Here is a 54867-nt window from a genome sequence, read left to right as displayed (position 1 = left end):
CAGAAAGCAGATCGCCATCGATAAAGAGAGGCATCTCGACCTCTGGAGCTGTGCCCTCGGTAGAGAACCATATGTCGATCCCGTACTCCTCCAGCATCTGGGGCAACATCCCGGGGTTATCCAACCACCCCTCCCGACTGACCTCGGGGGCGTAATCCAGGAATCGTATTATGTTGTTCAGGTCTCCGACGAAATGGACGGCGTCAAGGCCCAAATCGCCCCTCGTCTCGATCTCAAAATTGGCCAAAAGAGCCCTATTTGGGATTACGGCACCGTTGGTGACCAACAGATCTCCTGCAGTGAATCGACCCAAGGGGTCGTCAAGCTCGGTAGAGAATGCGACCAGACGCCGCCCTGCATCGATGACGTCGGCTGCATCCAGGCCCAGGTCTTGTTCAGATTTGAAGACGGCCAACAACTCCCGGTTGCGAGCGAATACGACGCAGCCGGGACCCAGAAGATCTCCATCGGATATTATGGGGTTACCATCAGCCGGTTCAGGACCCAGAGTGACGAAATCTTCCTCTGAGGAGAAGAAAGCGCCTCTGCAGGCTGTTAAGGTCTCAGGGATTTCCACAGCACCGGTTACTTCTGCTAATCCATGAACCTCCGTCAATCTGGAAACGTCAGCCATCTCCAAAACGCCCGGCGTCCTCACGACGTTCTCCTGTGAAAGCGCCGGCTGAATCATTAAAAACGATAACAATATTACGAATAACATTCTTCTTTTCATTTTATACATCCCTCTCACACTTAAACTCAGCACCGTCCTTTTTGGACAATTATCAATGAACTTCCTGGACATAAACATTTTTTGGTGCTTTGAAAAATAACCCCCTGGTTTCGATGAAAGCTCAGGAAAAAAAGTCGATTCAATTCACAAGAGAAATGGGCCGCAATGAAACGCCGGAATGGGAACGCGCCCAAATTCGAGAAAGAAAACCAATTGGCCAGGATAAAAATCAGAAGAGATTCAAGCCCTGAAGGGCTAGCCCGGAAGGCTCACTGGACAGCGCCCTTCACCTCGTCCACGATCTTGCCGATAAAGCCCTTCTCCTTCTTCTCGGTGGGCTTCTCCTTACTTTTAGCATCCTCAGAACTTTTTGCCTCCCTCTTTCTCTCGCCGAACTCGGCGGCCAGCTCTTCGAGAAGCTCTTTTTGCCTTCCCGAGAGGTTCGTGGGGGTCTTGACGTTCACCCTCACGTGCATGTCGCCGGTGCCGCCGAATCCGTGGAGGCGTGCGATCCCCTTCCCCTTCAGCCGGAAGACCGAGCCGGTCTGGGTCCCTGCAGGGACCTTTATCCTCGCCCTCTTCCCGTCGAGGGTCGGAACCTCCAGGTCCGCCCCCAGGGCAGCCTGGGTGATGGAGAGGGGCGCCTCGAAGAGGAGGTCGTCCTCGTCCCTCCTGAAGAGGGGGTGGGCCCGGACGTTGACGAAGACGTATAAGTCGCCGGGTTCACCGCCGGGGTCGGGAGACGCCTCCCCCTGCCCCCCAAGCCTCAGGTGCTGGCCGGTCTCGACCCCGGCGGGGATCTTGACGCTGATCGTCCTCGTCTTTCGGACCCGACCCGACCCCCGGCACTCGGCGCAGGGGTCGGAGACGATCTGCCCCCGCCCGCCGCATTTGGGGCAGGTGGTGGAGGTCATCATCTGGCCGAAGGGGGTCTTCTGGACCCGGGTGACCTGGCCGGCGCCCCGGCACTGGTCGCAGGTCACAGGCGAGGTTCCCGGCTTCGCCCCCGTCCCGCTGCAGGCAGGGCAGATCTCCATCCGGGGGACCTCGATGGTGGTCTCAAGGCCGGAGGCCACCTCCTCCAGGGTCATATCCAGGTCGTAGCGGAGGTCGCGACCCCGTCCGGGCCCTCGGCGGCCGCCCCGGCCAGCGCCTCCGAAGAACATATCGAAGATGGACCCGCCGCCGCCAAACCCCCCGGCAAAGCCGAAGCCCCGGAGGAGGTCCTCGAAGTCGACGCCTCTGAAGAGGTCCTCCTGGGAGTAGCGGCCGTCGATCCCGGCATGGCCGAACTGGTCGTACTGCTTCCTCTTGTCGGAGTCGGAGAGGACGGCGTAGGCCTCGGAGATCTCCTTGAACCTCTCCTCGGCATCGGGCTCCTGGGACTGATCGGGATGATACTTGAGGGCGAGCTTCCGGTAAGCGCTCTTGATCTCCTTTGGGTCCGCCTCTCTTCCGACCCCGAGAACTTCGTAGTAGTCTCTTTTGCTGCCTGCCACCGATCATCCTCTCCAGCCTTCAATCCAAGATCTTCTGGGACCCCTTCAACCTTCATCGAGCTTATTTCTTGTCGTTGACGACCTCGAAATCGGCGTCTATAGTCTCGCTGGAGGAGGAACCGGAACCGGTCGGCTGGTTTTGTTGCTGCTCTTGCTGTTGTTGCTTCTCTGCCGCCCTCTGGTACATAGCCGTCGACAGCTCGTAGATGGCGTTCTGGAGCAATTCTGCCTTCTCCTTGATCTTCTCGATCTCTCCGTCGGCGAGGGCCTCCTTCGCCTCCTCGATCGCCTTCTCGATCTTCTCCCTCTGATCGGCTGTGGCGACCTCCCCCGCCTCCTTGAGGGTCTTCTCGGCGGTGTAGACGAGGGTCTCGGCCTGGTTCTTCGCCTCGATCTCCTCTTTCCTCTTGGTGTCCTCGTAGGCGTGTTCCTCGGCCTCTCTCACCTTCCGCTCGATCTCGTTCTGGGAGAGCTTGTGGGGGGCGGAGATGGTGATAGCCTGCTCTTTGCCGGTGGCCAGGTCCTTGGCAGAGACGTTCAAAATCCCGTTGGCGTCGATGTCGAAGGTGACCTCGATCTGGGGTATGCCCCTCGGCGCCGGCGGTATCCCCGAGAGGGTGAACCTGCCCAGGGATGTGTTGTCCTTGGCCATGGGCCTCTCCCCCTGGAGGATGTGGATCTCGACGGAGGTCTGATTGTCGGCGGCCGTCGTGAAGATCTGGCTCTTTCTTGTGGGGATGGTGGTGTTCCTCTCGATCAGCTTCGTCGCGACGCCCCCGAGGGTCTCTATCCCCAGGCTGAGGGGAGTCACGTCCAGAAGGAGGATGTCCTTCACCTCGCCTCCCAGGACCCCACCCTGGACCGCAGCACCGATGGCGACGCACTCCATGGGGTCGACGCCCCCTTCCGCCTCCTTGCCCATGAAGTCGCTGACGAACTTTCTGACTGCGGGCATCCGGGTGGGGCCGCCGACGAGGACGATCTTGTCGATCTTGGTCTTGTCGAGCTTGGCGTCCCGGATCGCCTGGGTCATGGGGCCGCGGCATCGCTCCAGGACCTCCTTTATCAGCTCTTCGAGCTTCGCCCGGGTGACGGTGACGTCCAGGTGTTTGGGACCGGTCTGGTCTGCGGTGATGTAGGGGAGGTTGATCGTCGTCTGGAGGACCGATGAGAGCTCGATCTTCGCGATCTCCACCGCCTCCCTCAGCCTCTGTATAGCCATCCGGTCTCCCTTCAGGTCGACCCCCGACTCCTGCCGGAACTTCTCGACGACGTAGTTCGTCAGGATCTCGTCCATATCCCGGCCTCCGAGCTGGGTGTCTCCGCTCGTAGACTTCACCTCGAAGACCCCCTCTCCCGCCTCCATGATGGTGACGTCCAGGGTCCCCCCGCCGAAGTCGAAGACCATCAGGGTCGCCTCCCCCTCCCTGTCCATCCCGTAGGCGAGGGCTGCGGCAGTCGGCTCGTTGATGATCCGGACCACCTCGAGGCCGGCGATCGTACCGGCGTCTTTGGTCGCCTGCCTCTGGTTGTCGTTGAAGTAGGCGGGGACGGTGATCACCGCCTTCTCCACCTTCTCCCCCAGGAACGCCTCGGCGTCGTCCTTGATCTTCCGGAGGATGTAGGAGGATATGTCCTGGGGGGTGTAGGACTTACCGAAGACCTCCACCCTGTAATCCTGACCCATTTTGCGCTTGATCCCCGTTATCGTCCCGTCGGGGTTCGTCGCCGCCTGTCTTCTGGCCGGCTCTCCCACCAGCCTCTGGCCGTCTTTGGTGAAGGCGACGTAGGACGGGAAGGCCTTTCCTCCGGCGACGATGCTCGTCCCCTCGGCGCTGGGGATCATGGTCGGCTTTCCGCCGATGAGGACGGCGGCTGCTGAGTTGCTCGTTCCCAGGTCTATGCCTATGATCTTGGACACATTATCACCTTCTCAAAATCGAACTATTGAATATTTACCGTTTTTTGGAGACGAGGACCTTGGAGAAGCGGATCACCCGAGAGTTGAGGGCGTAGCCGCGCAGGACCTCCTCGGTCACCGTCCCCTCTTCGCATTCGTCGGACTCCACCATCATCAGAGCCTCGTGTTTGTAGGGGTCGAACCTTTCCCCTACCGCCTCGATGGGGGCGAGCCCCTCGGTACCCAGGACGTCCAGAAGCTGCTTTCTGATCCTCTCCATCCCTTCGACCTGTTTTGCGGCCTGATCGAGGCTGTCCATCACCGGCAACAGCTTCGATATCAGCCTCTCCGAAGCGCGACCGGAGAGGGCTTCCTTCTCCCGGGCGGCTCGCTTGATGGTGTTATCCAGCTCCGCCCTGCACCGGAGAAGCTGGTCCCGACACTCTTCCGCCCGAAGGTTCGCCTCTTCGAGGCAGCTCAACAGCTCTTCGGGGCCCAGCTCGTCCAGGTCCAGACGTTCCGCCCCTTCGACCGGCTCGTCAAGCTTGGAGCCCATCTCCGGCGATATTCTCTTCTCCTTCCTTCCAGAAGGATCGTCGACCTTTTCGCTATGCTTCGACTTCATAAACCACCCCGCATCGTCAAGGGGAACCGAAGACGATCGACGGAAAGTTATGATCGGCAGGGCCGGAGGGGCGGCCGACGCCCCTCGGACCCGCATACTTCGACCGCTCCCCTCACATCATGGGGGGCATCATCGGCCTTCGAGTGTAGTCGTGAGGGCTCTGGCCCGGCTTGGGCTTGAGCCCCTCGACCTTCGCCGCGATGACGTCGTCGACCCGCAGGACAAGGGTGGCGGCGGCGGTGCCGGACTTGATAGCCTGGGTCTTGACCTTCAGCGGCTCGACGACGCCCTGGGCCATCATATCGGCGGCCTTGCCGGTGTTTATATCGAGGCCGTATCCCTTATTTCCGGCGCCGTGGCTCGATCTGAGGCCGACCAGAACGTCTATAGAGTCGAAACCAGCGTTCTCGGCCAGGTTTACGGGGATCTCCTCGACGGCGTCGGCGAAGGCCCTGACGGCGAGCTGGTCCCTACCGGTGATGGTGGTGGCGTACTGCCGGAGCCTCTCTGCCACCTCGATCTCAGGTGCCCCGCCCCCAGGGACGATCTTCTTAGACTCCAGGACCGTCGCCACAGACCAGAGGGCGTCTTCGAGAGCCCTCTCGACGTTATCCCGGAGCTGCTCGCTCGACCCATGGACGACCGCCGTCACAGCCCTGGCGCCGTGGCAGCCCTCGACGAAGATCATCTTCTTCTCCTTTCCGACCTTCTTCTCCCCCACCAGGTCGGCGGCCCCCAGGTCCTCTTCCCTCATCTCCAGGGGGTCGGTGACGATCTTACCTCCTGTGGCGAGAGCCATAAACTTCAAATCCTCGTCGCTGACCCTCCTAGCAGCTATGATCCCGTAGTTGGCGAGGTACCGGGAGGCATAAGCTCCAATACCCTGCTTGCAGAAGACGACGTTCGCCCCGACCTTGGCCATCGCCTCCACCTTCTCCTTCAGAACCTCATCCTCCCCCTCTCGGAAGCTGCTGAGGCTTTCGGGGCTGGATATGGTAACCTTGGCGTCGGTGGAGAGCTTCTTCAGCTCCAGGGTGCTGTCGAGGAGGGCGATCTTCGCCCCCTCTATCTTCTTCGGCATATCGGGGTTGAGCCTCTCCTTGTCCAGGACGACGCCGTGGATGAGGACCGTCTCCTTTACAGAGCCGCCGGAGATCTTGACGAATTTGACCCTCTCCTCGACGTCCACCTTCCCATCCTCCTCGATAGCCGCTGCGGCGTCGATGCATATGTCGGAGAGCATGTCCTTGAAGATCTCGATCCCCTTCCCGGTCATGGCAGTCTCGGCAATCTTCTTCAATACCCCGAGATCTTCCTTTGAGACTGCCACCGCCATCTCTTCCAGGAACTCGTAGGCTTTATTCTGGGCCGCCTTATAGCCCATGACTATAACTGTGGGATGGACACCTATGTTGATCAGCTCCTCGGCGTTCTCAAGGAGCCCTCCGGCGATGACGACGGCGGACGTCGTCCCGTCCCCCACCTCGTCCTCCTGTGCCCGGGCAACCTCTACGATCATCTTCGCCACGGGATGCTCGATATCCATCTCTCTGAGGATGGTGGCCCCATCGTTGGTGATGACTATGTCACCGGTGCCGTCCACCATCATCTTGTCCATCCCCTTGGGGCCCAGGGTCGTCTTCAAGACATCCGCCACGGCCTTAGCCGCATGGATGTTCCTCCGCTGAGCGTCCTTTCCGGTCTCGCGCGTATGTCCTTCCTTCAGGATCAGTATAGGAGCGTTTGTTAAGCCCGCCAAATCGAGTCCTCCCCTTTCGTTCTGGTCATCAGCAGTTTGAAGTTCTATATAAATATTGCGCGACTCCGCCTCGGGCTCTGAAGCCGACCGTCCGGGAGTCGGGATCCAGTATAGAGACTATATAGGAAAACGCTATATATAAGGGTATGATGAAGGTTGATCGATTGAACCAACCTGAAAAGTCAAGAAGGATTCGGGTTCTGGCGGCGGCCCTCCTCCTCATGGCGGCGGGATGCGTCGACCGGGAGGGGAGAGAGAACCTGGTGATCACCGGCTCGACGACCGTCCTTCCCGCCGCGGAGAGGTGCGCGGAGGCGTTCAAGATGACCCAGGACGAGATCGGGGTCCAGGTCAGCAGCGGCGGATCTGGGAGGGGCATCCTGGACGTGGCTTCGGGGCTTTCAGATATCGGCATGGCCTCCCGAGAGGTCAAGGACTCCGAAATCGAAAGGTTCGGGGACCATTTCGTAGAGCATCTCATAGGTTACGACGCCATCGCCGTAGCCGTCAGCAAGGACGTCTACGACGCCGGCGTGACGGAGCTCTCTTCTGAAGATGTTTCCAAGATATACTCCGGCGAGATCGATAACTGGAGATATATCGGCGGTCCCGATATGATGATACTCCCCGTCGCCAGAGTGCCGGGGTCTGGGACCGGCGAGACCTTCAACGAGATGATCATGGGGAGCATCAGAGCCGAGACCGAGGGGGTCGAGGTCAACGCCATGGAGAACGCCGAGATAAAGACCCTCATCGTCCAGAGCGATAAGGCCATCGGATACCTGGGAATAGGATACACCACCACCGGAGACCTCCGGGCCGTCGCCATCGACGGGATCGCTCCGTCGGCCGAAAACGTCAAGGACCGAAGCTACAAGCTGTCGAGGCCCCTGTACCTCTACACCTGGAACGGGACGAGCAAGACCGAGGCCCAGTTCATAGATTTCATCCTGGGGCCGGAAGGTCAGAGGATAATTGAGGAGGAGGGCTTCTTCCCGGTCGCAGCCTCCAGCGTAGAAGGAGCTGCATGAATACGAACGGCGATTTCGGGCCCGAGCTCATTTATGGGGTCGTACAATGTCATTCAAGATCGAATCGAAGAACCTGAACCTGTGGTACGGCGATAACCACGCCCTTAAAGATATATCTATAGGGATACCTGAGAATAATATTACCGCCCTGATAGGCCCTTCTGGGTGCGGGAAGTCCACCTTCATCCGCTGTCTGAACCGGATGAACGACCTCGTGGACATCGTCAGGATCGATGGCGAAGTCCTATACAACGGCGTCGACATATATGATAGGGAGATGGACGTGGTGGAGCTACGAAAGAACATCGGGATGGTCTTCCAGAAGCCCAACCCCTTCCCCATGTCCATCTACGACAACATAGCCTACGGCCCCAGGATCCACGGAGCGAAGAACGTCGACAAGATCGTAGAGATGAGCCTCAAAGACGCCGCCCTCTGGGAAGAGGTCTCTGACCGCCTGGATAAACCCGCCATGGGGCTCTCGGGGGGGCAGCAGCAGAGGCTCTGCATCGCAAGAACCCTCGCCATGAAGCCGGACGTCATCCTCTTCGACGAGCCCTGCAGCGCCCTCGACCCCGTATCCACTGCGAAGATCGAGGAGCTGATGGACGAGCTGAGGGGGTCGTACACCCAGGTGATCGTGACCCACAACATGCAGCAGGCAGCCAGGGTCTCAGACCATACCGCCTACTTCCTCCTCGGCGAGCTGATCGAGTGCGGGGAGACGAAAGAGATCTTCGAGAACCCGAAAGAGAAGAGCACCGAGGATTACATAACGGGCAGGTTCGGATGAGTTCATCTATAGATAAGGGGGAGAGATGAGTCCTTATAGAGAGCGTTATCACAGGGAGCTCCAAGAGCTCAAGATGGACGCGGAGAGGCTGGTGGAGGAGGTCGATATGGCGGTCGCCAAGTCGGTGGACGCCCTCAGAGAGTACGATGTCGAGAAGGCCCGAGAGGTGATAAGGGACGACCAGGTGATCAACGACCTCAACCTGAGGATCGAGAAGCGTTGCATGCAGCTATTGGCCCTTCAGCAGCCGATGGCCAAAGACCTCCGGCTCATAGTCACCACCCTCAAGATCGGCGTAGATCTCGAGCGGATCGGAGACCTGGCGGTGGACATATCGAGGATCGTAGTCCACTCCAGAAACAAGGTCCACGTCAAGAGCCTCAAGAACATACCCAGGATGGCGGAGATATCCAGAGAGATGCTGCTTCAGGCGAACCGGGCCTTCAAGGAGAACGATGCAAACCTCGCCCGGGAGACGACCAAGTGGGACTACGAGGTGGACGCCCTCTACCAGAAGGTGAGGGATACCCTCCTCAAGATCATCGGCGGAAACCCCGACCTCATAGAAGACGCAACCCCCCTCCTTCTGGTGAACAAGCACCTCGAGAGGATCGCAGATCATGTATGCAACATATGCGAGAGCATCATCTACATGGTCGAGGCGAAGAGAGAGCATCTCAACTGAAAGTGCAGGGTTTTTATGGAGACCAGAAAAGTGCAACGGACGGGAAAGTCCACCTTCATCGTCTCTCTTCCCAAGGTCTGGGCCGTAAAGAACCAGATCCATCCCGGCTCGCTGATATACATAAACCAGAGCGACAACGGAGCCCTGGTCCTATCCCCCGACAGGTCCGAGAGGGAGCTCGTAGCGAGGCTTGAGATCGGCGAGAAGGTCGGCGACCCCCTGATAAGAGACATCATCGGATGCTACGTCTCAGGGTACAGGACGATGGAGGTCACCTCATCCCACATGACCGCAGACCAGAAGAGAGACATTCACCAGATCGTCCAGAAGCTGATCGGCCCCGAGATCCTGGAGGAGACGGTCAACAAGGTTCTGATACAGGACCTGATCGACCCGGAGGAGCTCCAGTCCGAACGTGCCCTCCGGAGGATCAAGACGGTGGTCCGGTCGATGATCCAGGACGCCCTCACAGCCATGGTGACCAACGACCGGGAGATGGCCGCCGACGTCATCCAGAGGGACGACGACGTAGACCGGCTCTACCTTCTCGTCTCGCGGCAGTTCACCGAGATCCTGCGGTCAGGCTCGGTGAAGCAGGAGTCCCTCGACCCCATCACCGCCTTCAACTACACCCGGGCGGCCACAAACCTGGAGCGGATGGCAGACCACGCCTCCAGGATCGCGGCGATGATCCTGAAGTGCGACTGCACCCTCCCGGCCGAGATCGTCGAGGAGATGGGCCAGATATCCCCCAAGCTGTTGGACCAAGTCGAGGACTCGATATCGTCCCTCGTCTTGCTCAACTCCGAAAAGGCGAACGAGGTGATCGAGTCGAGCCGGCAGCTGAGAAGGCAGATAAACCAGATGATCGCCTCCACCAACTTCTCTGAAGAGCACGAGGGAGCCCTTTTGAGGATGGTGATCAGCAGCATCGAGCGGATGCTCGACTACATCAAGAACATCGGCGAGCTCGCGATAAACCTCAGCCAGATACCACCCCATCCCGAGGCGAAGTAGTTGGCTGCGCCCTCCGCCGAGGAGAGGAGGCGTTTATATTCGCTCCAGGACGAGATCGCGTCCAAGATCGTCCTGGAAGACCGGTTCTCCGAAGAGGTGGTCGCCGGGGTCGACCAGGCCTTCATATCGAGAGAAGACGGCAGGGAGATGGTGGTCAGCGGTGCCGTCGCCTTAGACCCCTCTCTTTCGCTGATATCAAAATCCTGGGCGGTCCTCGAAACTTCTTTTCCTTACCTTCCAGGCCTTCTATCCTTTCGGGAGGGGCCGGCAGCCGTCGAGGCGATCAGGCGGCTTGAGGCGAAGCCCACCATCCTCTTCGTCGACGGCTGCGGGGTCAACCATCCCCGAAGGGCGGGCCTGGCGAGCGTCATTGGGGTGACCCTGGAGATCCCCACCGCAGGCGTGAGCAAGAACGTCCTCTGCGGCACCTTCGATCCGCCCGATCGGGTGGGCGACGCCTCGCCCCTGGTCTACGAGGGCGAACGGGTGGGGTACGTCCTCCTCTCCAAAAAGAGGTGCAGGCCGATCGTGGTCGCTCCGGGCACCGGGGTCTCCGTCGAGTCGGCCCTGGACCTGGCCCGGCGATATCTGCGGGACCACAAGCTTCCAGAGCCGTGCTTCGCTGCCCATCAGCATGTAAACGATGTGAAGAGCCGAATTTTGAGCGGCGAGTTCTCTTTTTAATCCAAAAGTAGATTCAAATGGCAGATCTCCTTCTCGACTTCCAAAAGCCTCTTTTTCAGGTCGACGCCCAGACTGTAGCCCCCAATATCCTTTGATCCCACCACCCGGTGGCAGGGTATGATCAGGGGGAAGGGGTTGGCAGCAAGGGCCGAGCCTACGGCCCTGGCGGCTTTGGGTCTGCCCAGCCTTTCGGCCACCTGCCCATAGGTCAGGGTCTCGCCGGGAGGGATGGAGGCGACGAAGCTCAGAACCTCCCTTTGGAACTCGGTGAGGCCGGAGAGGTCGAGGAGGTCCCAGGGGACCTTCTCGCCTCCAAGCCAGCATCTCAGAATCGCCTCTTTCTCCTCCGGAGGCATGGGAACTTTCGGCCTCTCCGCAGAGAAGCTGATCCCCCCGATCCAGCCTTCGTGCCTCTCCACCAGGAGGTAGAAGCCGAGGGGCTCAAGAAAGATCCCTTCCGTCATCCCCTCCTTCCGATCGGCATCGCTCCCTTCTTCTCTCCCGGTCACGGCCGCCTTCCGGTCATATCCAGGATGGAGGGTCGAGACCCCATCTCCACGATCTCCGTCGCGAGAGACTTCGTGTCCAGGATCGCCACCGTCTTTCGGCCTGTGAAGTGGCCCCAGACCTCGCCAGGATTGATCATCAGCGTTCTTCCGGGAACGACGTTCACGTGATGGTCGTGCCCCCGGACCACCACGTCGTAGAGGCCCGACTCCAAGAGCCCCGCCACCAGAGGCTCGTAGGTCCCGTGGAGGAGGGCGATGGTCCTGCCGTCTGCCTCGATCTCGCCGAAGTCGTCGAGGAACTCGCCCCCGACCCGGCCGAAGTCCCGCTTGAGTCCGGTCCTATCTCCGTCGTTGTTCCCGTAGACGAGTTTCAACTCGCCCTCCCATCCCTCAAAGGCATAGCACATGCCCGGGGCTATGACGTCCCCTGCATGAAGTATCATATCGACGTTCCGTTCCTTGAATATCTCCACCGCCTCCAGGAGGCCGGGAAAGTTGTCGTGAGAGTCAGACATGAGACCGATCAACATAGATATCACAAACCTTCCGCCTGAGGGTCGCCGTCCAAGACGGCCCCAAAAGAGACCGGGATGACCGCTTATAGATCTGATCCTCCCCCTTCGGAAACGGATATGCGTCACGCCCGTATGAATCGAAAGGGCTAAATACGAGAGTCGCGTTGCAGAGTTGGACCCGCCTTAACTCAGCCTGGTAGAGTGCGCGGCTGTAGTAGGTTTCGCACCTTTTGGTGCACCGTGCGGCTACCGCGATGTCCCCGGTTCGAATCTGGGAGGCGGGACCTAGCTTTGAGTCCGGATAGTGTAGAGGCCTATCATGAAGCCCTGTCGAGGCTTCGACCCGGGTTCGACTCCCGGTCCGGGCGTTAAACGAGGGCGCAACCTTTGGGACCTGGCGCCCTCCTCTTCTGAGATCATCTCGCCATATCAGAGGATCTATTGGCCATGCGGAAGCCATATCAGAGGATCTATTCATCGGCCGAAGATCAGTTTTCGTAGTAGTTCTGCCGAAAAGTTTATTACTGAATAATATAACTTTGGCTTGTCGTGTATAGGCATTCCATCTATCCATCAGAGGACCAACGTCCGCGCCCTCGATGCTCAAGATGCACGACCTCGCCGCAAGATCGAGGGCGATAGAGGTGCTCCTGCCCCCGGAAGGGCGGGGGCATACTCGACCCTCTTACCCCCATTTCGGGGCGGAGAGCACTCCTCTTCTGCCATAGGCCTCCGACCGTCAAAGTTCGGGCTCCATTTCCAGCTCCACGATCCTCCTCTCAATGGTTCTTATCTTCTCCTCCACCGCCTCCACCTCGACGTTACGCCTCGCGGTGAGGATCTCCAAAAGGTCGATCATCCCCTGAGTCGACTCGTCCTCTGAAAACCAGGGGTGGGCCTTCGATAAGATCTCGAGCCTCTCCTCCAGAACTTCGCAAGCTCCGATCAGCCGATCCCCCGGAGACTCCCGGTTCTCCTGCAGAAGGGAGAGGGGCATCATCAGCCTCTCAAGGCATCTGTAGTACTCGACGAGGTCCTCTCCGAGAAGTATTGGAGGTGCCATCCCCCTTTCGAGACTTTCATAGGGCATGGTGATCTGCTGGAGTTTTTCGCTCCAAATTGCCCAATAATCATCCATACGCCGAATTCCTCCAGCAATTGATTAAGGGTGTAACGTACTTAGTTTTATCGGAGCCCCGCCACAACGGCCGCGATCTCCCTTCCATAATGATGATAGAGACCATCGCTTTGGTCCGCTGACGGATGGGCCCGTCCCCGGCGGGTCGCGCCCCCCCACCACCGTCATGAGAACTTCCGTCCGCAGGTTCTGGTCTTGCTGGCGCAGCGGCTCGACCAGAGGGGGCCCTCCTTGGGGACCGGACTGCCCTCTTTGAGGTTGTAGAGCCTCCAGCCGATCCTCATCCCCTCAGAGACCATAAGACCGTCGGCCATCTCCTTTGGGATCCGCCAGCTAGACCCCCCCCTCTCGAAGACGTAGTAGAGCCAAACGTGGTCGATGTCATTTGAGAAGCCGTCTATGGAGGCGACCTGCGACCTGCATCCGCCGACGGCGCTCTCCTCTCGGGAGATCTCGACGTCGGCGGCGGCCAACAGAGCATCGAGGACGGAAGTTCCTGGAGGGACCTTCAGCGCCACTTGCCTGATCCGGTCGGATCCGTAATTTATGCTGACGAACGCCCTGAGATCCCCCTTACCGCGGCCGAAGAACATCAATAGAGCTGTCGGCCCGAAGATACAAGACCTTGTCGCCCTCTTCGCGATGCTCCGGCCAAAGAGGAGGCATAACCTTTCCCGGTGAAGAAAATGAGCTGATCCGGGGAAGGATCGAGCCCCCGGATCAAGCCCGGAGGTACCTCTTCTTGAAGTAGGTGTACTCGCCGAGGGCCTTTCGGATCATCTCCGTCGCCTTCTCCCGTTCCCCCTCGTCGCCGCAGCACCTCGCCACCATCTCCCCGAGACGTTCCTCGGGGTCGTAATTGAAGAACCGGAGGAGCTTCTCGCAAGCGTCCCCACGGACAACCCTGGATATCCGCCAGCCACCGTCCTCCACTACGACGTGGACCTCGTTGGCGCATCCCAGGAGGTTGTGAAAGTCCCCCAGGGTGTCCTGGTAGGCGCCGAGGAGGAAGGTTCCCAGGTAGTAGTCCTCATCCTCCAGGAGATCGTGGAGGGGGAGGAAGTCGGCGTTCTCCCCGGCGAAGCTCCTGATCTCGCCGTCGGAGTCGCAGGTGATGTCGGCTATCGTCCCCCTCACCCTCGGCTCCTCGTGGAGCCTGTGCAGCGGCATCGTGGGAAATATCTGCTGGACCCCCCACATGTCCGGGACGGACTGGAATAAGGAGAAGTTTCCGATATACTTCTTGCTGAGGAGCTTCTTCAGGCTCTCGAACTCCTCGGAGTCGTTCTCGTCGGCATCGGCGAAGGAGGCGGCCTTCTGGCAGACCTTCCAGAAGAGGAGGTCTCCCTTGGACCTCTCCTCCAGGCCGATGTTGCCCAGGTTGAAGGCGTCGAAGAGCTCTTCACGGTAGTGGAGGGCGTCGTGATAGAACTCGGCGTAGTTCTCCAGATCCATGTTATCGAGGGCCTGGCGCATATCCTCTATCTGGACCGGGTCATCCTCCTCGGCGACGACATCGAGCCCCTCTTTGGAGTTCTTCTTTCCGATCACCTTGAAGGCGAGGAAGGAGTGGTAGGCGGCGATCGCCCGGCCGCTCTCGGAGACGATGGTGGGGCAGGGGACCTGCTCCTCATCGCAGGTCCTCTGGAGGGTGTAGACGACGTCGTTGGAGTACTCCTGGAGGGTGTAGTTGGCGCTGGCGGGGGTCGGGGTCTTGGATCCGTCATAATCGACGCTGAGACCCCCGCCGACGTTGAAGTACTCCACATCCGCCACCTTCCTCACCTTGGCGTAGATCCTGGCCGCCTCGTTCATGGCGATCTTGATCTTCCTGATGTCCGTGATCTGAGAGCCTATGTGAAAGTGGAGCATCTTCAGCCGGTCGATCATCCCGTTATCCGAAAGGATCCGGATCGACTCCAGGATCTCGGCGGTGGAGAGGCCGAACTTGGAGAGCTCCCCGCCGGACTCCTCCCAGCGGCCCGAGCCTCTGGAGAAGAGCTTCGTCCGCAGGCCGAGGATCGGCTTGGACCCCAGCTCTTTGGAACACCGGATGAGGTCGAAGATCTCCTCGAATATGTCGATGACGATGACGATATTGTGGGCATCTCCGAACTTTAGGGCGAGCTTGAGGTAGTCGCTGTCCTTGTAGCCGTTGCAGATGATCAGAGCCTCGGGGCCGAGGCCCAGAGATAGGGCGGCGAGGAGCTCCGCCTTCGTCCCCACCTCCAGGCCGACGTTCAACCTCTTTCCGCCGGTGGCGATGTACTCCACCACCTCCTTCCTCTGGTTGACCTTCATGGGGAAGACGAGCCTGTATCCGCCCCGATACTCCAGCTCCTCCATCGAGGCGAGGAAGGCTCCGTTGATCTCCTCCAGCCTGTCCTCCAGGATCTGGGGGAATCGAAAGAGGACAGGAAACTCGGCCACGCCCAACTCGTCGATCCGGCGGACGACCTCCATCACGTCCACCCCCCCAGACGCCTCCTTCCGGGGGTATACCGCCAGGTTCCCTTGCTCATTTATCGCGAAGTAACCGTTTCCCCAACCTTCGACGCCGTAGAGGTTCTCAGAGTCTTCAATCGTCCACATCCACCCTCCTCCTGCAGACTGCAGCCCTCTTCGACCGTCCCCCTTTGATATCGCCCTCCCCATTGATGCATTTATAAACCCTTGACCTCGTCATGGAAATATCAACCCCTGCACCGCCGCCGCCGGGAAAAAACCCGGCTGAAACGCCGACCTTTGAACTTGAGCTTGGCATTGAGGGCGATCACGATATATAACTTCGATGTCGAGATTATTTTATAAAATAAAACGCCCCTCCGTGACAACGTTTAATAGTCCTGGGGGCGATCCCCATGTCGCGGGATTAAAATGACGGGTAATGATCACGACCACCGTTTTCGCGACGTCGATAAGCTCGCCACCACCATAAAGATGGGAGGGCGGAGCGTCCGCCGGCTCGCGACGGACATGTCGAACCTCGGGTTTCAGGCCGGCCAGCTCGGCCGGTCGGTGGATGCGTGGGAGAGGATGCTCGCCGAGGAGGAGATCACCATATTCATGGGGCTTGCGGGAGCTATGGTGCCGGCGGGCCTCCGAGAGATCATCTCCCACCTCATCTCCGAGAGGATGGTCGACTGCCTCGTCAGCACCGGGGCGAACCTCTTCCACGACCTCTGCGAGGGGCTCGGCGTCGTCCACTACCGGGGCGACCCCGCCGCCGACGACGGGGATCTGAGGGAGGAGGGGATCGATCGGATATTCGACGTATACGTCTCGGAGGCGGGGCTGCAGAGGGGTGACAGGTACGTCGCCGAGTTCGTCAAGACCCTCGATCCCGGAAGAGGTTACTCTTCCAGGGAGATGATGGAGATGCTGGGGGAGAGGATGCCTGCAGCCACCATCCTCGGCAGCGCCCGCCGGGCCGGGGTTCCGATATACGTTCCCGCCCTATCCGACAGCTCCATCGGGATAGGGATGGTCCTGGCGTGGAGGGAGGGGCACCGGGTCGTCGTCGACCAGATAAGAGACGTCGACGAGATCAGCCAGATCACCGAGAAGTCCAGTCAGACCGGGGTCATCTTCGTCGGCGGCGGCGTCCCCAAGAACTTCATCCAGCAGACGAAGGTCGTCGCAGACCTCTCCGGCAGGTACCGGGGAGGCCACAACTACGCCATCCAGTACACCATCGATCCGCCCCACTTCGGGGGGCTCTCCGGCTGCACCTTCAGCGAGGGGGTCTCTTGGGGGAAGATCTCGAAGGAGGCGAGGATGATCCAGGTCTTCGTCGACGCCACCATCGCCCTCCCCATAGTCGTCCACGCCCTGGACGAGAGCCCCATCCGGCGCAGGAAGCCTCCGCGCTACGCCTGGGAAGAAGGCGACCTCACCCTCAGATACGGGGACAGCTGATAATGCCCGGATAAAGGAGAGAAGAAGGAGTATAATATAAAGGGGAGGCGGGGGGGCTCTCCTATCAGGAGGCCGTGGCGCTCGCGAGCTCTATGCTGCCGTCCCGATCGCCGTTCCCCTCCACCAGGACGACCTGGTCGCCCTCGTTCCAGATGTAGATATACTTCAGCTCCTTTCCGACCGCCGACCTGATCTCCGTCACCTCGCGGCCGTTGACGACGGCGGTGCCGAACCGGTCGACCCCCACGAAGGGCGGCTTCTCGAACTTCGGCTGGCCGATGTAGTTATTCACGGCAGCCTCCGCCTTCGATTCACTCTCGCAGTCCATCACCGTTATCTTCGAGTCGTAGCCGCTGCCCATCTCTGCCCACTGGTAGATGCCGATGGCGGCCCGGACGGCGCCGATATCCTCATCTCCCCTGAAATCGGCGATCTCGTCCTCGATATTTATGCCGGGGGTCGAGTCGTCGATGACGGCGATGAAGGTGAAGCCCTCGGGGAGGTTCTCCGTCGGCACCCTCGGCCCTTCGCCTCCGGCCTCATCCGAGCTGATGCAGCCGGCGGTGAGGACCGTTCCAGCGATGATCAGCATGCAAACCGCGTACTTCAGGTTCATGAGAGCTAGGTAGGTCGGTTTAAGCCAGATAAAGGCTTTGCTGGGTGACTGCTCCCTACCCCTGAAGGGGCAGGGCTTCCATCGATTCGATACGAAGAGATTGTAGCCCCAATCTCAGAATGATGAGCAAAATCTAATCGCTTATTAGCTATCCTTTCGTGGACTCGTCGGACAAGGCAGAGAGTTACGCCGAGTTCGAGGACGACGCGAAGAGGATGATCAACTGATGCGCCGATGACCGGAAACCTAAGCCGGCTCCAAAAATGCCCTCTGGGCCGAGATGTTCACCTCGACGATCCTGCCTTTTGCCTCCTTGGTCCTGCCCAGGATGTCCTCCATCAGGACCATCTCTCCTCTGGTGGAGAGGACGACGACCCCCTCCATCAGGCTCTCCTTCTCGCCCTTCATGAAAACGGATAGCTCGCACATGATAATTACCTCGAAAAATCCCGTAAATCCCGTCCATCTCGAAAATTTAAGTAGCAGGCGGACCCGGTGGGATTCGAACCCACGACCCCCGGGTTAGAAGCCCGGTGCTATATCCTGGCTAAGCCACGGGCCCGCTACACGACCGAAACCGTGATCGAAATCGAATTTCAGGCAGCTTCGGGGAGCTTCTGCCCCAGGGAGACCTTCAGCTGATCCTGGAGCTGACCGAACCGCTTCTGGATCCGCTCCTCCTGCTTTTCGAGGGTCTTCAGCCTCAGGTCGAGGACGTCTTTTTTGTCCTTCAGCTCCTCGATCAGCTTGGCCCGATCGGCCTTGAAGAGTACCTCGCCGACGCTCTTATAAATAACCGCTCCCTCATCGCTCGCCTCCAGCTCCTTGACCGCAGACTCCGTCTCCCGGATTATCATCTCTATCTGGCTCTTCTGGCTCAGCAGCGTCTGAGCCTGTTGCTGAAGCTGCTGAAGCTGTGCTATCTGGTTTTGTACCTGTGGTGGCAATTCGGTGCTCATACTTTCACCATATCCAATGCTATATCGACCAACCTGATCCACGTGTTCATGGCGGCCCTGAAAGAGACGACGTCATCGCTCTCGATCCTGAGGAGGAGCCCCTCCTCACAGGCATGGAGGCTTATCTCGCTTTTCTGGACCTGATCTTCCGCCTCGGGGGCGAGGGCTGCCATCACCCTTTCGGGGTCCTCCACCTCGAAGACGATCTCGCCGATCCCCTTCATATATTCAGCCTCAGGATCAGATCCCCGCCGTCGACGAAATCGACGAATCCGTCGCATACCCTGATCGCCCTTCCGGCTGCAGCCTCCGCCGCATGGTCGAGGTCGAAGAACTCCGCGAGATCTCTCGCGGAGTTCCCAGCCCCCACCACCACCGGCCTCGTCATCTTCAGCCTCTTAGATCCGCCCTCGCAGGAGAGGGTGAAGCGGAAGACCTCCTCCTCGCCTCTGGACCTTCTGGCGATCCCCGTGGGGCTCCCGTCCCCTTCGACGACGACCATCCAGACCCCATCATCATCGAGGCCGGACTTGCCGCGGGTCATGTAGTCGGCGCCGAGAAAGCGCGCCAGAGTCCGGGCGAGCCTCCTCGTCCGGGGGGAGGGCCTCCTGGAGGTGGTGAACCTCATCAGACCGCTTTCATCCTCTTGACGGTGGTGGGCCTCTCCTTCATGAGGATCCGATGGCCACAGTAGGGACACCTGATGCCGCTGTACTCGTAGTCAACCTCCACGGTCTTCTTGCATCTGGTGCACCTGTAGGCCAAGCTATTCAGCCTCCACAGCCCTCTTAACAGATCGGGCCACGGACTGGCCGACGGAGGTGACGGGGATGTAAGTTCCACCTGCGAAGGTGTGATCGCACTTGGTGCACCTCCAGATCCCGGTCCCCTCCCTCTTCACCTGCATCCGGCCGCATACGGGACAGTCGTACCTCTTCTTGCTCCTCTCCTCGATATCTGCGACCAGCTTTCGGATCTTCCTTCCGTACCGAGGGCCGAACCTTCCGGCGGACCTCGTCTTCCTGCCCTTCTTGAACTTCTTGACCATGATTTATACTTCCAGAAACTTCTCCCGGATCTCTTTAGCCCTCTCACATGCTATATCAACGATGCGGTGGATGGCATCCTGGCTTATGGATCCGGGGCCGCTCTTCTGCATACCACATATCGACCCGTCGGCGGTGGTTATCACCGTCAGCTTCGTGTCCGCCACCGACTCCTCGTCGGTGTCGGGATCGAAGATGATGGCGTCTCCGAACTCGACGGCGGTGGTGGCCACCGGCACGTCCTTCACCGGAAGAGGGTAATCCTCGCCGAGGCCGTACTGGGCGGCCGGTACCTTCGCCGTCATGAGAGCCGCGATCGCTCCGAGGCTCGAGGCGTCCATGAGGTTTCCGCAGTCGTCCAGGATGTGAACGTCTATGAAGATTATCCAGACCTTCTCGCCCGTTGTGATGCAGAGCGCCTCCAGGTCGATGGCCCCCGACTCCCGGACGCCCCGATCGACGACCCGGGCGAGCTCGATGCCCACCTCGTTGGGGGGGCCGGGCTCGAAGCTGGGAGAGGCGAGGGGGACGAGCTCCGCGTTGGTGATGATGACCCCCTTGTTGGGGGTGTCCGAGAAAGGCTCCCCCGGCTGGATCTTCACCCCCACCATCACCTGGGTCTTCCCAAGCTTGACGAGGGCGCTGCCGTCGGCCTTCCTTATCAGCCCCGTCTCGAGGACGATATCTCGATACTCATCGAAGCGTCTGCCGTCCGCCCTCTCGCCCTTCAAAACCAGGTGGTAGAGGTAGTCCTTCCTGATCTCCGCCATCACGACGTCGCTCATATCTCTTCCCCCGCCATGGCGACGGCCTCATCGCAGATCTCCGGTTCCATGTGGCTGTACCTGTCCACCAGAACCTTCCTCTGGATCTCGTAGATCTGCCGGCATCCGGCCTTCGCCAGATCCACAGCTCTTTTAAGCTCGTCTTTCGTCAGCCGGCCGTCCATCTGGAGGAGGGTGATATCTCCGCCGGGGGTCATGGCTATGGGAACGTCCGCCTCTCCAAGGTTGTCCTCGATCTTCATGGGGTCGAGGACGATCTCGCCGTCGACCTTGCCGGCGGCGCAGGAGGATATGAGGCTCTTCATGGGGATCCCCGCGTCCGCGAGAGCCACCGAGGCGGCGTTTATGCCGGCGGTCCTGGTGCCGGCGTCGGCCTGGAGGACCTCGACGAAGATGTCGACGACGGACTTTGGGAAGTATGACGTCAGCACCACAGGCTCCAGCGCCTCTCTGCTGACCTTCGAGACCTCGTTGCTCCTCCGGTCGGGACCTGGCCTCTTCCTCTCCTCTACGGAGAAGGAGGCCATGTTGTACCGATACCGAACTATCGCCCGGGTCACCTCCTGGAGGTGGCGGGGATGGACCTCCCTGGGGCCGTAGACCGCCGCTATCACCCTGTTGTCGCCCATCTCCATGTAGCACGAACCGTCGGCTCTCGCCAGCACTCCCACCTCGATCTTGATGGGTCGCAGCTCGTCGGAGCGCCTCCCGTCGAGCCTAACTCCGTCTTTGAAAAATGATAACTTCTCATCCATGCCGATCAACTTCTGGCCTCTTTCTCCACCCTCAGAAAATCCATTATCCTGTCGGTGAGCCCCGTCGTATGGGCTTCTTTCTCTATGATGAGGATCGTCCTCAGGGCCAGGTCCATGTCGTCGTCTTGGCCGTCGACCCAGATCCTGCCGTTCTGCCCTACGAATATGTTGCAGTTCAGCTCCTTCTTCAGCATGTTTATCATGGAGCCGCCCTTCCCGATGAGCCTGGGAACCCTGGTGGGGCTTATCTCCGCCACCCTCCCTCTCGTCAGGATCCCGAGCCTTCGATCGTTCATGGTCAGCTCCACCTTCATGGTGGAGTCGACGTCCTTGACCCGGATCATCGCGGTGCTGCCTATCCGCAGGTACTTGGACATCTCGTTCATCTCTATCTTCCTCGGCAGCTCGGATATGTGGAGGAGGCCCTCATAAGGAGAGTTTATGTTGATGATCCAGTTTGAAAAGACGATGTCCTGGACGACGCCCACCACCGTATCTCCCGGCAAGGGGACGTACTTTCCGGCGAGAGGTATCACCCGCACTTTATCCTTGTAGCTGCTGGCCATCCCGTAGAGGAGGGAGAAGACCTTCCCGTCCTTTACGTAAGTGCCCTCTCCCGCCGTTTTAGGGTCATCTGAGAGGAGGTCCCCGGGCACCACCACGTTACGATCCATGCGATCCATTAAAAGTCCTCGGTCAAAACCGTCATCGTTTCAGTAGCTTCGTCTCGGCGTCCCCTTTGGAGAGCCGGTTGACCAGGCTGTAAAACTCGTTCTGAAGCCCGGCCGGGATCCGAACGACCCCGATCCAAGATCCGTCGTTCTGCCACTGCTCTCTCTGGAGCTTGCCGAAGGTGGCGACCTCGCCGTATGCCTTGGGGGCGTAAGCCGGCGGTATCTTCACCGCCACGTCCACCTCTTCGAACCTTATCGGTATTAGAGGCCTTATGGCCTTCATGGTGATGTTGACCATCTCTTCGACGGATTTTGTAGGATCGACGTGGACGTGGGCCTCTTCCATGGCCCGCTCGATCCTGGCGGGGGGGTGAGGGGTCCCGGTCTGGGGGTTGATGGCGTTCATGGCGATGAGGTGGACGACCTGCCTTCTCTTATTCTCGATGATCCTCTTCCTCTGCTCTGCAGTCAGCTGGATCTCGCCCTTCTTGATGATCTTTGCGGCTATCGCCAAAACGTCGGTCGTCTCGAAGGCCCCGAGGAGATCCTCCTCGGAGCTTCTGTCCCCGCGACTGGCGTTCTCGAAGACGTCCTCCGCGGCCAAGATCTTCTCGACCTCCACCTTATCGCCCTGACGAAAGGACATGGCACCCTCGGGGTCCACCAGAACCTCGAAGACGGCGCCGTGGGTCTTGAGCCTGGCCGTCACCGCCTCCTCCAGGGTGACCATCCTCACTCCTCTCCGACGCCCTCGCCGCCGATTCCGGCCTTCATCTCCTCCACCCTGGCGGCCACGTCCTCCTCTTCGAGCTTACGGAAGAGCTTCTCTTCAAGCTTGATCACCCCTATCTCGGTGGTGGAGGCCTCAAACTTCCCCTCGGCAGCCTTGTACAGCGCCTCAAGCCCCAGGAGGATCGCCTGATCGCAGTCCATATCCTCCCGGTACTTCTCCTCGAAGATCTCCATGACGGCGGACCTGCCGGCCCCGATCCCGGTGGCCTTGTACTCCAGCAGGGCGCCGGAAGGGTCGGTCTCAAAGAGCCGCACCCGCTCTTCGTCAGCGCCGACGATGAGAAGCGACGTCCCGAAGGGCCTGACCCCGCCGTACTGGGTGTAGGTCTGCTTGAAGTCGCAGATCCTCTTGGCCAGGACCTCGACCCCTATGCTCTCGTCGTATACGAGCCGGTTTATCTGAGACTCCACCCGGGCCCTATCGATGAGGACTCGAGCGTCGGCGACGAGGCCGGAGGTAGCAGCGCCGATGTGCTGGTCGATCTGGAATATCTTCTCTATCGACTCCGGCTCCATCAACCTGCTGGTAATCCTCTTGTCCACCAGTACCGCCACGCCGTCGACGGCCTTGATCCCAACGGCGGTGGTGCCCCTCCTCACAGCCTCGCGGGCGTACTCCACCTGAAACAGCCGCCCGTCGGGGCTGAAGACCGTTATAGCCCTATCATAACCCATCTGAGGTGCCATCTGCATCAATATCCTCTCCGCATAAATCAAAAGAGGTCAGTCCCACGTACCGTGTGCCTGATCCTTCCGTTATCTTCTGGTCATCTGGAGCCAGGTCGATCTCACGACCATGAACGCGGACAACAGATCCAGAAACGAGCCCTAAATCGACTCTTCTCTCATTTTCGTCGGGCTGTAAGGTCGATTGCGGTATATACTTTTCTGTCGCGGCTTTGATCGTCCCCGAAATCCCCCTCACCCTTATGGCCGCCCTCGTCCCCCCGACGGAATGGACGGTGGCGAGGAGGGCCCTGCACTCCTCCGTCCTATCGTGGGAACAGCGGAGAAGGCCGAACCTTCCGTCGAAGGAGATTATCCGGAGCCGGTTTTTTGCAGCCCCCAGGTCGCCGAATAGGGAGGTCTGGGCGGACCGGACCTCCCTTGTCAGGTCCACCGCCCTGATCCGCCCCTCGGCCTCCACCTCGATGGCCAGATACCTCCTCCTATCTCGGAGGACCGGAAGCCAGCTCCTCAAAGGACCTCCACCCCCACCGACGCCCACATCCTCCGGTTGAGGTCCAGGATCGATCTGGGGAGGGCGAGGGCGTCAAGGGCCCGGTCCCTCTCCACCCCCAGGAGGGATGCCAGGGCCATCGCCTCCCGGGGAGATCGAAGGTCGAGGTGAGATGCGGCGCCCGTCGATATCATCAGATGGAGGTCGAACTTCCTTACCAGGTCCAGGTCCCTTTTGACCGCCTCCATCCAACGGACCCTCCCGCCTCCCCGGAGGCGGATCATCGGTCCCAGATCGAGACATATCGCCACCTGGTTATCCCTCGCAGCCCTCGCCGCCGCCACCCCGATCCCCGCCCTTCCGCCCTGGGGATGAGCGAGCATGTCGACGTTGGGGTCTTCGCAGGCGGCCCGGTTGATCTTCTCGTCTCCCCCGTGGACGGCGATGAAGGCGACCTTATTGCGGAGGGACGCAGCCCTGGAGTGGACCGCCCTCTGATCTGCGGCCACGATCTCGGCGCCGAAGACAACCTCGATCCCTCCCGCGAGCCTCGCGCCGTCGGAGCCGAAGGGCGGGACGGTAGCGTTGTGGTTTGTGATGATGATCCCGGAGTAGCCGAGCTTCCTCGCCGCCAGGGCCATCCTGCTGGGGGAGTCTGAGCCGTCCGGAAGGGTGTGAAGGTTGCACTCGAAATACGTCATAAAAGGTCCTCGGCGACCTTCAAAGCCCTATCTCGCCTCGCAGGATAAGATTCCAGATGAGCAGAGACCGAGATGGCGTCGCCGCAGTCTGCCAGACGGACCTCCCCTTCGCAGGCCGCCTGTTTGTCGAGGCGGAGGTAGAGTTTGCAGTCATCGTCGACCCTCTGGGCCGCCTCTCGCCTCAGCCTGGCCATATCCCCCTCAGGGAGAGCCTCCCTGAGGAGGAGAAAGAACCTCAGCCCCTCCTTCTTCCCGAGGGTGGCGGATAGGATGATGATCTCGTTTCCGAAATGGCCGACGGCGGAGGTTTTGGATACGGAGCCCTTCGGGACGAAGAGGGATAGGGCCTCTCTCACCTTTCCATCGTCCTCGGTGGAGGCGACGAAGGCTCGAAAGGTCACCCTGTGAATCAAATCACTTTCCTCTCACTTTCCTCTGCTATCGTGGGCCCTTATGCTGGGACGGACCTTCTCGGCGCCGATCCCCTTCTTCTGCAGGCCCCTGCCCCGCTTTCCGGCGCTCGTCTTCCCACGGTTAGCCCTGCCTCTGTGGCTTGCGCCCCTTATCCAGGAGAGGTTGGAGTCGGAGGCTATCGCCGGATGGAACGGATCGACGAGGATCACCTCGTACCACTTCTGCTTTCCGTCCTCCCCCACCCAGTAGGAGTTCAGGACCTCCATGTTGGGGTGCTTTCGGCCGGCCCGCTCTTCGGCGATCCTCTGGAGGCTCTTTGCGGGGGTTATCTTGTGCATCCCCATGTGCTTGGTCCGCCGCCCCCTAATGTACCTGGACTTTCTCCTCCCGCCGCGCCTGACCTTAACCCGAACGACGATGATCCCCTGCTTCGCCTTGTAGCCCAAGGCGCGAGCCCTGTCGAGCCTGGTGGGGCGGTCTATCTTCTGGACGGTCTCCTCCCGCCGCCACCCGACGAGCCTCTCCTGCCGCAGCTCGCCGACGTAGCTCTCGCCGGGGGTCTTCCACGCGTCGCGGATGTATGCATAAAAAGACTTCAATAGCTTCACCTCATCCGGTTCGACCATGCCGGGTCACATTCCGGACCGGTCCCCCTATCGGCTCATAGAAGATAAACCTTTTCCGGCCTTTTTGGAGAACCGCTTCCGAACCGAGGCGATCGACATACAGCCTTCTGCCTACAGCCTTCTGCCTACAGCCTTCTACCTACAGCCTTCTACCTACAGCCTTCTGCCGCACCTCTCATGCCATCGAGCTGAACCTCTCCCCTCCCCGAAGACGAAGGCTCTGCCCTTCAATCCCTCAGCCGTTCCGACAGGAGCCACCGGCGCGGCTCCCTCTCCTCTTCCAGGGCGAAGGCGGCCTTAAGTCTGCCCTTCACCTTAACCCTGGTGAAGACGAGCCGCTCACCGTTCTTTGCCTCGACGAGGGCGAGGAGCTCCTCCATCTCCCGGTCGGATAGCTCGATCACCCCTTCCCTTCCGGTGAGCCAGTTGAATATCTGGACCTCGTTTATCTCCCGAACCCGCTTGAGGGGTTCGATCTCGGTATCTTCGCCGATCTGGACGCTCCTCCCCTCCTCCGGCGACCAGCCTATCTTCCTCTTCTCCGCCGCGAGGAAGGATATGGGGACTTTCTCCCCCTCCAGGGGTTTGGGGTAGAGGGCGGTCAGCCTCTTCTCCGCATCTCCCATCGATGAGACGGGATCTGTGGCCCCCGATCCGTCTTGCCTCCTCGGATGCTGGACCTCGCCGCCTCCCGGCTCCATCATGCCAGAGTCCCCTCCCCCTCTTCTTCCCTTCCCGAAGGCGGATCGATCTCGGCGACCTTTTTCGTCGCAAGTATGGTCAGGTCCTCGCCTCATAATCGATCCTCTTCTTGAGGATGCACCCCCCGCCCCGGAGGCCCCCCAGAGGGTGTCTCGGGGTTCCCATGGAGTTCATGCACCTCGCCATCACCGCCGCCCCTCGAGCGAGGCCGTCGTCGACGAAGACGACGTTCTTCTCCGGCACGTCGTATAAATTTAAGGATCCGATCTCCTCCAAGATCAGCTCCGGCTTGTTGCCGCTGATCCCCGCCCTCCCGGTGATCCCCATCGCCGTCTCCTTGGTGACGAGCCCCGCCTCCATCGCCACCTCCACAAGCCGCCTGGCGGTCAGGGCCGCGGCTACGTCTATCGCCCCAAATAGCGTCTTAATCCCCCTCTCCTGGCAGATCTCCCCGCCTATCTGGGCGAGACGGTTGAGGAGGCTTCCGTTCTCCCCGACGTCGCAGCCTATGAGGACGACCCCTATCTTCTTCGCCGCCGCCGGGTCGACGGGGACGGAGCCGTACCTGGTCCTGCCGGCGGGGACCCTCTCGATCCTTATATGCTCGTCGATGGTCCTCGCGTAATCCCGGGCGTGTTTATCGATCTTAACCTTCTTGCCGTTGAAGATGTCGAGGGTGGTTCCCGTCTGGGGGTCGACGAGCCCCGTCCCCTGGATCAGGGCGTCGGGGATCGCCCCCGCAAGGCCGCAGAAGTTGCCGATGGTGTTCGCGTAGGGCATCTCCGCCGAGGTGATCCTCCCGTCGAGGGTCGTCCCGAAGTCGAGGGAGAGGCATGGGTTTCGGTAGTCGACGTCGGTCCACTTCGCCCCCTCCTTTATCCCGGCGGTGGCGAGCTCTCCTTCCATCTCGTTGGCGACGATCTCGACCCCCGTCGAGCCCTTCGGCGGAAAGACCGAGGCGACGGGGCCGTTGAAGACTATCTTGTCCATGAGACAGTAAGCCCTGAACTTCGCCGGTATGTTCTGGATCGACATCGCCGGGGTCATAAGCCTGGGGGGGACCCCGGCCATGAGGCATCCCTCGGCGAGGGCCTGGATGAAGGTTCCCACCTCGTCGGGCGACGAGAAGCCGGCGACGACCCCCGTCGACCGGACGACGAAGTTCAGGTCGTCCTTGATGGAGAGCCTCGCCTTGGCGTGGCTCTCCAGGAGGGCGTCTCTGACGAGCTCCGAGACCGACTCCCGAGTGAGGGGGGTGCCGCAGAGGGTATGAGCAAAGACCTCCTCGCCCGGCCTGGGCCTTCGGACGTCCCGGGTCATCTTCACCGTCTTGTTGACTATACGGGTCTGGCCGTTCTTCATGTTCGTCGCGGTGAGGATGCATTTTGTAGTGCTGTTGCCCACCTCCACAGAGGCGACGATGTAGTAGGGCTCCTTCTTCAGCTCCAGGATGTCCACCGGGGGGCTCTCGGCGATCCTCGGTTTCGGCTTCGATCTGAGGAGACGGGCGATGCTCATACATCCGGGAACGGAACTTACAGAGCATAAACTCTTCGGGCCCGCCCCGAATCGAAAGTTTGATTTTATGGCAGGAGAAGGAAGACCGCGTGTATTCGGCAGCGGTGGTGGGGGCGGGCCCCGCGGGGAGCACGGCGGCCCGCTTTCTATCGGAGAAGGGGCACGATGTAATCCTCATCGATCGAAAGGAGGTGGTGGGGGTCCCAAAGCAGTGCGCTGAAGGGCTCTTTTCCGACTGCCTCCCCGAATTTGCGACGGAGATCGGCGGCTTTATCACAGGAAAGATCCGATACCTGGAGGTCGTCTTTCCCAACCTCGCCAGCTACCGCGTGAGGTGCGACCTTTTCATGCTCGACCGCCCGGAATTCGACCAGCATCTTCTGAAGCTCGCGGAGCGGTCGGGGGCGCAGGTCGCCCTCGGCGAGAAGGCCGAGAGGATCGACCCCGAGTCCGGCATGATCCGCCTGCGGGGAGGGGAGACGATCAGAGCCGAAGCGATAGTCGGCGCCGATGGACCCGCCTCGCGGGTGGCAAAGTCGATGAAAGTGAAAAACCGGCTAATTCCGGCGGCCCAGATGGAGATCGCCTGGCCGGAGGACGACGCCATTTATGCATACCTCGACCACGACCTCTGCCCCCACGACACCGGCACCACCCAAAAATCCCGCTCTTACTCCTGCTGGGTATTCCCCAAGAACGAGCGGGGGACCGCCAACGTCGGCTGCTTCGGGACCTTCCCCACCCTGGAGAGGTTCGTATCGAAGTACAGGATCGCCGGCGACGTCGTCGAAAAGAACGGGGGGGCGATACCCCTGGGCGTCGCCGAGAGGCTCCAGCGAAGAAGAGCCGTCCTCATCGGGGACGCTGGAGGGCTCACCAACCCCTTCACCGGCGGCGGCCTCTATCCGGCGGCGAGGTCGGCGAAGATAGCCGCCGACGCCATCGACCGTTTCCTCAGAGGCGAGACGGAGCGGATCGAGTATGAATCGAGGATGAGGAGAGACTTCGTCGCCTCCGGCCTCCACATGAGAGGGAGAAACGCCCTCGCGGCCCTCTCCAACGACGAACTATGCCGGCTCGGGGACGCCATGGACGGCCTCGTCTTCCCAGGCCTAAGGCTCTCCGCAAGCCCCCTGCTCGTCTATCGGGGGCTGCGCCACCCCGGGATCATGAGGCCGAAGTACGCCCCCCTCTTAAACCTCCTATTCCGCTACTGCCTGGCGGGGAAGGTATGGTGAAGGGGCGGGGGGCTTCTCGAAGGAGCCCCTTCCTCCGATCCTCTTCAATCCCGGATCTTCCGCGCCTCCAGCTTCTCGCCGTGCTTCAGCCTCAGCATGATCTGTTTTGCGAGGTCGGAGGACTTCACCATCCTGATATCCCCCCTCCTGCCGATGGTGGCGGTGAAGACCGGCTCCTTGCCGACGAAGATCTCGACCCTCTCCCCCGCCTTACCGCCGACCCAGATCGCCAGGTGGCGGCCGGTGTCCTCGATGTGGGGCTTCAGAGCCTCCCCGCCTTCGTCGAAGGTCTGGACGTCGATGTGGATCCCCAGGGACTTCTCGATCTGCTCGATCCTCTTGCCCGACTTTCCTATGATCCTCGCCGCCTCGTTCTCCTGGACCTTCACCACCGCCGAGGAGTCGCTGATCATCTTCACCTCGAAGGGGCCTTTGAGGTGGCCGGCCATCTCCGTCTCGACCTGGCGGGAGGCGAGGTCCCAGGAGGCGGGCTTCTTCGCCTCCGGGGATATGGGCATGATGACGATCTCCTCGCCGTAGGTGTAGAGCTCGTACTCGGCCTTTCCGCTCTCGAAGTCCTTGACGACGATGACCGGCCTCGCCAGGTCCGCCTCCGTCATCCCCGAAGGGACCTTCACCATGAACTCCACGTCCATGACCTTCGAGACCTCCCCCTTCTCGATGAAGACGATGGTGTCGATCACCTGGGGTATCATCCCCAGGTCGACCCTCCCGATGAGCCTCTGGATGGCGTCGATGGGCTTGTTGGCGTGGACGACCCCGATCATCCCGACCCCCGCCATCCGCAGGTCCGCGAATACCTGGAAGTCCGTCGTCTTCCTCACCTCGTCGTAGATGGTGTAGTCGGGCCTCACCAGAAGGAGGATGTCCGCCGAGGCCTCCATGGAACCCTCCAAGGGGCCGTACTGGGTGATCTCCGGCGGAACCTGGAGGTCTCTTGGAGCTTCCAGGGTCTTGACTATGTAGTCGCAGTCATGGAGGTAATTTGCAACTCCCGCAGCGAAGGTGGACTTGCCGGATCCGGGGGGGCCTGCGATCATTATCCCCCGGTGAGCCTCCTTCAGCCTCGCCTTCAGCTCGTCGCTGTGCCGGTAGTCCTCCAGGTCGACTTTGGCGACGGGCCTCACCGCCGTTATCTCGAGGCCGTCGGAGAAAGGAGGCCTGGCGATGGCGATCCTCATGGGGCCGAGCTGGACGACTGCGGCTCCGATCTTCTCCATCTCGATGTGGGCGTCGGGGTCGGACTTGACCCTCTCGAAGATCTCCCTCACCATCTCCCGCAGGTCCCTCTCGCTCTGGCTCCGGTTTGCGATCTTCACCAGGCTGAACTCTCCGACCTTCCCCCTCTTGGCCAGGGGGATCGCCCCCTCTTTGAGGTGGACAGAGAGGGTGTCGGGGGTGAAGTATTTGTCGAGGCTGATGGGTTTGATCTCCCCTCTCTGAGGTCGGACGTACTCGACCTCGATCCCCATCGCCTCTGCCACCCTCGACTGGATCGAGTCGCTGGTGAGGAAGAACGCCCCGATGTCCAGGGCGACGTCCCTTATCATGGCGTCGATCTCGCCCCCTCCCGCCAGCTTGATCTGGTCTAAGTCCGGCCTTACGCCGACGTATTCCAGTTCGATCTTGCCGGACTTCGCCAGCTGCGAGAGGCGTCTCAGCTCTTCAAGCCCCTTGATCCCGGTCTCGCGGCCTCGGTTGGCCTGGGCCTCCAGCTCCGCCACCACCGCTTCTGGGACTACAACTCGTTTTCCCAGATACTCGCCGGTGGCCACCTTGGCAGAGACCCTGCCGTCGATCACCACGCTCGTATCAGGAACTATGCAATCTACCATTGTAATAAACATCCTTCAGTTAGTTATTTAGTATTTGTGATCGAAGCCGAAAGTGATCTCAGAGATAGACTATGTCCATCCCCCTTCTCTCGGCTATCCCCGCGAGGAGATCATCGATCCCCATCTGTCGCCTTATCTGTCGGGCGGCCATCACCACCATCACCGGTCGACCGTACTTGTGGACCGCCCGGATCTTGGCCGAATCCTCGCCGAATCCGGGGTCGAGCCGTATCAGAATGCATATCTTGATGCCGCTCTGGACGAAACCGACTTCGTCCTGGTGGCCGAACTCTATGCAGACCCTCCCCCGCTCCAGGATCATCCTGTAGGCGACATCGTAGCTGGCAAAGGCGTTTCTGTCGTAGAGCTTCTTGTCCAGGAGGGCTGGTCGAAGGTCCTCTTCGACGACGGACTCGGCCAGATCCAGGAGCTGCTCCTGAACATCCGTCGAATGCTCCGGGCACTTGGCTATGGTGAAGAGGTTCAGGTGGTGCAGAAGCTCCTTTTTGGCGTGGCAGTAAGGGTGAGCCTCCACGACGAGATAGTCGCCCTCGCCGGGGAAGAAGGACGGAGAGTAATGGTCGCAGCTCTCGCATTTGATCTTGATAAGAGTCTCCTTGTCGAGGAAGGGGGCCATCCCCTCAATGAAGGCCAGGATCTCCCCCATCTGGGAGCTCACCCCCTCGGGGAGGCTCTGCTGAGCCGCCCTGACGGCGAAGATCAGCTCCCCCTGTTTTGCTTCCACCCCCTGTCCGTCCGCCTCTTCTGGATCATCATTCATGGCAAACTCCTTCCCCCAGGCGCGCGTCCGATATAAAAACGTGGTGATGCGCCTCTGTCGCTCCCTTCTCCGAAAAGGCTATATTCTGTCGCCGCCTCACGCCGGTGAGGAGGTCAGCCGGTTGAAGGAGATTCGATTTCACGGCCGGGGTGGCCAGGGAGCTGTTACTGCCGCTGAGCTGATAGCCATTGCGGCTTTTGAAGATGAGAAGTACTCCCAGGCCTTCCCCGCCTTTGGTGTGGAGCGGAGAGGTGCTCCAGTTATGGCTTTTGCCCGGATCGCAGACGAGCCGATCCGGATTCGGAGCCAGATTTACGAGCCCGATTACGTCATAGTTCAAGACGTCACCCTGCTGGACGTCGTCGACGTGACGAGCGGCCTAAAGCCAGAGGGGAAGATAATAATCAATACCGACAGGGAAGCAAAAGACCTGAAGCTACAGACTGAGGCGAAGGTCATAGCCATCGACGCCACCCGGATCGCTCTTGAGAAGCTGGGAAGGCCCATCGTCAACACCACGATGCTCGGCGCCTTCTGCGGCGCCACCGGAGAGGTGAGCCTCGACAGCGTAAACAAGGCCATTTTGAGCAGGTTCTCCGGAGCCCTGGGGGAAAAGAACCTCGCCGCCATAAAGACCGCTTACGAGGGGGTCAGATTATGACAAAATGCGCAGTTAGAATGGTGGTGGAGCCGGGGAGCACCGAGATCACCAAGACCGGTGCCTGGAGGACTTTCGTCCCGGTCTTCGACCACGACAAGTGCATCAAGTGCAGCCTCTGCGAGATATACTGTCCCGAGAGCTGCATCCACCAGATCGAGGGAAACTATGTCCCGGATCTCGACTACTGCAAGGGGTGCAGCGTCTGCGCCCATGAGTGCCCCCGGGGAGCGATCACCATGGTCCTGGAGGAGAAGTAGATGAGGAAAGTGGTGGAAGGATCCTACGCGATAGCCGACGCCGTCAGGTGCTGCTCTCCCGACGTCATATCGGTCTATCCCATAACCCCCCAGACCCACATCGTCGAGCACATATCGCAGTTCGTCGCCGAAGGGAAGCTCGACTGCGAGTACATAAACGTCGAATCTGAGTTCTCCTCCCTCTCGTCCCTCATCGGGGCGAGCGCCGCTGGAGCCCGGACTTACACCTCCACTACGAGCCAGGGGCTCGCCCTGATGTTCGAGGTCCTCTTCAACGCCTCGGGGATGAGGCTGCCCATCGTAATGACGACGGTAAACCGGGCCCTGAGCGCTCCCCTCTCCATCTGGAACGACCAGCAGGACGCCATGGCGGCGAGGGAGGCGGGCTGGATCCAGATATATGCCGAGAACGTCCAGGAGGCGATCGACCTCACCCCCCAGCTCTTCAAGATCTCGGAGGATCCGAAGATCCTCACACCCTCCATGGCCTGCATGGACGGGTTCATCCTCACCCACGTCTACGAGCCGGTGGAGTTCCTCGACGAGTCGAAGGTGAAGGAGTTTCTCCCGCCCTACCGGCCCGAGTACGTCCTGGACCCGAAAAACCCCAAGACCTTCGGAGCCTTCGCCGACCCGAGCTGGTTCACCGAGTTCAAGTACCAACAGTACCGCGCGATGGAGAGGTCTCTAAAGAAGATCGAGGAGGTCTCCAAGGAGTTTGAGGAGGTCTTCGGCCGCGGATACGGCGGCCTCATCGAAGCATACTCCATGGACGATGCCCAAGTCGCCCTCGTCACCATGGGATCATTAGTCGGTACCGTCAAGGAGGCGATCGACGACCTCAGGAGAGAAGGGGTGAAGGTGGGGCTCGTCAAGATCAGAAGCTACCGGCCCTTCCCCGAGGAGGCGCTCAAGAGAGCCCTGAAGGATGCGAACGTCATCGCCGTCATAGAGAAGGACGTCTCCATGGGGTATGAGAGCGCCCTGCTCACCGACCTCAAAGGCGCCTTCTACAACAGCCCCATCAGGACTCCGATCATAGGGTTTGCGGTCGGCCTCGGCGGCCGGGACATAGGGATAAAGCAGATAAGAGAGATCGTCGAGAAGGCGTCTAAGGTGTCGGATGCCGGGATCGAGGACGAGTTTGAGATCTTCGACGTGAAGCCAGAGTGTCTCTAGGAGGATTATCATGGAAGAGAGTTTGTTTGCGCCCGGCCACAGGGCCTGCGCAGGATGTGGAATGCCCACGGCGATAAAGCTGGTACTGGACGCCGCAGGCCCCAACACCATCGTCGCCTCGCCCACCGGATGTCTTGAGGTCACCTCGACCCCCTTCCCGGAGAGCTCCTGGAGGGTCCCCTGGGTTCACTCCCTCTTCGAGAACGCGGCGGCGGTCGCCTCCGGGGTGGAGTTGGCGCTGAAGAGGTTCAAAAAGGAAGACATCAACATCCTGGTCATCGGCGGCGACGGGTCCACCTTCGACATAGGCTTCGGAGCGATCTCGGGGATGTTCGACCGGGGCCACAGGATCACCTACGTCTGCTACGACAACGAGGCGTACATGAACACCGGTGTCCAGAGGAGCGGATCGACCCCCTTCTGCGCCAAGACGACGACGACGCCCACGGGAAAGCTCTCCCTCGGAAATCCGCGCCCCAAAAAGGACATGCCGGCGATAGCCGTAGCCCACAGAGTCCCTTACGTCGCCACCGCCTCCATCGCCTACCCCGTCGACCTCCGGCGGAAGGTCGAGAGGTCTCTGTCGGCCGAGGGGCCGGCCTACATCCAGGTCAACGCCCCCTGCATCACGGGATGGAACTATGAGGCCGGCGACACCATCGAGCAGGCGAGGCTCGTCGTAGAGACTTGTCTGTTGCCTCTGATCGAGTACGTCGACGGCGTCCTGGTGGGGGTCAAGAAGGTGAGGAGGAAGCGGCCGGTCGAGGATTACCTCAAGACCCAGGGGAGGTACAGACACCTCTTCAAGGCGGAGGGCGGCGCGGAGGTCATCGCCCAGATCCAGGCGATGGCCGACGCCAACGCCGAGAAGTTCGGCCTCGTCGACTGAGGGAGCCTGAGGGGCCCTCCGGCCCCTCGTAATCGGTCTATTTTTGGAGAGGGAAGATGTACGTAGGAAGGATCGTGATCATAGGGGGGACGAAAGGCCGGGCCTGGGTCGGATACCGGGTATCGTCCCGCTCCTTTCCCAACCGCAAAGCTAAGGTGAGGGGGGATTCAGTCCTCGTATCCCCTGTGGATCCGCTGGATCTGGAGAAGAACCCCTACATAGCATACAACTGCATCAGGATCGCCGGGAAGGCGGCGGTCGTTGCCAACGGTACCCACGCCGACATGATAGGAGAGAAGATCGCCGACGGGACGAGGCCCCTTGAGGCGATCGCCCTGAGCCTCATCGCTTTCGGCTACGAGAGGGACGAGCTTTCTACCCCGAGGATCGCCGGTGTGGTGAAGGGGGATCGGGGGTGGCTGGGGATAGCCCGCAGGGACGAGATCTGGGCTAAGGAGTTCGACCTCTCCGGGGACGGGGCCTTCATGGTCGCCACCTACGAGAAGACGGACTTCGAGGAGATCAGCCTCGGAGGCGGGAGCGCCGGAGAGATAGCAAAAGCCGCCTTCGAGATGGACTACGAAAAGCCGGTATGCTCTGCTGCGGCCTTCGATGCCGGGAGCGATGCGGGCGGCGACGGATGCAGCGGCTTCAGCCTCGCGGCATACAACCCGGCGACAAGATGAGGTCGCCGAACGAGAAGGATTCAGATTTTGATGATTTTGAGGAGGGGAAGGGATGGAGATAAACGGCGTAGAGATTGAGGATACCTTTGCAGAGGGCTTTCCGATAAAGGTGGCCAGGGTTCTGATAACGGCCATAACGGAGCGTTGGGCTATGGAGGCGGCGAGGGAGGCGACGGGGTTTGGGACCTCCGTCATCATGTGCCCGGCGGAGGCGGGGATCGAGCGGATGGCAAAGAGGAGCGAGACCCCCGACGGGAGGCCCGGGGTCTTCATCCAGATCTGCAATATGAGCTATAAGAACCTGGAGAACTCGCTTCTTTCGAGGATCGGCCAGTGCGTCCTGACGGCTCCGACGACGGCGGTATTCAACGGCATCCCGGAGGCGGAGAAGCAGTTTGATACGGGGGCGAAGCTGAAGTTCTTCGGAGACGGCTTCCAGAAGGAGGCCTCCTACTGCGAGCGGGGGGTCTGCATCATACCGGTGATGTCCGGCGACTTCATCGTCGAGGAGAAGATCGGCGCCGTCGACGGGATCGCCGGAGGAAACTTCTTCATCATGGCCGAGAACCAGGCCTCCGCCCTGATGGCGGCCGAGGCGGCCGTCGACGCCATAAGGGAGGAGGAGGGGACGATCACCCCCTTCCCCGGCGGCGTCGTCGCCAGCGGCTCGAAGGTGGGAAGCCGATACAAGTTCCTGAAGGCATCGACGAACGTGAGGTTCTGCCCCACCCTCAGGGACGAGGGGGTATGCACCCTCCCGCAGGAGATCGGAGCCTCCTACGAGGTGGTCATCAACGGCGTCGATCGGGAGGCGATCGAAAGGTCGATGCGCTCGGGGATAAAAGCCGCCTGCACCGTCCCGGGGGTCGTCAAGATATCGGCCGGAAACTTCGAGGGGAAGCTGGGGCCCCACCTCTTCGGTCTCCACGAGATCCTGGGGTGAGGGGAGCTCCGGGACTTCGGTTTCATCCTATTTTTATTTTAAAAGTTCGATGAAGCGCTCTTTGGATAAGTCGGCCTGTTTTAGGATGGCCATCAGCGTACCTCTTGGCAGCCTTTCGCTCTTAGGCACGATGACCAGAAGTTTATGGCCAGTCTCATCTATCTTGTAAAATGCAGTGTGACTGCCCTTGCCGCGCTTCGGAGCGTCTTCGAAACCCTCTTTTTTGAGGACTTTTACCACGTCGTCTGAGGAGACCAAGGGCAGCTTTCTCATGTGGTTACCTCGATCATCGAGGTAAATTTGTGAGGGGAGGAAATGGCCGCCTCAACATCTTCCATGAGGCCCAGCTCCTCAGCATTCTCCAGGTATAGCTCTACAGCTTCTTTCAGGTTTTGAAGCGCCTCTTCTGGTGTACTTCCAAAACTTGCGACCTCCAGCTCGGGACATTTTGAGACGTAGGCACCTTCTTCTTCCCATATCGTGGCGGTCAGACTTACCTTCTTCATTTCTCGATCTCCATGTTCTGGCAGACTATCGCTTATGTGTACTTATATATCGATTGATCGACCCGGTCAAGTTAAAGGTGGCTATGAACCCACCCTCAAACGGCGACCACTTCCTTCAGGATAGCCTCTCCGATTCCGGGTTTTAGGCTCTTTTTCATCACCAGATCCACCTTGACTCCCAGCTTATCTCCAAGCTCTCTTTCGAGGGCGATGAGCTCCCAGAGGGTAGGGGGTACACGTTCAAACTCCACGAGGATATCAAGGTCGCTTCTATCGTCCGCCTCGCCCCTGGCATAAGAGCCGAAGACGCCCAGATGCTTCACGCCGTAGCGCCCAGCGAGATATGGCACCATCTCCCTCAGAGCCCTGACGATATCGTCGAGGGAGGGGCGATCTGGATGGATCTTTGGGGTGTCATCGGTCAATGGCATCACCTGCTGGCCGTTCGTGACTTAAACGAGCCCAGGGGATATATCTCTTTTGAAAAGGTTAAGATCGGCCGAAGGTCGCGGACCGATTGAGAAGTCGATGGGCGCCGGGGTCGATGATGCCCAGCTCTCCGGCGTTCTCCAGGTACAGCTCCACCGCCTCTTTCAGATTTTCGAGGGCCTTCTCGGGCGTCCCGCCCCAGCTTGCCACCTCCAGCTCAGAGCACTTGGAGACGTAGGCGCCATCCTCTTCCCAGATCGTGGCGGTCAGGTTCAGGGAGGCGGCCAGGTTCAGGCCGGTCATCTTGCGATCCGTCATATCACCTATGGCGATGGATCATCATGGCTTTATATTCGGAGCATTCGGAGCCATATCCTCCCGGTGATCCAGGGCGAAATACCATTAAATAATATGAATAGTAATAGACCGACTAGAAGACCGACTAGATCGGCTCAAGAGAGTATCTCAAAAGGCATCTAAAAAATTTTGGGGCGGTATGATATATGATGATCCATAAATCCCTCGTGCAGATATTTCTGGTCCTCTCCATCCTCGCCATATCCCTCCAGCCTTCCAGCTCCCAAGGCGAGATGGCAGATGAAGACGTGGCGATCGCGGAGCCATCGTGGCTCCTGGTGACGACTATCTCTCCCTCCTACTCGAGGCAGGTCGTAGCAGATTTCGAGGCGCTCCAGGAGCCCCTGGGCTTCCCCGACCATCTGGCAGAAGAAGACGCCGAGAGGGCCGAAGGCGACTTCGACGCAAACCTCTACTTCGACGTCCTCGACCGGATCTCCCCGCAGCGCGGATACGTCCTCGACTACGTCTACCACTACGCCGGGATCGGGGGCGGACCCGTCCTCTACGCCCGTAAATCCACCGCGCCCCCTTATCGAAACTACTCCGAGTACGTCGCCGCCGCTTCCCCAAACAAGCGGGCGGAGAGGGAGGACTACTACCTGCGCCACATCGCCGCCGACGGGTCGCCGGAAGGGTACTTCCAGCTCGCCCTCCTGCGCATCCAGGGCGAGCAGTTCTACCAGTTCTGGCACGCAAACTACAACGACGGCAGGATCGTCTCCGACCGCGAGGAGGCCAGGGCGAGGCAGGGAGGCGGATTCGGCCCAGACGAATCGACGATCGAAGGGCTTCTGGCGGATTTGGAGGGATTCGACCTCGCCCCGACCGTTTCCATGAATGGAGATCTGGTGAAGGTCGAAGCGGTCGTCTTCACCAAGTGGGGCGGGTTTATCAAGAGGTCGATATTGATGGAGAGGGAGGCTCCCCACCTGATCCTCGGCGAGGGGTCGCAGGTGCTCGTGGAGTACGACTGCGGGATATTGTTCTGAGGAGAGAGAGGGAGGGGGGCAGGAGAGGGGGATAGGGTCTGCCACTCCTTCGGCAGAGGGGTAAGAGTGGGGATACACTTTCATGATTTGGCCCATTCATCCATTATTTCTCTATTTTTAAGGGGGAATAGGCCCAGCTTTTCAGCGCATGGATTTGAGTGGCATAAAATTATCTGAGGTCTAGACCAAAAAACTTAAATTTTAATAAATTACTTAGATATTGCGGTTGTGATAAATAAAATGCAGCTAGTGATCAATACATATGGGTCGTATTTAAGAAAAAGTGGAGATTGCTTTCTGGTAAAGAAGGATGAAAAGAGCTTTGAAGTGGCGGCGGGCAAAATAAATAGCATCTTAATTACTACAGCCGCATATATAACCACAGATGCCATTAAGATGGCGGTAGACAACAACATAGACATAGTCTTTCTCGACGCCCACGGAGACCCTTACGGAAGGGTCTGGCACCCGAAGCTTGGGAGCACGACGCTGATCAGGAGGAGGCAGCTGGAGATCTATGATGGCACCGAAGGACTGAACCTGGCTAAGGAGTGGGGCATAAAGAAGTTTGAAAATCAGATGGCTCTGCTGAACCGGTTGAAGAAGGCCAGGCCGGAGAAGGGGGGCGGTCTGGACGGGTACATCCAGGAGATCGAGAGGTCCCGGGACGATATGAAGCAGCTCCGGGGAACGATAGATTTCCGGAGGCAGGAGATGCTCGGTCTGGAGGGGATGGCCTCTCGGGCCTACTTCGGGGCGATCTCATCTATAATGCCCGAACGGTATCGTTTTCCTGGAAGGAGCAGGAGCCCCGCAAAGGACGAGTTCAACGCCATGCTCAACTACGGTTACGGCGTCCTCTACTCCCTCGTCGAAAAGGGATGCATCATAGCGGGGCTGGACCCTTACGTGGGGTTTCTCCATACCGACTCATACAACAAGAAGTCCCTCGTCTTCGACATCATCGAGATCTTTCGGACCTACATCGATGAGGCCGTCGTACATCTATTCACCCGGCGCATGATCAAGGACGAGTTCTTCGAGCCGCTGGAGCAGGGGGTGGGCCTCTCGAAGGAGGGGAAGGCGGCCCTGATCGAGGCGGTGAACGGAGCCCTGGAGGAGCCGATCTCCTACCGGGGGCGAAACGTGAAGGTGAGAAACACCATCACGATGGAGTGCCACAGGATAGCCAACTCGCTGATCCGGCCGGGGACCGAGCTTGCGGAGGACTTCGATGTGAACGTCCTGGACGCGGAAGAAGAATGAGACGGATGAGAAGGCAGGAGTCTGAGGGCAGGAGTCTCTAATGCTGGTATGGACGATCTACGATATAACCGACGACAGGATCCGGAGCCGGGTGGCGAAGATCTGCAAGGGCTACGGCCTCTTCCGGGTACAGAAGAGCGCGTTTCTCGGGGACCTCAACCGGAACGAGGCCGACTCCCTCGCCCTGGAGTGCGAGGCGATCATCGAGGAGTCGGACTCGGTCTACGTCTTTCCCATGTGTGAGGGCTGCTTCGAGAAGATCAAGCTGATCGGCGAGGGGTTCGATCAGGAGATGGTCAGTGGAATGACCATCACCAAGGTATTCTGAGGACGAGATGAAGACAAAGGTCGATATTTCGTCGGCTGAGGAAGAGAAGGCGAAGGATGAAGAGATATTCATCACCGTCTCCGACGCCCTGGAGTACCTCTTCTGCCCCCGGTTCATATTTTTCATGCACTGCTTGGGCATCGCCCAACGAGAGGAGAGACGCTACAAGGTTCTAAAGGGCAGAGAGCTGCACGAGAGCCGCGAGAAGGTGAACCGGGATTACGTGAGAAAGAGGCTCAAATGCACGAGAAAGGAGATCTCGGTCTATCTCACATCGCGGGGGCATCACCTCAAAGGAGAGGTGGACGAGGTCCTCTTCCTGGAGGACGGAACTGCTGCGCCGATGGACTACAAGTTCGCAGAGTGGAAGAAGACAGTTTACAGGACTCATAAGTACCAGGCGGCCCTCTACGGCCTCCTGATTATGGAGCACTATGGCGTCGATGTGAACCGGGGATACGTCTGCTATACCAGGAGCAATCATCACGTGGAGGAGATAAACCTCGGGGGTAAAGATTATAAGAGAGCGGAGCAGATGGTGCGCGAGATACTTATGATAATTCAGAGGGAATATTATCCCGACGGGACGAAGCAGAAGGCGAGGTGCATGGACCCGGCATTCCGCAGTAAGGCTATGCAAAATTAAGAATTTATTGCTTGCCAAAATGTGCATAAATTCAAACGTTTAACTTAAATTTTGTTTAAAATAATTTTACTAGAATTTGTCAACACGATATTAACAATTCAGTATATTATAAAAATTTAATAATTATATTCTTAGTCTTTATGAAGCTGGCCTTATTTGATCTCTATACAGAGTCGATTGATATCTATTCTCAAAAAATCGATAGCAGGAAAATTAATGAGCGTTCAAACCGTTAATGCGAAATGCCGGATGGACTGCACATATAAGAATATTTGCGTTTGAAGATGGTGATTTGGGTGATTGAGGCTGTAAGCAAGATAGGAGAATATGTTCAAAGAATCAACGGTGGCGAAGACCTTCTTGCCACATTTATAGAAAATCCTAATAGCAATGGGAATTATAAATTTGTGTTAATTATAGTCTTAACCGAGAATGGTGAAGAATACACCTTTAACCGCGTAGAACTGGAAGAGTTCAAGCAATTCCAAAAATATCTCTACAAGAAAGGAGCACCAAATGGCACCGATGCTACACCGACAAGCAAAATAGCCGGGGATCTAGAAAAAACCAAGAATAGATTCTTAAAATGGTTCCAGAACTATGACAGCTACCAGATCTCGAAAGATGAAAAAGATCAGCTTAGTAGGATGAGCCTAGCCATCAGTAAATATGCAGAAGAGATCTCAGCAGCTTTGCACGAGAAATTTTCGCAAAAGAGCTCCAAGGATAACGCCATTATTACTTTAGGAATTGAGCAAAATGGGAATATGCTTTATCCCGAAGATATTCCGCTTTTCAAAAACATTTTGCTCAGAAAAGGAAAAGATAAATACTTTATAAAAAAATCTCAGGGTGAATCAAAGGGAATAGAGGCAGCATGCTCTGTATGTAAGTTGAATAAAGATGAGGTCTATGGGTTTGCCATTCCCTGGACTTTTCACACCTTTGACAAGCCTGGCTTCATTGCTGGAGGATTCGAAGTCTCAGAATCCTGGAAGAATACACCTATCTGCTTCGACTGCGCCACACGTATTGAGCTGGGAAAGAAATACATTGAGGAGAGACTCGACTTCAGCTTTTATGGCTTCAGATACTTGCTCGTGCCGAAGCTAGCTTTAGGTGGCGATTTTCAGGACATTTTACACATTTTAGGCGGAAAGGCTCAAAAGAAAAAGCAGAACTTATCTGGCGAAGTGAGGAAGAGCATAACGTCGGATGAAGAAGAGATTTTTGATATAGTCCAGGACATGAAGGATTTCATCAGCAACAGCCTAATATTTTATAAAAAAGAGCAATCCTCCTACAGAATTTTGCTCCTCATCGAGGGGGTTCTTCCGTCTAGATTGAGATTTATTTTTAAAGTTAAAGACAGAGTAGATGGTAGATTCAAGATCTACAACGATCTTCTCTTGAGTGAGGCTCAGCGTGAGAAGATTCCACTAGAATTCAATTTCGGAGTCGTTAGGAGATTTTTCCCGCAAGAGTCAAAGAACAGGACCTTCGATAAGATCTTCCTGGAAATTGTGAACAAGACCTTTATTGGAGACCCAATAAATTACTATATTCTATTAGATTTTATAATGAGGAGAGTGAGAGATGAGTTCGTCAACAGCCGTCAAACAAAAATCGTCACTTTGAACGGCTTCCTGCTATTGCACTATCTAGAGGAGCTTAATCTTTTTAGAAATTACAAGGAGGGTATGGAAGAAATGGAAGAAAAAGGTGGACTGAAATCTATCGAGAATCTCGAAAGTCTTTCGATGGAACAGAAGGTTGAGAGATTCTTCGAGGCCAATAAATCATTCTTTACAAGCGATGCCAAGAAAGCGGCATTCCTGGAAGGGGTGCTCGCTCAAAAACTTCTCAACATCCAGTGGATGGACAAGAGAGCCACGCCGTTTCGGACAAAGCTCCACGGCTTGAAGATGAACGAGGCACTCATCAAACGGCTCCTTCCGGAAATCCAGAATAAACTAGAAGAATACGGAAAGAACTACTATCGAGATCTGGAATCAATTATTGCTCAACACTTCATTTTAGCTGGAGTCAACTGGAGAGAGACCGATGATGAGCTGAGCTTCTACTTTGTTCTGGGAATGGATATGCAGAAGCTATTCAAGAATGAGAAAGAAGACAAAGAACAGATAGATTAGGTGGCATAAAGATGAGCGAGGAAGTAAAGAACAGGTCCGAGATTCTCTTTATCTATGATATTCGGGATGGTAATCCTAACGGCGATCCTCTGGACGAGAACAAGCCCAGGATTGATGAAGAGGCAGGAGTGAATATTGTAACCGATGTGAGACTGAAGAGAACGATCAGAGATTACCTCCACGATTTCAAGAGCCTAGAGATATTCGTGAGAGAAATTGTCTACGATGAGCAAAACATGTTCATTCAGGATGGCAAGAGACGAGCCAAGGACTTCGGGGAGAATGCAGAGAAAATTTTAGATGATTGCATCGACGTGCGCCTATTCGGCGGGGTTATCCCCCTTAAAGGGGACTCGATAACTTACACCGGCCCTGTTCAGTTCAAGATGGGGCGATCACTTCATCGCGTCACCATGAAGCACATAAAGGGCACAGGAGCCTTTGCATCGAAGGAAGGTTCAAAGCAGGCAACTTTCCGAGAAGAAGATATTCTGCCGTACTCTCTCATCCTCTTCTACGGCATAATTAACGAGAATGCCGCTAAGCACACTGGCCTTTCAGAAGAGGACGTAACGTTCCTGTTGGACGGCATATGGAACGGAACCAAGAGCTTGATCTCCAGAACCAAGACAGGGCAGGTTCCAAGGCTTCTTATGAAGGTCAACTACAGCAAGAAGAACTATCACATCGGAGATCTGGATAAGATGATAAAATTAGTAACCGATATGCCCCATGAAAGCATACGTGACACCGCAGATTTTCAGCTTGAGATATCCGAACTAGTTAATAAACTGGCAGTGGAGAAGGGCTCCATCAAGGACATCGAGATATGCTCAGACGATAGAGTGAATTTCTGCAAAGATGGCGCGGATTTTTCAATTGATAATCTGGCAGAGGCTACTGGTATTGTAGTGAAGCAGATAACCTTCTGAGGTCCCGATGCAGGATAGAGTAATAGTATTCGATGTGTGGGGGGACTATGCTCACTTCAGGAAGAATTACTCTACCAGCTCTCCCCTCACCTATTCATTTCCGCCCCGGACCGCGCTCTCGGGATTGATTGGAGCGATTGCTGGCCTTGATAAATCTGATTATTTCTGCAAGTTCTTCAGAGACGGTGCTTTGATCGGCTGCAGGATCCTGGCTCCCGTAAAAAAGGTGAGGATAGGCGAAAACCTGATCGATACCAAGACTGCCTTAAAGATGCACCTGATCAAGAACCGAACGCAGATCAGGTTTGAGTTTGTTAAAGATCCGAAATACAGGATTTATTTCTCGCATTCGGACGAAGAATTTTATGAAAAAGTCAAAGAGATGCTTTCAAGTCACCAATCGATTTATACGCCCTGTCTTGGACTGAGCGAGCTCATCTGCAATTTTGAGTACGTGGGCGAATATGAGCGAATGGCTGCCGTGGAAGAGATTCAGGAAATTGACAGCGTTGTACCTGGGAAGTTCATTCAGAAGACGGAGTTCGAGGAGGGCAAAGAGTACTTTTCCGAGGTAATGCCCTGCGAGATGGGTGAGGCAAGAGAGGTAACTGATTATCGAGAGATTCTTTTTGAGCGCAACGGAAAGAGCATTCGAGCGAAGGCTAGCGAATTGTGGGAGCTGAAAAATGGCGGAAGTAGCGAGCGAATCTTATTCCTTTAAGCTGAAATCCCATCCGAATAAACGCCTTGTGGATCATCTGCAGCGCGTGGGAGAGTTGAGCAGGAAAACCATTGCAGATAGATCCTTGAACATAGATGATGCCGACCTATTGGAAGATGCAGCATACCTAATTGGAATCACACACGACGTAGGGAAAGCGACTGGGTTCTTCCAGGAATACATTGATGAAAAGGATGAGGCGAAGAAAAAGTCCCTCAAGTCGAAGGATACCACTCATCATGGCCTGCTTTCAGCATTTTTTACTTATGCAGTGATCAAAGAGTACTTGAGGAAGGCAGGGCGTAATGGTGGATTGGCCGATTATCTGCCCATTTTATCTTTCATGGCCGTGAAAAGGCATCATGGAAATCTTCTAAACGCCATGGATGAGATAAAGGATTTTGATGCGGATAAAGAAAAAATATTGAAGGTAGCAGAAGAGCAGATAAATTCCATAGATTCCATTGGCAGGGCAGAAATCAGCGAGATTTTGGCATTGCTTCTATTTAGGGGAAATATCAACTTAAAATTCGATTTAAGTAATATTATCAATTATATTTTGAAAGATTCTGCTAAAGAAATTGGCAGAAAAGAGAAGCGATTCGTGAGACGCTTGGGTGAAGAAAACAACATTTATCCGTATTTTGTCTCTCAGTTTCTTTATTCCACCCTCTTAGATGCTGATAAGACCGACGCAGGCTTGGACGGCGCTCATCTGGGCCGCTTGGACCTTTCATCAAAGCTGGTTGACGAATATCGAGATGCTAAAGGGTTTTCTTCCAATAAAAACAACATTAATGACCTTAGGAATCAGATTTACGAAGACGCCATCGAGAGCATCACGGCTTGGAATCTCGAAGATCGAATCCTCTCCCTGAATGTCCCTACAGGCACGGGTAAGACGCTGGCCGCACTCTCCTTATCCTTGAAGCTAAGGGAGAGATTGGAAAATGAACGAAAAATCAAGCCCAGAATAATCTATGCGCTGCCGTTTCTTAGCATAATCGATCAAAACTACAAAGTCTTTGATGAGGTTTTGGCCAACGGAGGCAAGCCCAAAGATTCTAGGCTTCTTCTCAAGCATCACCATCTGGCAGATGTGGGATATAAGACATCAGAGAACGAGTATGATGTAGATAAGAGCCTGCTTCTTCTGGAGGGCTGGAACTCGGAGATAATCGTTACCACCTTCTGGCAGCTATTTAACACTCTTTTTTCTAACAGGAATAAGCAGCTTCGCAAGTTTAACAAGCTGATCAACTCCATAATAATCCTTGATGAAGTGCAGGCTGTGCCTCACCAGTACTGGCAACTGATACATGATTCATTGAATCTGCTATGCGAGAAGTTCAATAGCTATGTTGTCTTCATCACCGCTACCCAGCCGCTCATCTTTGATGAGTCGGAAGGAGAGATCAAAGAGGTAGCGAAGAGAAGAGAGGGGTATTTTCGGGGCCTGAATAGAATTCAGCTATTCCTGAGAGTTGATAACGCCCTCAACCTCGATGAATTCAAGGCTATGCTGGAAAATGATCTGAGGGAAAAGCCTAATAAGGATTTTCTGATAGTTTTCAATACCATCGGATCGGCCCAGGATGTCTACAAGTTCGTTAAGGAGCTTGAGCTCGAGGAGACTGAGAGATTCTTCCTTTCTACTAACGTCATCCCCAAGATGAGGCTTGAGAGAATCGATAAGATCAAAGAGAAGAATGCGGAAAGAAGGAGAAAAGTCATCGTCAGCACCCAGCTTATAGAAGCAGGAGTTGACATCGATGCAGATATTGTTTACAGGGATTTTGCTCCGCTGGACTCCATCAACCAGGTGGCAGGCAGATGCAACAGAAACTCGGCCAAAGACGATAAGGGCACAGTATCGATATTCATTTTAAAAGACGATAGAAAAGAATTTTATAAATATATCTATGATCCCTTCTTGATGAGCAAGACCCTGGATATTCTTAAGCCCATCAAAGAGCCGATCAAAGAATCAGAATTCCTAGACCTAAATAATCAATATTTCAAAGCTGTGAAAAGAGGAATGGGTGACAAGGATTCAAGAGATAACCTGGCCTATATCGCCGGATTGGCATTTAAGGATCTGAGCAAGAATTTCAAGCTCATAGAGGAAGACTACCCCAAGGTGAACGTCTTTGTCGAGATTGACGAGAAAGCTGCAGAGATCTGGAGGCGATACCAGGATCTGCAATCCGAGAAGAACCATTTAGAACGGACGAAAAAATATCTGAATATCAAGAAGGATTTCAGCGAGTATATGATTTCCGTTCCGGAGAAATTTGGGCATTCGTTGATCGTTGACGGCTCCAATATCGGATACGTTTCATTTAATGAACTGCCCCACTATTACGATATGGATACGGGCTTCAAACGCGAAAAAGCCGGTGAAGGCTCGCTGATATTCTGATGCAGGAGTTCTCATGATCCTCAAAATCCTCCGCCTCACCCTCCACTCCGACGCCCCCATGAGGGGAGACGCCGCCAAGCTTCGCGGCTTCTTCGCCACGAGCTTTAACGAGCACGCCCTCCTCCACCAGCACGTAACGAATAAGCTGATCTACAGATATCCCCTCATCCAGTACAAGATGCTGAGGGAAGGCCCTCTAATCCTGGGGATCAACGAGGGTGCGGAGGTCCTGAAAGAGATCTACGACAAGTTCGACGAGATCAGGCTCGGCGAGTCCACCTACTCCATCATGGAGAGGGGCGTGATCTTAAGATGCGAGGAGTTCGGCTGCTCTTCGACGATCCACAGCTATCGGTTTGCGACGCCATGGCTCGCCCTCAACCAGAAGAACTACGATAAATATAGAAAGGCTTCGCGGGAGGAGAGGCGAAACCTCCTCCGGAGCATCCTGGTGGGTAACCTCCTCTCCGCCTCCAAGGGGCTCGGATACGTGGCGAAAGAGCATATCCGGCTGGAGGTGGGAGGGACGACGGAGGAGATCTGCCAGCTGAAAGACGAGAAGGTGACGGGGATCAGGGGGGAGTTCATGGCGAACTTCGAGATCCCGGAGCTATTGGGCCTGGGCAAGTCCGTCTCCCGAGGGTTTGGGGCTGTAACCAGGTTGAGGTAGGAAAGCCCCATCTGTTCTCATCGGAGAGGCAGAGTACGGGCCTCAAGCCACCTGGCAGGAATGAATTTATAAGGGGTTCAATAAATTCTACTCATGCCGGAGGGAGGGTCTGAAAAGGCCGGTTTGACACCAAGAAACAGGAAAAAGGACGAAAATCGGCCGCTGTCCGGGCGCAAGTTCCAGAAAAACAAGGATTGAAACGAGGTCTTCATGATCCAACGCTCGGATCGATATGCTGTCCGGGCGCAAGTTCCAGAAAAACAAGGATTGAAACTCGTTCTGGTGAAAGAGGACGCCGGGTTGTTCCCCAAGTCCGGGCGCAAGTTCCAGAAAAACAAGGATTGAAACCGAAGAGGGTGGACACGCTCGGACGGGTCGTCGTCGTCCGGGCGCAAGTTCCAGAAAAACAAGGATTGAAACTTATTCAGTGTTGAGGTGGAGAGATGGAGATTAATGTCCGGGCGCAAGTTCCAGAAAAACAAGGATTGAAACTTATAATCAACGTGATGTACACACAAACTAAATCCATGTCCGGGCGCAAGTTCCAGAAAAACAAGGATTGAAACACTGGAAGGGTGATAAAGACGGCGGGGCCGGGACGAGTCCGGGCGCAAGTTCCAGAAAAACAAGGATTGAAACATCCATATGAGATGCGAGAAGATGCGCCGTTCGATGTCCGGGCGCAAGTTCCAGAAAAACAAGGATTGAAACCTTGCGCACGTTCCTGCGGAATATTGTATGATTCCTGTCCGGGCGCAAGTTCCAGAAAAACAAGGATTGAAACCTCAAATGCTCGTTTGCGTTAATTGAAATTAATGCAAAGTCCGGGCGCAAGTTCCAGAAAAACAAGGATTGAAACCTGCTTTGCCCTAAGTCAGATATAGCTTGCTGAAGTCCGGGCGCAAGTTCCAGAAAAACAAGGATTGAAACGGGACGAATCGTTTCTGATCGAAGCGTTGCCCGCTGTGTCCGGGCGCAAGTTCCAGAAAAACAAGGATTGAAACTGGGTCTCAACAGGGCTTGATTGACTCCAAAGGTGAGTCCGGGCGCAAGTTCCAGAAAAACAAGGATTGAAACAACATGGCTGCAACCGTACAAATTGTTGGATACTACGTCCGGGCGCAAGTTCCAGAAAAACAAGGATTGAAACAGTGGTCATTGACCACAATTGTTGCGGATGCTAAAGGTCCGGGCGCAAGTTCCAGAAAAACAAGGATTGAAACCCGATCTTGTCGATCCGATCAAACACCGGGCGGAACCACAGTCCGGGCGCAAGTTCCAGAAAAACAAGGATTGAAACAACGAGTCCATCACGCATCAAGCCACCAATGAGTTAGTCCGGGCGCAAGTTCCAGAAAAACAAGGATTGAAACCCTTTCGACTCCATAGAACGCTCTAAAGAAGTTGAGTCCGGGCGCAAGTTCCAGAAAAACAAGGATTGAAACAACTTTATCTCGAACTGATATGTATGTTTTGGGGGGTCCGGGCGCAAGTTCCAGAAAAACAAGGATTGAAACCAAGGTTGTTGTTACTTGCTAATGACCGCCATCAGTGTCCGGGCGCAAGTTCCAGAAAAACAAGGATTGAAACTCAGCCCAAAAACGAATCTCAGGCTATATGCTGGAAGGTCCGGGCGCAAGTTCCAGAAAAACAAGGATTGAAACCTTTTGGTGAAAAAGAAACACGTTTTGGCACAATCTAGTCCGGGCGCAAGTTCCAGAAAAACAAGGATTGAAACTCTGTGGGAAGGGCCATCGGATAGATGTTAAATCGGGTCCGGGCGCAAGTTCCAGAAAAACAAGGATTGAAACTGATCGTTCGATCGCTTTCACGTCTTGTTCCTATGACGTCCGGGCGCAAGTTCCAGAAAAACAAGGATTGAAACTCCACCAATTCGCCGTTTTGCGATGCAATATAACACCGTCCGGGCGCAAGTTCCAGAAAAACAAGGATTGAAACCCGATTCAAACCCCTCGCTACCGATTCCGGCGAACGGGTCCGGGCGCAAGTTCCAGAAAAACAAGGATTGAAACCGAAGATGTGGAGTCCACTCTGGTCGAAAACGTTCGGTCCGGGCGCAAGTTCCAGAAAAACAAGGATTGAAACAAGACCTGGCTGGCATGGGGCTGGCTGACAAACTGTGTCCGGGCGCAAGTTCCAGAAAAACAAGGATTGAAACTCCAAGTACACCCCCCGATCTATCCCCTCCTGAAGAGGTCCGGGCGCAAGTTCCAGAAAAACAAGGATTGAAACCATATACCTCAGTTTAGGGGCGAGGTCGAAAGACTAAGAGTCCGGGCGCAAGTTCCAGAAAAACAAGGATTGAAACTCATTCAATTACCACCTCGTATACCGCCATCCAGCGTCCGGGCGCAAGTTCCAGAAAAACAAGGATTGAAACTTATATGTACTATCTTTCCATCTCTCGGATTTTAGTCCGGGCGCAAGTTCCAGAAAAACAAGGATTGAAACGCAAATTTGAAGATCAAAAGAGGTATTCGGGCTTTAGAGTCCGGGCGCAAGTTCCAGAAAAACAAGGATTGAAACAGGGTTGCAGTCTATCTGAAGAGACGAAACGTAAGAGTCCGGGCGCAAGTTCCAGAAAAACAAGGATTGAAACCCATATCCTCTGCTATAACGCAATTCTCACAGACAAAGTCCGGGCGCAAGTTCCAGAAAAACAAGGATTGAAACGACCATTGATCTATGGACGATTGAGACCGACGGGAAGTCCGGGCGCAAGTTCCAGAAAAACAAGGATTGAAACGTAATTAGGAGGAAAGATTATGGCAAAAGGACAAAGTCCGGGCGCAAGTTCCAGAAAAACAAGGATTGAAACTCATAGCTCCAGTTTTTCCCATATCCCCGCCGGATTGTCCGGGCGCAAGTTCCAGAAAAACAAGGATTGAAACGGGGGTGGATCACACGGCTACGGGGACCTTTATGGCGTCCGGGCGCAAGTTCCAGAAAAACAAGGATTGAAACTAAACTCCTCAAAATCTTTATCGTCTAATATTTCAAGGTCCGGGCGCAAGTTCCAGAAAAACAAGGATTGAAACCCGGGCAGCTCTCAATCACCCCGGCGACCAATCCCCGTCCGGGCGCAAGTTCCAGAAAAACAAGGATTGAAACATCGGAGGTCAAAACCAGGTCCGGGCCATAACCGACATCTGTCCGGGCGCAAGTTCCAGAAAAACAAGGATTGAAACCTTTTGTCAGGATGGCATCGAGCTTCCCGTCGTTGGTGTCCGGGCGCAAGTTCCAGAAAAACAAGGATTGAAACTTTCAGGATCACCGGGGTTTCCCCCACGTCTCTTGGTCCGGGCGCAAGTTCCAGAAAAACAAGGATTGAAACCTCCCGGGCCTCTACTGGCTCTACGTCCTCCAAAAGTCCGGGCGCAAGTTCCAGAAAAACAAGGATTGAAACCGCTTCCCGGAGGCGATACCGATGATCTGAGGAGATGGGGTCCGGGCGCAAGTTCCAGAAAAACAAGGATTGAAACTCATCTTGAGTCGCATTGCAGTGCAATATCTAATATGTCCGGGCGCAAGTTCCAGAAAAACAAGGATTGAAACTTCGCTCGCCTCCAGCTCAAGCCAGGCGAGGGAGGTCCGGGCGCAAGTTCCAGAAAAACAAGGATTGAAACTCCGTGGTGCAATAGCATAAGACCGCCAGGGCCAACGTCCGGGCGCAAGTTCCAGAAAAACAAGGATTGAAACTACCCTGAAGGCCGCACCGCCAGATATCGAGATTATGTCCGGGCGCAAGTTCCAGAAAAACAAGGATTGAAACCCTACGGGATCGAAGAGAAGAGCGTCTGAGTCTCTCGGTCCGGGCGCAAGTTCCAGAAAAACAAGGATTGAAACTCCTTTAAGTTTGCTGATCCTCTCGCTATATCGGGAGTCCGGGCGCAAGTTCCAGAAAAACAAGGATTGAAACTCCATGATGACCGGACTCCAGCGATGGGGCCGAGGTGTCCGGGCGCAAGTTCCAGAAAAACAAGGATTGAAACACGAGACGAAAACCGATTGAGCGTAAGTCAGGTTTCCAAGTCCGGGCGCAAGTTCCAGAAAAACAAGGATTGAAACGGCAGTATCCGGCGGCTTCGTCGGGCCTGAGCCCAAGTCCGGGCGCAAGTTCCAGAAAAACAAGGATTGAAACTCAGAGCTTCCGAGGAAGGCAGTATATCCTCCATCCAGTCCGGGCGCAAGTTCCAGAAAAACAAGGATTGAAACACCTTACTTCGTCAAAGGGTAAACCTAACGACCTAACGTCCGGGCGCAAGTTCCAGAAAAACAAGGATTGAAACCAGAGAATCGGGGCGTCCTTTCCGAGATCCCAGACGTCCGGGCGCAAGTTCCAGAAAAACAAGGATTGAAACAACAGCCACGCGGACCTAGCCGCATCGGGCATTGTGTGGTCCGGGCGCAAGTTCCAGAAAAACAAGGATTGAAACAGTCATCCAGCCTAAAGACCGGTGGGGTGCTGGGGGGTCCGGGCGCAAGTTCCAGAAAAACAAGGATTGAAACATTCTTTGTTCTGTAGTAACACCTGGGCGACACCTGTCCGGGCGCAAGTTCCAGAAAAACAAGGATTGAAACACAGAACATTCTCGGAATTGTGGGCACGTCCAGCCAGTCCGGGCGCAAGTTCCAGAAAAACAAGGATTGAAACGAACAAGTTTTCTAGTGAAGGCAGTTCCATGCGCTATGTCCGGGCGCAAGTTCCAGAAAAACAAGGATTGAAACCCAATTCCCTTTCACAGTTCAACATGGAGGCATCGGAGGTCCGGGCGCGAGTCCACCAGAGACAGGGATCGAAACCCAAAGGCTGCGAGCGCTACATTGATCCGCGATAATCAGGAGATCCATTCTGGTGGGCGGTCCCAAAAAGGAGAAGAAGATGCTTGGAAAGATTCTGCGCTGGATTGCGGTAGGGTTGATCGTAGCGGTGGTTTTTGTTTCCGCAGCATATCTCTGGGATATGAACCGAGCCTATGAGCGGATCCAGGGGAAGAGCACGGTCATACCTTCGCCCTATGGGGATATCGAATACACCCAGGGCGGATCAGGTCCTCCCGTCCTGGTGATCCACGGGAGCGGCGGCGGCTACGATCAGGGCGAGCTGGTGGTGGAGGCGGTGCTCGGGGATCAATTCCACTGGATCGCGCCTTCGCGTTTCGGCTATCTGCGCTCGACCTTCAACGAGGGGGCCACTTTTGACGACCAGGCCGATGCCTACGCCTATCTCCTCGACCAGCTGGGGGTCGAAAAAGCTGCGGTCGTCGCCATCTCTCATGGCGGCCCATCGGCGCTCCTCCTGGCAGTACTGCACCCTGAGCGGGTCTCCTCCCTCACCCTCATCTCCGCCGGGGTCGCCTCTTGCGCCGCACCAGACCAGGCCCAGGCCCATCGGCAAGGCGAGATGCTGGTGACCATCTATCGGTATGATCCGCTCTACTGGACCATAACCAACCTATTCAAGAAGCAGTTCATGGAGCTGATGGGCGCCGACGAAACGGTCATTGCGGAACTTTCCCCCCGGCAACGGGAGATGGCTGAAGAGATCATCGATTATATGAACCCGGCTTCGCCCCGGGCCGCCGGCGCCGCTTTCGACAACAAGGCGGCGATGCCCAACGAGAGGATCGCCACGATCACAGCCCCAACCCTGATCGTCCATGCCACCGACGACACCCTCCAGCTCTACCACAATGCACAGTTCGCTGCCGCCACCATTCCGGGGGCCACGCTGGTCAGTTTCGACCGTGGCGGCCACCTCCTCATGATCGTCGAGCAATCGACTATCCGCACGGCCGTGCAGAAGCAGATCCTCGACCACATGAGCGAGTAGTCCCCCCAGCACCCCCCTTCGCACCCCCCTCTGCGAACGGACCCCTCAAAAAGGCCCCTGCACCTCACCACCCCACCACCACGAGCCTCGCAGCCTGCCGGAAGCGAAGGTCCCCCGTCACGATCTCCGGGTCCCGGCAGAGGGCGATTGCGGCGATCACCTCGTCAAAATCGCCGATCCTCCTCCCCTCCGATTGGAGGCGTGCAGATAGGGCGCCGAAGACGATTGTAGCCTCGTCGTCCAGAGGGAGGACTATGAGGGACGCGAGGATCTTCTTCGCCGCCGCCAGGTTCCGTTCAGGGTCCGCCGAGAGGTACGCCCCCCGGTACAGCTCCAGAACGGTGATCGGCGTCGTGGCGAGGAGGGCGCCCCGGCCTTCCAGCTCCGCCAGGAGGGTGGTGCTCTTTGATTCGGTTGATATTTCGCTTGGAATTCTTAGAGACGCTACAGAATAGCACTTTTAATTACAGGACGGATTTGAGTGCGAATTCGCAAATCAGAAGCAATGTCGTTGCCGTTGGATACATCAACCAATTCCAGGCGCACCACCGCCAGGAGGGCCAGGGCCTCCTCTTTGCCCCGCAGGAGGTCGACGATGAAGGAGGTATCGAGGACCGGCATCAGAGCTCGACCACCCTCATCCTCGCCGACCGGAGCTCCTCCGACGCCCTCTCGACCCCCTCGGCCAGGCCGGCGGCCTCGGGCCCGGCGATCTCCGCCAGGGCCTCGGAGAGCTTCCTGCGCCTCGGGTAGTAGCTGAGGATCACCTCGGAGAAGCTCATCTTTTCGGAGTCCTTGAGGTCCTTCAGCCTCTCGTAAGCCTCCTCGGTTATGCTGATCGTCTTCGTCGCCATGGATCGATCTATGTATGTACGTGTATTTGAGCCTCGCCGGCCTTCGCAGGCGAGACCGGCAAGATACAATTCCAGCACCTCGGCCGCCCGCCGATCCTCCGCCCCCTGGGCGTCCCCTGGCAAAAAAAGGCTAGAGCGGTCCATCCCCGCCCCCGCGGATCGCGGCCCGGTCCCCTCCCCACCTCGGGAGCCGGGCCTCCGGTCCGCCACGCCGGGCGCCGCTTCCTTCACCAACCCCAGGCCATTGGGGGGTTTGAGAGGTGGATAGCGACCCTCTGGCAGAACTCTTCGCCCGGCATGAAGAGGGGGCCGGGGAAGGTGGCCGGCGCCTTCGGGCGTCTGGCGAAGATCCCGTCGATCGACCCCGATACCCCGGCGCGTCTCATCGACGGCCCCCCGGAGATCCCCTGGAAGATCCCGCCGGCGGCGGCCGCCATCGTCAGGAGGAATAGGGCCGCCAGAAGCGCCGTCCAAAACCCTGGTTCTCGTCTCTTTCACCTCCTTGGAGATTAAATCCTAGCCGTACCTGTTGGTCGACTTCAGTATTATAGTCTTACGACTAAATTGATATAATAGAACAGACAAAATAGATCTTATGAAGGGAGATATTGTAACTATACAAAATACTGAGGAGCTACCGGAAAAGCTTCGTGCAGAGACTGATGGGCGTATC

62 protein-coding genes, 3 tRNA genes and 1 CRISPR repeat array (1 of these 66 only partly in view) are annotated in these 54867 nt (G+C 57.0%); of the genes, 25 read left to right on the top strand and 40 right to left on the bottom strand.

Features of this window, described 5'->3' with window-relative positions:
- From P0O24_RS02975 to thsA, 5 genes are all read right to left on the bottom strand, one after another.
- On the bottom strand, positions 1-733 hold the 5' end (the start) of the coding sequence (locus P0O24_RS02975; protein ID WP_316968250.1) for a hypothetical protein. 1163 nt of this gene lie to the left of the window's left edge; 733 of the gene's 1896 nt are visible here — the first part of the coding sequence; the start codon lies at positions 731-733; its stop codon lies off the left edge, out of view.
- A 269-nt stretch (positions 734-1002) separates the two neighbouring features.
- Positions 1003-2232: a molecular chaperone DnaJ gene (dnaJ, locus tag P0O24_RS02970; protein ID WP_316968249.1), complete on the bottom strand. Its 1230-nt coding sequence runs from the start codon at positions 2230-2232 to the stop codon at positions 1003-1005.
- A gap of 61 nt (positions 2233-2293) precedes the next feature.
- Positions 2294-4153: a molecular chaperone DnaK gene (gene dnaK / locus P0O24_RS02965; RefSeq protein WP_316968248.1), complete on the bottom strand. Its 1860-nt coding sequence runs from the start codon at positions 4151-4153 to the stop codon at positions 2294-2296.
- A gap of 34 nt (positions 4154-4187) precedes the next feature.
- Positions 4188-4757 (bottom strand): nucleotide exchange factor GrpE, encoded by a 570-nt coding sequence (locus tag P0O24_RS02960; RefSeq protein ID WP_316968247.1) that lies wholly within the window; start codon positions 4755-4757, stop codon positions 4188-4190.
- Positions 4758-4869: 112 nt separating this feature from the next.
- Positions 4870-6516, bottom strand: a complete 1647-nt coding sequence (gene thsA / locus P0O24_RS02955; RefSeq protein ID WP_316968246.1) for a thermosome subunit alpha — start codon at positions 6514-6516, stop codon at positions 4870-4872.
- Positions 6517-6680: 164 nt separating this feature from the next.
- Between thsA and P0O24_RS02950 the strand changes: the two genes are divergently transcribed.
- Genes P0O24_RS02950 through P0O24_RS02930 form a run of 5 tightly spaced genes read left to right on the top strand, consistent with a single transcriptional unit; the run spans position 6681 to position 10726 of the window.
- Positions 6681-7547 carry a phosphate ABC transporter substrate-binding protein gene (locus P0O24_RS02950; protein ID WP_316968245.1) on the top strand — a complete coding sequence of 289 codons (867 nt, stop codon included), beginning with the start codon at positions 6681-6683 and terminating at the stop codon, positions 7545-7547.
- 46 nt (positions 7548-7593) lie between these two features.
- A complete protein-coding gene (pstB, locus tag P0O24_RS02945) occupies positions 7594-8340 on the top strand; it encodes a phosphate ABC transporter ATP-binding protein PstB (RefSeq protein WP_316968244.1) in 747 nt (248 codons plus the stop codon).
- Between the two features lie 25 nt (positions 8341-8365).
- A complete protein-coding gene (gene phoU, locus P0O24_RS02940) occupies positions 8366-9025 on the top strand; it encodes a phosphate signaling complex protein PhoU (protein WP_316968243.1) in 660 nt (219 codons plus the stop codon).
- A 15-nt stretch (positions 9026-9040) separates the two neighbouring features.
- Positions 9041-10042: a phosphate signaling complex PhoU family protein gene (locus P0O24_RS02935; protein WP_316968242.1), complete on the top strand. Its 1002-nt coding sequence runs from the start codon at positions 9041-9043 to the stop codon at positions 10040-10042.
- Positions 10043-10726, top strand: coding sequence for an endonuclease V (locus P0O24_RS02930; RefSeq protein WP_316968241.1), 684 nt, complete (start codon positions 10043-10045; stop codon positions 10724-10726).
- Here the strand turns inward: P0O24_RS02930 and P0O24_RS02925 are convergent.
- Complete coding sequence (locus P0O24_RS02925) at positions 10723-11235, bottom strand: methylated-DNA--[protein]-cysteine S-methyltransferase (protein WP_316968240.1); 513 nt, start codon at positions 11233-11235, stop codon at positions 10723-10725. The genes P0O24_RS02930 and P0O24_RS02925 overlap by 4 nt on opposite strands.
- Positions 11232-11765, bottom strand: a complete 534-nt coding sequence (locus tag P0O24_RS02920; protein ID WP_316968239.1) for a metallophosphoesterase — start codon at positions 11763-11765, stop codon at positions 11232-11234. Before P0O24_RS02920 ends, P0O24_RS02925 begins: the two co-directional genes overlap by 4 nt.
- A 162-nt stretch (positions 11766-11927) precedes the next feature.
- On the opposite strand from P0O24_RS02920, the gene P0O24_RS02915 reads away from it, so the two are divergent.
- Together P0O24_RS02915 and P0O24_RS02910 are read left to right on the top strand one after the other, a co-directional pair.
- Positions 11928-12034 (top strand) — tRNA-Tyr (locus P0O24_RS02915).
- Positions 12035-12045: 11 nt separating this feature from the next.
- Positions 12046-12118 (top strand) — tRNA-Asp (locus tag P0O24_RS02910).
- A gap of 371 nt (positions 12119-12489) precedes the next feature.
- Here the strand turns inward: P0O24_RS02910 and P0O24_RS02905 are convergent.
- From P0O24_RS02905 to P0O24_RS02890, 4 genes are all read right to left on the bottom strand, one after another.
- Positions 12490-12840, bottom strand: a complete 351-nt coding sequence (locus tag P0O24_RS02905; RefSeq protein WP_316968238.1) for a hypothetical protein — start codon at positions 12838-12840, stop codon at positions 12490-12492.
- Between the two features lie 212 nt (positions 12841-13052).
- On the bottom strand, positions 13053-13481 hold the full coding sequence (locus P0O24_RS02900; protein WP_316968237.1) for a hypothetical protein: 429 nt from the start codon (positions 13479-13481) through the stop codon (positions 13053-13055).
- A gap of 127 nt (positions 13482-13608) precedes the next feature.
- Positions 13609-15480 (bottom strand): biosynthetic arginine decarboxylase, encoded by a 1872-nt coding sequence (gene speA, locus P0O24_RS02895; protein WP_316968236.1) that lies wholly within the window; start codon positions 15478-15480, stop codon positions 13609-13611.
- A complete protein-coding gene (locus P0O24_RS02890) occupies positions 15467-15652 on the bottom strand; it encodes a hypothetical protein (protein ID WP_316968235.1) in 186 nt (61 codons plus the stop codon). Before P0O24_RS02890 ends, speA begins: the two co-directional genes overlap by 14 nt.
- Positions 15653-15765: 113 nt before the next feature.
- Here P0O24_RS02890 and P0O24_RS02885 point away from each other — a divergent pair, with 113 nt between their 5' ends.
- Complete coding sequence (locus P0O24_RS02885) at positions 15766-16806, top strand: deoxyhypusine synthase (RefSeq protein ID WP_316968234.1); 1041 nt, start codon at positions 15766-15768, stop codon at positions 16804-16806.
- A gap of 64 nt (positions 16807-16870) precedes the next feature.
- Here P0O24_RS02885 and P0O24_RS02880 read toward each other — a convergent pair whose 3' ends face one another.
- The 19 genes from P0O24_RS02880 to P0O24_RS02790 all read right to left on the bottom strand — a co-directional run bounded on the left by P0O24_RS02880 (position 16871) and on the right by P0O24_RS02790 (position 27574).
- Positions 16871-17422 (bottom strand): hypothetical protein, encoded by a 552-nt coding sequence (locus P0O24_RS02880; RefSeq protein WP_316968233.1) that lies wholly within the window; start codon positions 17420-17422, stop codon positions 16871-16873.
- Between the two features lie 246 nt (positions 17423-17668).
- Entirely contained in the window at positions 17669-17851 is a 183-nt protein-coding gene (locus tag P0O24_RS02875; protein ID WP_316968232.1) for a CooT family nickel-binding protein, read from the bottom strand.
- Between the two features lie 58 nt (positions 17852-17909).
- A tRNA-Arg gene (locus P0O24_RS02870) sits at positions 17910-17984 on the bottom strand.
- A gap of 34 nt (positions 17985-18018) precedes the next feature.
- Positions 18019-18381 carry a prefoldin subunit beta gene (locus tag P0O24_RS02865; protein ID WP_316968231.1) on the bottom strand — a complete coding sequence of 121 codons (363 nt, stop codon included), beginning with the start codon at positions 18379-18381 and terminating at the stop codon, positions 18019-18021.
- On the bottom strand, positions 18378-18605 hold the full coding sequence (locus P0O24_RS02860; RefSeq protein ID WP_316968230.1) for a KEOPS complex subunit Pcc1: 228 nt from the start codon (positions 18603-18605) through the stop codon (positions 18378-18380). The genes P0O24_RS02865 and P0O24_RS02860 overlap by 4 nt, the downstream gene beginning before the upstream one ends.
- Positions 18602-19009 carry a Brix domain-containing protein gene (locus tag P0O24_RS02855; RefSeq protein ID WP_316968229.1) on the bottom strand — a complete coding sequence of 136 codons (408 nt, stop codon included), beginning with the start codon at positions 19007-19009 and terminating at the stop codon, positions 18602-18604. The genes P0O24_RS02860 and P0O24_RS02855 overlap by 4 nt, the downstream gene beginning before the upstream one ends.
- Complete coding sequence (locus tag P0O24_RS02850) at positions 19009-19146, bottom strand: DNA-directed RNA polymerase subunit P (protein ID WP_014587687.1); 138 nt, start codon at positions 19144-19146, stop codon at positions 19009-19011. Before P0O24_RS02850 ends, P0O24_RS02855 begins: the two co-directional genes overlap by 1 nt.
- A 1-nt stretch (position 19147) precedes the next feature.
- The gene (locus tag P0O24_RS02845) at positions 19148-19429 is read right to left on the bottom strand and encodes a 50S ribosomal protein L37ae (protein ID WP_316968228.1); all 282 of its coding nucleotides are present in this window, start codon (positions 19427-19429) and stop codon (positions 19148-19150) included.
- A gap of 3 nt (positions 19430-19432) precedes the next feature.
- Positions 19433-20212: an exosome complex protein Rrp42 gene (rrp42, locus tag P0O24_RS02840; RefSeq protein ID WP_316968227.1), complete on the bottom strand. Its 780-nt coding sequence runs from the start codon at positions 20210-20212 to the stop codon at positions 19433-19435.
- A complete protein-coding gene (rrp41, locus tag P0O24_RS02835; RefSeq protein WP_316968226.1) occupies positions 20209-20967 on the bottom strand; it encodes an exosome complex exonuclease Rrp41 in 759 nt (252 codons plus the stop codon). The genes rrp42 and rrp41 overlap by 4 nt, the downstream gene beginning before the upstream one ends.
- A gap of 5 nt (positions 20968-20972) precedes the next feature.
- A complete protein-coding gene (rrp4, locus tag P0O24_RS02830) occupies positions 20973-21650 on the bottom strand; it encodes an exosome complex RNA-binding protein Rrp4 (protein ID WP_316968225.1) in 678 nt (225 codons plus the stop codon).
- A gap of 22 nt (positions 21651-21672) precedes the next feature.
- Positions 21673-22371, bottom strand: a complete 699-nt coding sequence (locus P0O24_RS02825) for a ribosome assembly factor SBDS (RefSeq protein WP_316968224.1) — start codon at positions 22369-22371, stop codon at positions 21673-21675.
- A gap of 2 nt (positions 22372-22373) precedes the next feature.
- Positions 22374-23126: an archaeal proteasome endopeptidase complex subunit alpha gene (gene psmA / locus P0O24_RS02820; protein WP_316968223.1), complete on the bottom strand. Its 753-nt coding sequence runs from the start codon at positions 23124-23126 to the stop codon at positions 22374-22376.
- On the bottom strand, positions 23098-23634 hold the full coding sequence (locus P0O24_RS02815) for an Rpp14/Pop5 family protein (RefSeq protein WP_316968222.1): 537 nt from the start codon (positions 23632-23634) through the stop codon (positions 23098-23100). The genes psmA and P0O24_RS02815 overlap by 29 nt, the downstream gene beginning before the upstream one ends.
- A complete protein-coding gene (locus P0O24_RS02810) occupies positions 23631-24314 on the bottom strand; it encodes an RNase P subunit p30 family protein (protein WP_316968221.1) in 684 nt (227 codons plus the stop codon). The genes P0O24_RS02815 and P0O24_RS02810 overlap by 4 nt, the downstream gene beginning before the upstream one ends.
- Positions 24311-24727, bottom strand: a complete 417-nt coding sequence (locus tag P0O24_RS02805) for an RNA-binding domain-containing protein (protein WP_316968220.1) — start codon at positions 24725-24727, stop codon at positions 24311-24313. The genes P0O24_RS02810 and P0O24_RS02805 overlap by 4 nt, the downstream gene beginning before the upstream one ends.
- Before the next feature lie 12 nt (positions 24728-24739).
- Positions 24740-25354, bottom strand: a complete 615-nt coding sequence (locus tag P0O24_RS02800) for a 50S ribosomal protein L15e (RefSeq protein WP_316968219.1) — start codon at positions 25352-25354, stop codon at positions 24740-24742.
- A 227-nt stretch (positions 25355-25581) separates the two neighbouring features.
- Positions 25582-26058 (bottom strand): hypothetical protein, encoded by a 477-nt coding sequence (locus P0O24_RS02795; protein WP_316968218.1) that lies wholly within the window; start codon positions 26056-26058, stop codon positions 25582-25584.
- Between the two features lie 76 nt (positions 26059-26134).
- A complete protein-coding gene (locus P0O24_RS02790; RefSeq protein WP_316968217.1) occupies positions 26135-27574 on the bottom strand; it encodes a methanogenesis marker 14 protein in 1440 nt (479 codons plus the stop codon).
- An 89-nt stretch (positions 27575-27663) separates the two neighbouring features.
- On the opposite strand from P0O24_RS02790, the gene P0O24_RS02785 reads away from it, so the two are divergent.
- The gene (locus tag P0O24_RS02785) at positions 27664-28812 is read left to right on the top strand and encodes an NAD(P)/FAD-dependent oxidoreductase (protein WP_316968216.1); all 1149 of its coding nucleotides are present in this window, start codon (positions 27664-27666) and stop codon (positions 28810-28812) included.
- Positions 28813-28856: 44 nt separating this feature from the next.
- Here the strand turns inward: P0O24_RS02785 and P0O24_RS02780 are convergent, their stop codons facing one another.
- Positions 28857-30668, bottom strand: coding sequence for a PINc/VapC family ATPase (locus P0O24_RS02780; RefSeq protein ID WP_316968215.1), 1812 nt, complete (start codon positions 30666-30668; stop codon positions 28857-28859).
- Between the two features lie 58 nt (positions 30669-30726).
- Positions 30727-31449, bottom strand: coding sequence for a hypothetical protein (locus P0O24_RS02775; protein WP_316968214.1), 723 nt, complete (start codon positions 31447-31449; stop codon positions 30727-30729).
- A 121-nt stretch (positions 31450-31570) separates the two neighbouring features.
- Between P0O24_RS02775 and P0O24_RS02770 the strand changes: the two genes are divergently transcribed.
- Genes P0O24_RS02770 through fhcD form a run of 6 tightly spaced genes read left to right on the top strand, consistent with a single transcriptional unit; the run spans position 31571 to position 36064 of the window.
- On the top strand, positions 31571-32110 hold the full coding sequence (locus P0O24_RS02770) for a pyruvate ferredoxin oxidoreductase subunit gamma (RefSeq protein ID WP_316968213.1): 540 nt from the start codon (positions 31571-31573) through the stop codon (positions 32108-32110).
- Complete coding sequence (locus P0O24_RS02765; protein WP_316968212.1) at positions 32107-32367, top strand: 4Fe-4S binding protein; 261 nt, start codon at positions 32107-32109, stop codon at positions 32365-32367. Before P0O24_RS02770 ends, P0O24_RS02765 begins: the two co-directional genes overlap by 4 nt.
- The gene (gene porA / locus P0O24_RS02760; RefSeq protein ID WP_316968211.1) at positions 32368-33546 is read left to right on the top strand and encodes a pyruvate synthase subunit PorA; all 1179 of its coding nucleotides are present in this window, start codon (positions 32368-32370) and stop codon (positions 33544-33546) included.
- A gap of 10 nt (positions 33547-33556) precedes the next feature.
- The gene (locus tag P0O24_RS02755; protein WP_316968210.1) at positions 33557-34435 is read left to right on the top strand and encodes a thiamine pyrophosphate-dependent enzyme; all 879 of its coding nucleotides are present in this window, start codon (positions 33557-33559) and stop codon (positions 34433-34435) included.
- Between the two features lie 56 nt (positions 34436-34491).
- Positions 34492-35121 (top strand): IMP cyclohydrolase, encoded by a 630-nt coding sequence (locus P0O24_RS02750; protein ID WP_316968209.1) that lies wholly within the window; start codon positions 34492-34494, stop codon positions 35119-35121.
- 52 nt (positions 35122-35173) lie between these two features.
- A complete protein-coding gene (fhcD, locus tag P0O24_RS02745) occupies positions 35174-36064 on the top strand; it encodes a formylmethanofuran--tetrahydromethanopterin N-formyltransferase (RefSeq protein WP_316968208.1) in 891 nt (296 codons plus the stop codon).
- Positions 36065-36097: 33 nt separating this feature from the next.
- On the opposite strand, the gene P0O24_RS02740 is transcribed toward fhcD, so the two are convergent.
- The 4 genes from P0O24_RS02740 to P0O24_RS02725 form a co-directional block, all read right to left on the bottom strand.
- Positions 36098-36337, bottom strand: a complete 240-nt coding sequence (locus P0O24_RS02740; RefSeq protein ID WP_316968207.1) for a type II toxin-antitoxin system HicA family toxin — start codon at positions 36335-36337, stop codon at positions 36098-36100.
- The gene (locus P0O24_RS02735) at positions 36334-36570 is read right to left on the bottom strand and encodes a type II toxin-antitoxin system HicB family antitoxin (protein ID WP_316968206.1); all 237 of its coding nucleotides are present in this window, start codon (positions 36568-36570) and stop codon (positions 36334-36336) included. The genes P0O24_RS02740 and P0O24_RS02735 overlap by 4 nt, the downstream gene beginning before the upstream one ends.
- Positions 36571-36665: 95 nt before the next feature.
- On the bottom strand, positions 36666-36995 hold the full coding sequence (locus P0O24_RS02730) for a nucleotidyltransferase family protein (RefSeq protein ID WP_316968205.1): 330 nt from the start codon (positions 36993-36995) through the stop codon (positions 36666-36668).
- A 64-nt stretch (positions 36996-37059) separates the two neighbouring features.
- Positions 37060-37317, bottom strand: coding sequence for a type II toxin-antitoxin system HicB family antitoxin (locus P0O24_RS02725; RefSeq protein WP_316968204.1), 258 nt, complete (start codon positions 37315-37317; stop codon positions 37060-37062).
- Between the two features lie 185 nt (positions 37318-37502).
- Here P0O24_RS02725 and P0O24_RS02720 point away from each other — a divergent pair, with 185 nt between their 5' ends.
- The 10 genes from P0O24_RS02720 (at position 37503) to P0O24_RS02675 (ending at position 53340) form a co-directional block, all read left to right on the top strand.
- Positions 37503-38348: a hypothetical protein gene (locus P0O24_RS02720; RefSeq protein ID WP_316968203.1), complete on the top strand. Its 846-nt coding sequence runs from the start codon at positions 37503-37505 to the stop codon at positions 38346-38348.
- A 240-nt stretch (positions 38349-38588) separates the two neighbouring features.
- Positions 38589-39614: a CRISPR-associated endonuclease Cas1 gene (gene cas1 / locus P0O24_RS02715; protein WP_316968202.1), complete on the top strand. Its 1026-nt coding sequence runs from the start codon at positions 38589-38591 to the stop codon at positions 39612-39614.
- 40 nt (positions 39615-39654) lie between these two features.
- Positions 39655-39942, top strand: coding sequence for a CRISPR-associated endonuclease Cas2 (gene cas2, locus P0O24_RS02710; protein WP_316968201.1), 288 nt, complete (start codon positions 39655-39657; stop codon positions 39940-39942).
- 7 nt (positions 39943-39949) lie between these two features.
- Entirely contained in the window at positions 39950-40588 is a 639-nt protein-coding gene (gene cas4 / locus P0O24_RS02705) for a CRISPR-associated protein Cas4 (protein WP_316968200.1), read from the top strand.
- 284 nt (positions 40589-40872) lie between these two features.
- Entirely contained in the window at positions 40873-42741 is a 1869-nt protein-coding gene (locus P0O24_RS02700) for a TIGR02556 family CRISPR-associated protein (protein ID WP_316968278.1), read from the top strand.
- Positions 42742-42752: 11 nt separating this feature from the next.
- The gene (cas7b, locus tag P0O24_RS02695; RefSeq protein WP_316968199.1) at positions 42753-43673 is read left to right on the top strand and encodes a type I-B CRISPR-associated protein Cas7/Csh2; all 921 of its coding nucleotides are present in this window, start codon (positions 42753-42755) and stop codon (positions 43671-43673) included.
- A gap of 7 nt (positions 43674-43680) precedes the next feature.
- Positions 43681-44394, top strand: coding sequence for a type I-B CRISPR-associated protein Cas5b (cas5b, locus tag P0O24_RS02690; RefSeq protein ID WP_316968198.1), 714 nt, complete (start codon positions 43681-43683; stop codon positions 44392-44394).
- Entirely contained in the window at positions 44360-46816 is a 2457-nt protein-coding gene (cas3, locus tag P0O24_RS02685) for a CRISPR-associated helicase Cas3' (RefSeq protein WP_316968197.1), read from the top strand. The genes cas5b and cas3 overlap by 35 nt, the downstream gene beginning before the upstream one ends.
- Positions 46817-46829: 13 nt before the next feature.
- Complete coding sequence (locus P0O24_RS02680; RefSeq protein WP_316968196.1) at positions 46830-47486, top strand: CRISPR-associated endonuclease Cas6; 657 nt, start codon at positions 46830-46832, stop codon at positions 47484-47486.
- 164 nt (positions 47487-47650) lie between these two features.
- A CRISPR array of direct repeats spans positions 47651-52235; the repeat unit is 37 nt; unit sequence GTCCGGGCGCAAGTTCCAGAAAAACAAGGATTGAAAC.
- 154 nt (positions 52236-52389) lie between these two features.
- Positions 52390-53340 (top strand): alpha/beta fold hydrolase, encoded by a 951-nt coding sequence (locus P0O24_RS02675; protein WP_316968195.1) that lies wholly within the window; start codon positions 52390-52392, stop codon positions 53338-53340.
- A 64-nt stretch (positions 53341-53404) separates the two neighbouring features.
- On the opposite strand, the gene P0O24_RS02670 is transcribed toward P0O24_RS02675, so the two are convergent.
- The 4 genes from P0O24_RS02670 to P0O24_RS02655 form a co-directional block, all read right to left on the bottom strand.
- Positions 53405-53722, bottom strand: coding sequence for a type II toxin-antitoxin system VapC family toxin (locus P0O24_RS02670; protein WP_316968277.1), 318 nt, complete (start codon positions 53720-53722; stop codon positions 53405-53407).
- A 62-nt stretch (positions 53723-53784) separates the two neighbouring features.
- Positions 53785-53961 (bottom strand): hypothetical protein, encoded by a 177-nt coding sequence (locus P0O24_RS02665; protein WP_316968194.1) that lies wholly within the window; start codon positions 53959-53961, stop codon positions 53785-53787.
- Positions 53961-54425, bottom strand: a complete 465-nt coding sequence (locus tag P0O24_RS02660) for an antitoxin VapB family protein (protein WP_316968193.1) — start codon at positions 54423-54425, stop codon at positions 53961-53963. Before P0O24_RS02660 ends, P0O24_RS02665 begins: the two co-directional genes overlap by 1 nt.
- Positions 54422-54631, bottom strand: a complete 210-nt coding sequence (locus P0O24_RS02655; RefSeq protein ID WP_316968192.1) for a hypothetical protein — start codon at positions 54629-54631, stop codon at positions 54422-54424. Before P0O24_RS02655 ends, P0O24_RS02660 begins: the two co-directional genes overlap by 4 nt.
- Between the last annotated feature and the right edge of the window lie 236 nt (positions 54632-54867).

Origin of the sequence: Candidatus Methanocrinis alkalitolerans, from assembly GCF_029167205.1 — an archaeon.
In the GTDB taxonomy this organism is placed as follows: Archaea; Halobacteriota; Methanosarcinia; order Methanotrichales; family Methanotrichaceae; genus Methanocrinis; species Methanocrinis alkalitolerans.
This window is presented reverse-complemented; position numbering and strand designations above follow the sequence as displayed.

Bases quoted from the DNA above. Each gene is read 5' to 3' on its own strand.
- P0O24_RS02960 (WP_316968247.1), bottom strand. From the start codon at position 4,757: ATGAAGTCGAAGCATAGCGAAAAGGTCGACGATCCTTCTGGAAGGAAG.
- pstB (WP_316968244.1), top strand. From the start codon at position 7,594: ATGTCATTCAAGATCGAATCGAAGAACCTGAACCTGTGGTACGGCGAT.
- phoU (WP_316968243.1), top strand. From the start codon at position 8,366: ATGAGTCCTTATAGAGAGCGTTATCACAGGGAGCTCCAAGAGCTCAAG.
- P0O24_RS02935 (WP_316968242.1), top strand. From the start codon at position 9,041: ATGGAGACCAGAAAAGTGCAACGGACGGGAAAGTCCACCTTCATCGTC.
- P0O24_RS02920 (WP_316968239.1), bottom strand. From the start codon at position 11,765: ATGTTGATCGGTCTCATGTCTGACTCTCACGACAACTTTCCCGGCCTC.
- P0O24_RS02905 (WP_316968238.1), bottom strand. From the start codon at position 12,840: ATGCCCTATGAAAGTCTCGAAAGGGGGATGGCACCTCCAATACTTCTC.
- P0O24_RS02900 (WP_316968237.1), bottom strand. From the start codon at position 13,481: ATGTTCTTCGGCCGCGGTAAGGGGGATCTCAGGGCGTTCGTCAGCATA.
- speA (WP_316968236.1), bottom strand. From the start codon at position 15,480: ATGTGGACGATTGAAGACTCTGAGAACCTCTACGGCGTCGAAGGTTGG.
- P0O24_RS02890 (WP_316968235.1), bottom strand. From the start codon at position 15,652: ATGCCAAGCTCAAGTTCAAAGGTCGGCGTTTCAGCCGGGTTTTTTCCC.
- P0O24_RS02885 (WP_316968234.1), top strand. From the start codon at position 15,766: ATGACGGGTAATGATCACGACCACCGTTTTCGCGACGTCGATAAGCTC.
- P0O24_RS02880 (WP_316968233.1), bottom strand. From the start codon at position 17,422: ATGAACCTGAAGTACGCGGTTTGCATGCTGATCATCGCTGGAACGGTC.
- P0O24_RS02875 (WP_316968232.1), bottom strand. From the start codon at position 17,851: ATGTGCGAGCTATCCGTTTTCATGAAGGGCGAGAAGGAGAGCCTGATG.
- P0O24_RS02865 (WP_316968231.1), bottom strand. From the start codon at position 18,381: ATGAGCACCGAATTGCCACCACAGGTACAAAACCAGATAGCACAGCTT.
- P0O24_RS02860 (WP_316968230.1), bottom strand. From the start codon at position 18,605: ATGAAGGGGATCGGCGAGATCGTCTTCGAGGTGGAGGACCCCGAAAGG.
- P0O24_RS02855 (WP_316968229.1), bottom strand. From the start codon at position 19,009: ATGAGGTTCACCACCTCCAGGAGGCCCTCCCCCCGGACGAGGAGGCTC.
- P0O24_RS02845 (WP_316968228.1), bottom strand. From the start codon at position 19,429: ATGGTCAAGAAGTTCAAGAAGGGCAGGAAGACGAGGTCCGCCGGAAGG.
- rrp42 (WP_316968227.1), bottom strand. From the start codon at position 20,212: ATGAGCGACGTCGTGATGGCGGAGATCAGGAAGGACTACCTCTACCAC.
- rrp41 (WP_316968226.1), bottom strand. From the start codon at position 20,967: ATGGATGAGAAGTTATCATTTTTCAAAGACGGAGTTAGGCTCGACGGG.
- rrp4 (WP_316968225.1), bottom strand. From the start codon at position 21,650: ATGGATCGCATGGATCGTAACGTGGTGGTGCCCGGGGACCTCCTCTCA.
- P0O24_RS02825 (WP_316968224.1), bottom strand. From the start codon at position 22,371: ATGGTCACCCTGGAGGAGGCGGTGACGGCCAGGCTCAAGACCCACGGC.
- psmA (WP_316968223.1), bottom strand. From the start codon at position 23,126: ATGCAGATGGCACCTCAGATGGGTTATGATAGGGCTATAACGGTCTTC.
- P0O24_RS02810 (WP_316968221.1), bottom strand. From the start codon at position 24,314: ATGACGTATTTCGAGTGCAACCTTCACACCCTTCCGGACGGCTCAGAC.
- P0O24_RS02800 (WP_316968219.1), bottom strand. From the start codon at position 25,354: ATGGTCGAACCGGATGAGGTGAAGCTATTGAAGTCTTTTTATGCATAC.
- P0O24_RS02795 (WP_316968218.1), bottom strand. From the start codon at position 26,058: ATGATGGAGCCGGGAGGCGGCGAGGTCCAGCATCCGAGGAGGCAAGAC.
- P0O24_RS02790 (WP_316968217.1), bottom strand. From the start codon at position 27,574: ATGAGCATCGCCCGTCTCCTCAGATCGAAGCCGAAACCGAGGATCGCC.
- P0O24_RS02780 (WP_316968215.1), bottom strand. From the start codon at position 30,668: ATGGTAGATTGCATAGTTCCTGATACGAGCGTGGTGATCGACGGCAGG.
- P0O24_RS02775 (WP_316968214.1), bottom strand. From the start codon at position 31,449: ATGAATGATGATCCAGAAGAGGCGGACGGACAGGGGGTGGAAGCAAAA.
- P0O24_RS02765 (WP_316968212.1), top strand. From the start codon at position 32,107: ATGACAAAATGCGCAGTTAGAATGGTGGTGGAGCCGGGGAGCACCGAG.
- porA (WP_316968211.1), top strand. From the start codon at position 32,368: ATGAGGAAAGTGGTGGAAGGATCCTACGCGATAGCCGACGCCGTCAGG.
- P0O24_RS02755 (WP_316968210.1), top strand. From the start codon at position 33,557: ATGGAAGAGAGTTTGTTTGCGCCCGGCCACAGGGCCTGCGCAGGATGT.
- P0O24_RS02750 (WP_316968209.1), top strand. From the start codon at position 34,492: ATGTACGTAGGAAGGATCGTGATCATAGGGGGGACGAAAGGCCGGGCC.
- fhcD (WP_316968208.1), top strand. From the start codon at position 35,174: ATGGAGATAAACGGCGTAGAGATTGAGGATACCTTTGCAGAGGGCTTT.
- P0O24_RS02740 (WP_316968207.1), bottom strand. From the start codon at position 36,337: ATGAGAAAGCTGCCCTTGGTCTCCTCAGACGACGTGGTAAAAGTCCTC.
- P0O24_RS02735 (WP_316968206.1), bottom strand. From the start codon at position 36,570: ATGAAGAAGGTAAGTCTGACCGCCACGATATGGGAAGAAGAAGGTGCC.
- P0O24_RS02725 (WP_316968204.1), bottom strand. From the start codon at position 37,317: ATGACGGATCGCAAGATGACCGGCCTGAACCTGGCCGCCTCCCTGAAC.
- P0O24_RS02720 (WP_316968203.1), top strand. From the start codon at position 37,503: ATGATGATCCATAAATCCCTCGTGCAGATATTTCTGGTCCTCTCCATC.
- cas1 (WP_316968202.1), top strand. From the start codon at position 38,589: ATGCAGCTAGTGATCAATACATATGGGTCGTATTTAAGAAAAAGTGGA.
- cas2 (WP_316968201.1), top strand. From the start codon at position 39,655: ATGCTGGTATGGACGATCTACGATATAACCGACGACAGGATCCGGAGC.
- cas4 (WP_316968200.1), top strand. From the start codon at position 39,950: ATGAAGACAAAGGTCGATATTTCGTCGGCTGAGGAAGAGAAGGCGAAG.
- P0O24_RS02700 (WP_316968278.1), top strand. From the start codon at position 40,873: ATGGTGATTTGGGTGATTGAGGCTGTAAGCAAGATAGGAGAATATGTT.
- cas7b (WP_316968199.1), top strand. From the start codon at position 42,753: ATGAGCGAGGAAGTAAAGAACAGGTCCGAGATTCTCTTTATCTATGAT.
- cas5b (WP_316968198.1), top strand. From the start codon at position 43,681: ATGCAGGATAGAGTAATAGTATTCGATGTGTGGGGGGACTATGCTCAC.
- cas3 (WP_316968197.1), top strand. From the start codon at position 44,360: ATGGCGGAAGTAGCGAGCGAATCTTATTCCTTTAAGCTGAAATCCCAT.
- P0O24_RS02680 (WP_316968196.1), top strand. From the start codon at position 46,830: ATGATCCTCAAAATCCTCCGCCTCACCCTCCACTCCGACGCCCCCATG.
- P0O24_RS02675 (WP_316968195.1), top strand. From the start codon at position 52,390: ATGCTTGGAAAGATTCTGCGCTGGATTGCGGTAGGGTTGATCGTAGCG.
- P0O24_RS02665 (WP_316968194.1), bottom strand. From the start codon at position 53,961: ATGCCGGTCCTCGATACCTCCTTCATCGTCGACCTCCTGCGGGGCAAA.
- P0O24_RS02655 (WP_316968192.1), bottom strand. From the start codon at position 54,631: ATGGCGGCCGCCGCCGGCGGGATCTTCCAGGGGATCTCCGGGGGGCCG.